The sequence below is a fragment of the Actinoplanes sp. NPDC051494 genome (assembly GCF_044454705.1).
GTDB lineage: Bacteria > Actinomycetota > Actinomycetes > Mycobacteriales > Micromonosporaceae > Actinoplanes.
In genome coordinates, this window is record NZ_JBITDZ010000003.1 from 827551 (window position 1) to 885221 (window position 57671).

Here is a 57671-nt window from a genome sequence, read left to right on the forward strand (position 1 = left end):
AAGTGGAGTCCATCATGTCGGCGCACGACCTCTACCAATACGACAACATGCCGGCTCCGACCGGACGCCGCAACAGTGGTTCGGTGGTCTACGTGCCCGGCAACAACTACCAGGTGTTCGGCATCAAGGGCCAGGCCGGAACGTCCGGTGGCGCTTTGTATCAGAACACCTGGAATGCGACCTGGGGTAACTGGCACAGCCTGGGCGGCAACCTCGGCGGCTCGCCCGCGGTGACCTACCACGACAACCGCTACGACGTTTTCGCGGTCAATGACGGAGGTACCGCCACCACCGGTTCCGTGTTCCAGCGCACCTACCAGAACGGCGCCTGGGGCGACTGGCATTCGATCGGCGGGGAGTTCAACAACCAGATCGGCGTCGCTGCCATCTACGAGAACGGTAAATACCACGTCTTCGCGGTAAGCCCGTCCGGCACCCTCATGCAGCGGGTATGGAACGGCAACTGGGGAGACTGGCAGAACCTCGGCGGCGTCCTGCTCGGCACCCCCGCGGTCACTTACACCGGCGGCCGGTTCGACGTCTTCGGGACCGGCCGCAACGGTGAGATGTACCAGAAGAGCTACACCCCGAGCGCGGGCTGGGGTGACTGGCACTCCCTCGGCGGCAGCTTCAAGCCCGGCCGCGGCGCCGCCGCTGTGGTCGACAGCTCCGGTGGGTACCACATCTTCGGCATCAATGCGGCCGGCGCCCTGCAAGAACGGAACTACCACGGCAGTTGGGGCGACTGGCTGAACATCGGCGGCAACCTCACCGGGACCCCGTCGGTCACGCTGCACGACGGCCGGTACGACGTCTTCGCGATCAGCCCGACCGGTGGTTACGCCATGTATCAGAGGTCGTACGCCAACGGCAGCTGGGACGACTGGCACTCCATCGCCGGCGACTTCAGCTGAGCAGGCTGAGCACCCGAGTTTTCCGCATCACTCGAGACAGACCCTTGTTCACATCAGGAAAGGCTCACTCATGAGACTGCGTAGATGGGTCGCCGCGGCCGGCGTGCTGACCGCCGGGCTGACCGGTGTCGTGGCCGGCTCTCCCGCGGCATCGGCCGCGGTGACCACCATAATCGACGACACGAGCCCGGCGGTGACCTATTCCGGCACCTGGCCCGCGTGTGTCGGCAACTGCGCCCGTTCCGCCGACGGCAGCTTCCGATGGACGCAGACGACGAATTCGTACCTGTCGTTCAGCTTCACCGGCAATCAGGTTGTCCTCTACGGCATGAAGGAACCGCAGGACAACATCGCCACTGTCGCCATCGACGGCGCCACCCCGGTCGACGTCGACTACTACGCCAGCCCGGCCAGCACCATGACCGTACCGGTCTGGACGTCACCGACTCTGACCGACACCACACACACCCTGAAACTCAGCTTCACGCCCCGCCACTCCCACACCGGCGTGCCGGCGGGCAACTCGATCACCTTCGACAAGGCAGTGGTCACCTCCGGCACCACCCCGCCGTCCACCGGGTCGAATCTCAGCGGCCTGCCGTGGAACTCCGGCGTCGGCCCCCAGCCGCAGACGTCCGGCGGGGTCGTCAACTTCCAGCAGTGGCGTGGCGCCCCGGTCGACGACATCGTGCTCTTCCCGGCCCGCGACAATTGGAGCACGCTGCTGAGCACGGACTGGATCACCGACGGGATCCCGACCGGCTGGGACACCACCAAGGGCGACCTGGTCGCGACCATCCCGCTGTGGCCGGGCTCCAACAACGTCAGCAATACCGGTAGTGAGACGCAGTGGCGGCAACTCGCCGATCACATCGCGACCGGGGATCCGAACGCCTACGTCCGGCTCGGCTGGGAGATGAACATAGCCAGCTCGTACTGGATGATCGGCGACGGCACCCGGCAGGACTACAACGGGGTGACGATCGCCAACAACAAGACGGCGTGGAAGAACTCGTTCATCAAAGCAGCCGCGTGGATCAAGGACGAACGACCGGACCTGCGGATCGTGTGGAATCCGAACTACGGCGACGACCAGACCTGCAACAGCTGTTCCCGTGCGGTGTTCCAGGCCGCAAAGCAGTACCTCTCCGTCTACGCCATCGACACCTACGACTCCTGGGCCCCGGACAGAGGCACGTCCGGCACCACCGCGCACCTGAACCGGCTGAAGGACACCCGTGACTACGCGGCGCAGAGCTCCATGAAGTGGGCCGTACCGGAGTGGGGTGTGGCCTGCAACGAGAACAACGGTCACTGTCAGTGGCACGACAACGCCGGCGGCGACAACCCGCAGTACATCCACGACTACCTCACGTTCTTCCGTGACAATGCCTCCACCCTGGCTTTCGAGGCATACTTCGACGAGCCCGCCGCCTACATCCGATCCGCGCTGGACGTGACGCCGATCGGGCCGAACGCTCCCGCGAAATACCAGAGCGACATCGCGGCCTACAAGACTTCGTGACGTGGTGAGCCGAAGGGGCCGGGCGGCGTCGTCGCCCGGCCCCTTCGGCTCACGTCGGGCTGACATCGACTCCAGCGGGCCGTATGGAGCAACCGCGGCTATCGTGGACATCCTGACCGTCCATCGAAGCCGGTTGCCGGTGCGGTCCGGACTTGGAGGATGCCCGTCGTGGAGGAACTGCGTCTTCTGGGACCGATGGAGATCGCTACCCGCAGGGGCGTCGTCCAGGTCGGCGAACCCCGCCGCCTGGCGGTTCTGGCGGCGTTGACCGTCGACACGGGCCGGGTGGTGCCGACGGCGACTCTGGTCGACCGGGTCTGGGGCGACGACCCGCCCAGACAGGCGGTGCGGACACTCGGCACCTACATCACCCGCATCCGCCGCGTGCTCGACGATGCTTTCGACGATTCGCCGGTGACCGTGGTCAATCAGCACGGCGGTTACCGGCTGACGGCCCGCCCTGATCAGGTCGATCTGTTCCGCTTCCGGACGTTGACCACTCAGGCCCGAACCCCGGACTGCCCGGCCGATCGGCGGGTCGAGCTGCTCCGGCAGGCTGTCTCCCTGCACCGTGGTGACCCGCTGACCGGGGCGGACGGGGCCTGGGTGAAGCAGACCCGGGAGCAGCTGAACGGGGAGTTCCTGATCGCCATGGCGCAGTGGGCCGAGGCCGAGCTGGCGGTGGGCAACGCGACGGCGGTGTTGCCGGAACTGACCAGGCTGGCTGATGCCCATCGCCTGGTGGAGCCACTGCTGGTGACCCTGGTGCGCGCCCTGGTTGCCGCGGGCCGGCCGACCGAGGCGCTGGAGCGGTGCCGTCTGCACCAGAAACTGCTGGTCGAGGAGTACGGCACCGATCCCAGCCCGCAGGTGCTGGCGCTCTACGAGGAAATTCTGCGTACCGACCACCGGGTGGCCTCCGCTCCGGACGCGAAGCACCTGGAGGCTGCTGACGGCGCGGCGCCCGGCAAGCGGAGTCCCGCGCGGCCGGCCCTGGCCATGACGGCTGACATAGCGCCTTATTCGAAATTTCCGGGCACGTCGTACAGGACGGCACGCCGACTCCTGACTGCCGCCACCGCGGCGATCCTCTTGCCCGCCGCCGTCATCCATCTCTGGCCTACTGACCCGAAGACCAGCGTTTCCGTTCCGGCCGCCACGGTGTTCTCGGCCACCGAGGAGTTCTCTGGCACCGAGTTGACGCCTGGGCAATGGCACGCTCAAAATTCGCAGGGACCGAACGGTTCGTCGTGGTCGCCGAACAACGTGCGGGTCAGTGACGGCGAGCTGCAGATCATCGGGAAGGGTCGAAGCTCCACCGGCCGGGGGAACATGGCCGGCTCGGTCTGCTGGTGCCTGAAGCGCGGAGTCGTCCGCAGCTACGGGGTGTGGCAGGTCAGAGCCAAATTCGATGTCGGAACGGGCTACGCACCGGTCGTCGGCCTCTATCCGGACGCTCCCAAGGGCACACCTGGCTGGGGCTTCGTCACGGCGGCGCGTCTTGACGGCGGCGATCGTCGCACCATGTATCCCGTCCTCGAGACCGGCGGTGGTCCGCCCGTCGACGGAACACCCGTATCGGGAGATTTCACCGCTTGGAACAGTTTCACCATCGAATGGCGCGCCGATTTCGTCACGGTCTCCGTCAACGATGCGGTCGTCTTCGACACCCGCCGGCTGCCGACGCCGGCGGTCATCCCAAGCGTTCCCATGTTCCTGTACGTGCAGGTCCTCGCGGGGCCGGACGGCCCGGTGCCGGCGCCGGGCCCGGAGACCCCTGATCAAGTGACGATGCACGTCGACTGGGCGAAGTACACGGGCTGACCGGTTCCACCAGCACACGTTCGAGCAGCACGATCGGCCTTCTCAGCATTTCCCCAGCCGAACTGTCGGGGTACGCCTGCGACGTTGTGGCCACGGATCGAGCCCCGGACGGGCCATCCGGAGGGTCGGCCGCGAGCAAGGGGTACGCATGATGGTGCACAGAGATATGCGTTTTCGGCTGCTGGGCACGGTCGAGGTCTGGAGTGGACAATCCGTGCCGCTCGGTGGTCCGAAGCCGCGCACCGTGCTTGCCGCACTACTGCTCAACAGGGATCACGCCGTCCCGGAAAGCACCCTCATCGACCTGACCTGGGGAGAGCAGCCACCGGCGGGCGCTCGGCGTCAGCTCCAGCTCTATGTGTCCCGGCTTCGAAAAATCCTCGGCGGTGCGAGCGTCACCCGCCGGGGCGAGGGATATGAGCTCTCGGTCGGCCCCGAAGAGCTGGACCTGAACGAATTCGACGCCGTGACCGAACTGGCCCGGGCCGATCTCGCCGCCGGTCGCCTCGAGCGCACCGTGACTCGGCTGCGGGGAGCGTTGAAACTATGGCGGGGCAACCCACTGCACGGTACGAGCCGTCTGCTGGCGGAGAGGGAGGGGCCGGCGCTCGCCGAGCGGCGGCTGACCGCCCTGGAAGCTCTCTTCGAGACGGAGCTTCAGCTGGGCGGCCACGCACGGGTGCTCGCCGACCTGTACCGGATCGCGGCCGAGGAGCCCTACCGGGAGAAGTTCCAGGCACAGCTCATGCTGGCTCTGCACGAGGGTGGGCGAACCGAGGCGGCCCTGCGGGTGCACGCCGAGGCTCGCCGCCGGCTGAGCACCGACCTGGGCATCGACCCCGGCCGGTACATCGTCGAAGCGCATCTGCGAATCTTGCGCGGCGGTGACGGCCCGGTGACAGTCGCACCGTGGCAGTGGCGGCGAAGTCCGGCTCTCCCTCACGGGCTGGTCGACGACGCGGCACCCGTACCCATGACACCCGAGCCGACAACCATGCTGATCACGAAGTAGGCAACCAGGATCATGCAGGTGGAGCCGAGGACCAGGCCCGCTGTGGGAGCGCGGGCCGCAGGCCTGGGATGCACGTCGGAGAGCGCGTTCGTGCGGCGCAACGTCACCCCTGCGTTACCGATCCCGGATCCGTGAACTGCCTGACAGGTCCCTTCGACGTACGCTGCCGGCTCCGTCGTCGCCGGCATGACGTCCAGGTTCAGCACGTCCTCGTGGGGTGACCGGCCCGCACCGGGTCGGTGCGGGCTTGTCGGCCACGTGGAATTTACGGATTGACGGTGAGCAGGTGGGCCTTGAAGCCGGAGCCGTAGCTGTCGGTCGGGGTGCCGGTGTAGTCCTGGATCAGTACGTTGCCGCCGGTGCAGCCCCACGGGTTCCAGGTCCAGGCCAGGTAGCCGACGTTGTGCGTGTCGGCCCACGCCATCACCCGGTCGATGAAGTCGTGCGCGCACGAGTCCTGGCCGATCTCGCCGGCGACGACGGGCACCTGCGCGGCCACCGGGGCGACTTGGCTGTCCCAGCAGGCGGTGTTGGAGCAGGAGTTGAAGTTGTAGACGTGCCACGCTGCCACCAGGTTGCCCGCCGGGTCGGTCGGCTTGTATGTCAGCCACTTCGTCAGGTCGTTGGACCAGGCGAGGCCACCGAGCAGGATGACGTTCGTGGCGCCGGCCCCACGTACGGCGTTCACCAGGCTCTGCATGCCGGCGACCGGATAGCTGATGCCGCCGCAGGTGCCGCCGTCACGCCAGCACTTCCACTCGTTGTCCGCGTTGGCGTAGCCGTCGGCGTTGTCCGGCCACGGCTCGTTGAACAGGTCGAACAGGACCGCGTTGTTGCCCTTGAAGGCGGTGGCGACGCTGGTCCACAGCTGGGGTGCGTACTGTGCGTCCGGCATCGGCTTCTGGCAGGTGGCGTTGACGTCGGTGCAGTTGCCGTTGCCGCCGCCGCTGTAACTGCCGTAGGTCCAGTGCAGGTCGATGATCGGGTTGATCCCGTTGGCGACCAGCAGGTTCGCGTAGTTCGTGACCGCCGTCCGGTACGCGGCCCCGCCGGGGGTGCCATAGGTGCCCAGCCAGCACTGCTCGTTGATGGGAATCCGAACAGCGTGGATGTTCCACGCTTTCATGGCATCGACGGTGGACTGGTCGGGGTCGGGCCCGTCGAAGACACCGGTCTTGCCCTGCACGCAAGCGAACTCCGCGCTGGACCGGTTGACTCCCAGCAGGCGGTAGGCCTTCCCGGTGGACGTCACGATCTTGTTGCCGGTGACCTTGAGCGCCGGCGCCGGATCGCGCACCGGCGGCGACGTCGTGGGCGGGGTGGTCGGGGGTGTGGTCGGGGGTGTGGTGGTGGTACTGCCGGTGCATGTGACGCCGTTGACCTCGATGGAGGGTGGGTTCGGGTTGCTGCTGCCCCAGCTGCCGATCATGCCGAGCGAGACGGAGCCGTTGGTCGCGACGCCGCTGTTCCAGCCGAGGTCGACGGCGGTCACCGCCGAACCGGACTGCGACCAGGTGGCATTCCAGCCCTGGGTTACTTTCTGCGCGGCGTCGGGGAAGCTGAACTCCAGCTTCCAGCCGGACAGCGGGTCGCCGAGGTTGGTGAACGAGACACCACCCTGGAAGCCTCCTGCCCATTGACTGACCACGGTGTAGGTGGCCGAACAGCCGGTCGCCGCGGCCGATGCGGTGGAAGCGGTTACGCCTGCTCCGGTGACGAGCAGGCCTGCTGCCACCGCTGCCGCGAAGGCAAAGCGGTGTTTCATAGAGACTTCTTTCATCGATGACGGTCGTTGGGAGCGCTCCCATCGTCAGCGAAATCCGCTGGCCCGTCAAGGCGGAGGTCCGGCAGCCAGAGCTGGTGCAGGCGAAGTGAGGCCGAGTAGGAGGGGACAGAATTCAGCCGGTGACGACAAGCCCGGCCTTCTCGGCGCCCCGGGTGAACAGGTGCTCGCGGATCCGGTCCATGGCCGCCTGGTAGGTGGCTCGCCCGGCTGCGGGGGTCGTGGGGTCGGCGATCATCCGGGCGGGCTCGACCAGGCGGATGCGCGGGGTCAGTTCGACCCAGGTCGGGATCGCTTCGATCGACGTCACCTGCCAGCGCTTGGGCGCCGCCTCGGTGAAGGTGACCCGGGCCATGATCCCTTCGCGGTTCTCGTCGATCGGCTGGGAGTGCCGGGCGAGCTGGTTGCCCATGCCGTAGACGACCCACTTGCCCCCGATCTTCTCGATCGGTTGGACGACGTGCGCGTGATGGCCGAGGATCACGTCGATGTCCGGGGCGGCGAGCAGGACCCGGGCCAGGTTGCGCTGGTCGGCGTTGGGCTCGTGCTGATACTCGGTGCCCCAGTGCAGGCTCAGCACGACGATCTCGGCGCCGGCGGCGCGGGCCCGCTTCGCCATGGCGATGATGGCGGCGGGTTCGATCCGGTTGGCCAGCCATTGCTTACCCTGCGGCCGGTTCAGCCCATTAAAGCCCAGGGCGTACGAAAGGTGCGCGACCTTGACTCCCCGTACGGCATAGATTTTCGGTGTTTTCGCCTCCGCCGCGCTGCGGAAGGTGCCGGTGTGGCCAAGTCTTGCCGCGTCGAACGCCTCGATGGTCCGGACCACGCCTGCCTCGCCCCGGTCGATCGAGTGGTTCGAGGCCGTGGAACAACCGTCGAACCCGGTCTGCTTCACCCCCTGCAACACCTGCGGCGGCGCACTGAACGCCGGGTACCCGGCGAACGGCCCGTCCGGCGCGGCGAGCGGCGTCTCCATGTGGCAGAGCGCCAGGTCGGCGTCGGAGACGGTCTCGCTCACCGGGCGGAACATCGGAAAGAAGTCGAACCCGCCGGCGGTGGAGTCGCGCTGGGCCTGCTGCCACACCTCGGGGTGGATGAGCACATCACCGGCGCCGAGAACGGTGAGCGTCCGCTTGGTGTCGGTCCTCGAATCGGGCGCGGATGCGCTCGTCGCCGGTGCCGCCTCGACCCATCGGGCACGCGTGTCATCCGCCGCGCCTGAGGCGGGCAGCAGGTCGACGCCGACGGCGTACAACGTGATGCCGGCGGCCAGAGCCCCGACAATCAGCGGGACGCCGCGACGCAGGACAAAATGAGGCCGACCATCCAATAGGGACACGGTGCGAGGATAGGTGCCGGTCGCTACCGTACCGGCTCGTAGCGCCCGGCCGTGATGACCGGTCGGCTAATCAGTGGCTGCGGTCGTTCGGCTCAACTGGTCGTCGCCGCGGCCGATAACAAGGCCGTTGCGGTGAACGGAAGTCAGCGACGACACCGTGGAGGAGAGCCGTGGGGGTCAACAGGAACGGCGGGCGGCTCAGCAAAGAGGCCTCGGAGCAGTGGGTCGCCGGCCTCTCCCGCGTGGGTCTCGGTGGTGTCGTCGGCCGGGAGAGCATCGTCCAGTCGCCATCCCACATCCGCCCTGGTGACCTGATCATTTCCGGCGCGCACCGCTACCGGGTTGCCGGTGTCGATCCGCCGGTCCGGGACGTCGTCGAGGTTCACCTGATCCCCGGTGAGCGATGCCGCGTTCTCTATCTGCAGGCCGGGACCCCGGTCCGGGTCGTGCGCGCCCGCCGCAGGAGGCCGGCCCTGCCACCGTCGACCTGACGCAGGCGACGACGAGCGCCCGGCGTCACAACAGGCGCAGGCGGCGGTCCGCGACGCCGACGGAGACGCGCTGGCCCCAGGCGAGTCGCAGGGCGTCGGACTCGAGGCCGTCGGCAAAGGCGACCAGGCGTTCGGACTCGCTGCTCAGCTCCAGGCCCTGCCCCGTGTGCAGCCGGCCGCAGACCTGGGTGGCGCCGGTCGTGGGGGAGGGCCAGGCCTCCCGGACGAACCAGCAGAGGGCGGGTTCGACCGGGCCCGGCACAGTCGGGGCGGTGGCACGTTCCCGGACGATGGCCGCACACCAGCCGGTCGCGCCGGTGCCGGTGCCCACGATGACGCCGGACGACGATTGGCGTTCGCGGTCACCGCCGGGGCCGGTGAGCACGTAGCGGGCGGATTGGTGGCCGGGGTGGCCGACATAGATCTCGTTGAGGCCGTGCAGGGTCTGGCCGTCGTCGAGCCGTGCGACGACCATGGTCCGCTCCTCGCCACCGCCGCGGGCGTGCAGCAGGTCGGCAACCGCCGCGGCGCGATGCCGGACCAGGACGCCCGGGTTGTGGCCGGGCTCGGGGTCGATGCCGATCACCGGCTGGCCGTCGAGGTATTTGCCCACGTTGGCGACCAGACCGTCCTGGCCGACGGCAATCACCACGTCCTCGGGCGCGAACAGGAACCGGGGCAGGTCGGCGCGGTCGACGTGGCCACGCCGCCAGTCCGCCGGGATCGCGCTGCCCACCTCGGTGAGCGCGGCGGTCAGCGCGTCGTGCCGAGCGCTCACCTCGGCCAGGTCGCGTCCGCGTGCCCGCAGGAAGAAGGCGGCCGCGCCGCGGGTGCCGTGCCGGGCGAGCAGTTCGTCGAGCTCGCTGCGCCGCGACACGATCACCACACGCGGGGAAAGCGTGCTCATCCGAGCCGTCCGGCGAGCTTGCTGAACAGGTCGGGGGTGATGGTCAGTTCGCCGATCGCGGGGAGTCGGCCGGCGAGTTCCTTCAGGGCGAGGGCCTGCACGATCGCGGGCGGCAGGTCACGGTAGGCGGCGAGACGGGCCGCCTCCGCCTCCGCCTCGGCCAGGCCGACCAGCCGGGCACCAGTAGCGCGCGCCTCATCGCGTACGCGATCGGCGTCTGCTTGTGCGGTTGCGGTGGTGCGCAACCGGTCGGCGGAGGCCGCGGTGGCGACCACCTGGGACTCGGCGTCGAGCTCGGCCTCGCGGCGGGTGTTGGCACCGCGCTGCTCGACCAGTAGCTGCTCCCGGCGGGCGAGCTCGATCTGGCTCTGCAACTCGTTCTCCGCGATCGTGCGCTCCTGCTCGACGGCCTGGGCCCGCCGCGCGTACGTGGCGCGGTCGGCCTCCTGCTGCACCCGCTCGCGGGTGGGCGTCTGCAGGGCACGTTCCATGTCGGGCTCCGGACGGATCGCCACCACCCGGGCGCTGACCACGCTGACGCCGGTCTCGGTGAGCCGGGTGTCGTGGGCGAGCGCGTCCGCGACGGCCTGCCGGACCGGGGCGATCCCCGAGGTCAGCGCCTCCGTGAGCGGCAGCCGGGCCAGCAGGTCCAGGGCAGGCTGCCGGGCCAGTTCGGCGAGCAGGCCGGCGACCTGGTCGAGCGGTTGCCCGCGCCAGGCGCCCCGGTAGGGGTCGATGGAGAAGTCCAGGCGGGCCGCGGCCGCAGCCGGGTCGCTGACCCGGTACGTCACCGTAGCCTGCACGGTGACGTCGGCGAAGTCCTCGGTGCGGGCGTGGAACAGCAGCGGTAACTCCCGGTCGTCGACCGGGACCTCGGAGAGCACCGCGCTCAGCGGCCGGTACCAGAACGACAGGCCGGTCCCGGCGCGCCTGGCCTTGCCGCCGGTGGTGCAGCTGATCCAGCTGGTCGGGGTGCCGCGCAGGTGTCTCAGGTGGAACCGCCGGGTCACGTGGGCCATGGTCACTCACTCCCTTATTTCGTCAAGTTGACGATAAACCGACAGGGTTATTATCGTCAACATGACGATTGCGGTCGACCTGGTGCTGCTGACCATCCGGCAATCTCGCTTGCAGGTGCTGCTGGTCTGCCGCGGCATCCCGCCGTACGAGGGGCAGTGGGCGCTACCGGGTGGCTTCGTCCTGCCCGACGAGGACCTCGAGGAGGCGGCCCGCCGGGAGTTGCGTGAGGAGACCGGCCTCGACCCGGCGGCCGGGCACCTCGAACAACTCGCCACGTACGGCGCCCCGGGTCGCGACCCGCGCGGCCGGGTGGTGGCGGTCGCCTACCTGGCACTGCGGCCTGACCTGCCGATACCGGTCGCCGGCAGCGACGCGGCCGGGGCGGCCTGGCGGCCCTGCGACGAGTTGAGCCCCGGCGACCTGGCCTTTGACCACGACCGGATCCTGGCCGACGGGCTTGAGCGGGCCCGGGCCAAACTCGAATACACGCCGCTGGCGACCGCGTTCTGCCCGCCGGAGTTCACCATCGCCGACCTCCGCGAGGTCTACGAGAGGGTGTGGCACACCACGATCGACCCCCGCAATTTCCACCGCAAGGTCACCGGAGCGGACGGCTTCGTGGAACCGGTCGGCCGCAGCGTGGCCCGGGACCGGGGTCGTCCGGCCCGACTGTTCCGCCGGGGGCCGGCACGGCTGCTGCACCCGCCGCTGCTGCGCCCCCGCTGAGGAACCGTCAGCCGTGCGACGTTCGACCCGGGCGCCCACACGATTGTTCGTACGATCGGATCAGTGCCCGCCTTCCTTGTCGGACTCGCCGGCGCCGTAGCCGATGCCGAGCAGGTTGCCGACATGACCTGTCAGCTTCTCCTTGAAGCCCGCCGGTGGCAGTGGCGCCGGACCGGGGCCTCCCGGCGGCACCGACGGTGTGGGCGTGCCGTCCGGCTGGATCGACGGTGAGGGCGGGCCGTCCGGTGCGATATCCGGCCGGGGTGAGCCAGGTCTGCTGGGTGGCAGGGGGACGTCGGTGGGGCCGGGCCGGGGTGCGGGCCCGGGTACCCGCTCTCACCGGACTGCGCACCGGCGATGCTCTTGCTGTCCCTGGCCTCGCTGCCGGCACCATCGGGACCGGCCGCGATTTACCACCGGTGGTGGTGCGGGTGGGTTACAGTCGCGTCTTCTTGACTCGGTGACGGAGGTGATCGTGGTGCGCTGCTTGTGACAGCCCCAGTCCGGGGTGTCACGGAGCCGAAAGGTGACCGGATGAGTAGGACCGACAAGACCAGGCCCTGGTGGGTCAAGCTGGCGGAGCGCCCGATGGTGACGTGCGAGCCGTGGCACGATCACCGCTTCGAGGTGTGCACGTTGCCCGATCGTGTCGATGCGAGGACCGGCGGCGCAGCCGCCACGAATCACGCCGCGCCTTGCGGGGCTGTCGCCACGGAGATCGTGAGACCGGTGCCGACGAGATCGTGGACCGCGGGCTTGTCTGACAACCAGCTCGCCCATGTCCCCGCCGCCCGAGATCGCGCGGACGTTGCTGCGCGTCGCGCTGCCCTGGGGTGATCTGTGGATGGCCCCGGCCGCTTCGGACGCGCCGGCCGATTTCCGCGCGCTCTGACCGGCTATCAGGCCAGGACCGCGCCGCCGAGGTCGAGTTGGCCGTGTTCGGCGAGCCACCGCACGGACTCGCGCATCGCGTCCAGCGAGGAATACCGCGGGACGTAACCGAGGACGGTGCGGGCCCGGTCGATGCTCGCCGCGATGCTGCGTTCGACGTGTTCCCGGGTGGTTCCGGCGTGTTCGGCCCCGGTGCGCTGCTCGTACTGCGACCAGTCGACGAGATCGAGCACGGGCTCCCGTCCGAACCATCCGGCGACTCCAGCCGCCAGCCCTCGGCAGGTCATCGCCTGCTCCGCCACGACGTGAAAGCTCGCCCCGATCGCCGCGGGGCGGGTCAGGGCCCGTTCGAACGCCTGCGCGACGTCATCGGCGTGCACGTGGTGGAGCACACCGAGCCCGAGAAAGGGCAGGGCGAGTGGTGCTCCGGTCGCGAGTTTGCGCCACGCCTGCGGGTCGAGGTTGCCGGCGGGTGTGATGACCGGCCAGCCCGGGCCGCTGATGTGCCCCGGGTGCAGGACGACCGACGGGACACCGCCGGCGAGGGTCTCGCGATGCAGCAGGTCCTCGACCGCGACCTTGCCGGTGCCGTAATCGCCGTACGCCGTACGGGGTTCGTCCTCGGTGACCGGGATCCGGGCGGTGCGCCCGTGCACCCAGATGGTGCCGCAGTGCAGCAGCAACGGACGGGTGGGGCGCAGCGCGTCGATGAGCTGCCGGGCCGACTCCGCGGTGAAGCAGATGAGGTCGATCACCGCGTCCGGGCGCAGGGCGGCGATCCGCGCGCCGAACGTGCCAACCGCATCCTCGGCCTCCCGGTCGGCGACGACCCGCTCGACCGACCGCCACTCGGGTGCGTCGTGGTAGGGCGCGCGCCCGCCCCGGCTCACTGCGACGACGTCATACCCGGCCCGCACCAGCCGTGGCACCAGATAGGTGCCGACATGCCCGGTCGCTCCGATCACCACTGCTCGCCTCATGGCACGCAGCCTACGATGCCCGAGGGACATCCACCCGGTGCCTCTGGCGCTGCCTCGCTCCGGTCCGGCGCACTCGTCGGTGGGCCGGACCGGAAGTGGGTCACCTCATCCGTTGACCTCATCACGCCAGGTGGTCCAGTCGCGCAGCTCGGTGAAGTCGTAGTCCGGGCCGCCGGTGCCCACGGTGAACAACGTGACGCCGAGGTCCAGCAGGGCCTGGCCGGTTTCGGCGGGTTTACCCTGCACGGCCGCCGAGATCTCGATCTCAGCGGGGTCGCGGCCCACGTCGGCACAGTGCTGCTTGAGGATCGCCACCTTACGCTCGATGGTCTTGGCGTCGCCGAAGCTGTGCCAGATGTCGGCGTGCTTGGCCACCAGGCGCAGCGTCTTCTTCTCGCCGCCCCCGCCGATCAGGGTCGGGATCTTGCGGGTCGGTGCCGGATTGAGCTTGGCCCAGCGTGACTCGATGCGGGGCAGCGACTCGGCGAGGTCGTCGAGGCGGCCGCCCGCCGTGCCGAACTCGTAGCCGTACTCCTGGTAGTCCTTCTCGAACCAGCCGGACCCGATCCCCAGGATGAGCCGGCCGTCGCTGATGTGGTCGACGGTGCGGGCCATGTCGGCGAGCAGTTCCGGGTTGCGGTAGGAGTTGCAGGTCACGAGGGCGCCGATCTCGACGCGAGAGGTCTGCTCGGCCCAGGCTGCGAGCATCGTCCAGCACTCGAAGTGCAGACCCTCGGGCTCGCCGTACAGCGGGTAGAAGTGGTCCCAGTTGAACAGGATGTCGGCGCCGATTTCCTCGACCTGGGCCGCGGCGTGGCGGATGGCGGAGTATTCGGCGTGCTGCGGCTGGATCTGGACGCCGATCCGGACGGGCCTGGAAGTCATGACCTGATCGTAGTGAGGAATCAGCCCGTCCGGGCCAGGCGGGATGCAGCAGTCCGGCCTCGGCGACGACCCGGCCGTCACCGCCGGACAGGGGGGACGAACGGGCGCGGTCCTCCGAGCCCGGCCCGCTGCCGGAGCACGACAGCGATCTTGCCGCGCGCGTGGCCGGTGTCGACCTTGCGGTGGGCGTCGGCGATCCGGTCCAGCGGGAAGGTCTCGGACACCGTGAGCGTCAAGGTGCCTTCGCGATAGCGATCGACGATGGACCGCAATCGCCACGCCGATCGATTGCTGCGGATGCAGCGCACCTCGAGTTCCCGCGCCCGGGCGAAATCCACCAGTGTGCCGATCCGGTTCCGGTCCGCGACCAGTTCGAGTGAGGCGTCCAGCGCGTCACCGCCCGCGGCGTCGAGCACCGCGTCGACACCGTGGGGGGCCAGGGCGCGGACGCGTTCGACCAGCCCCTCACCGTAGACCGTCGGCGTCGCTCCGAGCGTACGCAGGTAGTCCTGGTTCGCCCGCCCGGCCGTCCCGATCACCGTTGCGCCCGAGGCTACCGCCAGCTGCACCGCGATGGTCCCGACTCCACCGGAGGCGGCATGGATCAGCACGGTCTCACCGGCACTCACCCGCAGCTCCTCCAGGCCGGTGTGTGCCGTCTGCGCCGAGGCCGACAGTGCACCGGCCTGCGCCCATGGCATCCCCGGCGGTTTGGCGATCACCTGCTCCGGAGGGACGACGACGTACTCGGCGCAGCTGGCGAGCACCGCCCAGCCGATCACCTCGTCACCTGGTTCGACGCCGGTCACGCCCGCACCGACCTGGTCGACGACTCCGGCGAAGTCGTTACCGACGATCTGTGGGAACCGTACGGTCCGATCCGGCGGGTTCCAGCCCGACCGCACCGCGGAGTCGAACGCCTGGACACCCGCGGCTTCGACGCGGACCCGAACCTGCCGGTGTCCGGCCTCGGGGGTGCTGACCTCGACGACCTGCAACACCTCCGGACCGCCGAAAGCATGAAATGCCGCTGCCCTCACGAACGTCCTCTCGTGCGGTGGCCGACGCCGCGACGCAGAGCCAGGACGCCGGCGGGCCAGAACACAGGATCAACACACGCGCACGCCAACCCTCGTCGGAGAAGGATCCGGCCGGTCGTGTCGCCTGACGTTATCGCGTCTCTCTGCTGAGGGGCGGACACGCTGTCCGTCCTGACGTGATGATCTGGATCTATCAAACCGGGAACATGCTGAAACGACGTCTGGCGGTTGCCCTGGTCGCGATGCTGGCTGCCGGAGGATCCCGCGGCCCGGGCCGGGTCGCTGCCCCGGGACCCCCGGCACACCCCAGCCATGGAACAGTGCGGGTGCTGCTGCGTACCGATCTCGGGCCGATCCCGCTCGTGCTGGACCGCGCAATGCCGATGAGCTGCCGGCCTGCCGCCGGCGCCGACCGACCCCACGGGCGAGCGCATGGTGTACGCCCGATGTGAGTCAGATCGCGCCTGCCGGGTGCCTCGAGCCGGGGAGGTCAGGCCTCGGCATAGCAGTTCCTGCCGGCCGCTTTGGCGGCGTACATGGCGGTGGCGACCTCGCGCAGGACGGTGTCGCCGGCTTGATGGCCGCGTTGGTCATCGATCTGTTTGCAACCGTCGAGGTCGATGAACAGTACCGCGAAGATCCGGTCGTGGAAGGCCAGCTGTTGCAGCTGGGCCTCGACCTGCTCGCGGCGGCCGATGTCGCGTCGCAGCGCGGCGGGGGCCTGCTCGACCTGGACCAGAGCCCGGTTACGGCTGCCGGACAGGACAGCCCGACGATCGCCACGGACAGGTTCAGGTGCAGCGTCTCCGGGCCGACCGTGAACCCGCGCAGCGCCTCGTAGCCGGGGCGGACCGCGCTCCTGGAGCAGTGGGGTCCCGTCGAGAAGGGGCGCCGTCCATGTCTCTGCACGGCGCCCCTTTCGTCTGGGTTATTTGCCGCGGCGTTTGTTCAGGATGTCGAAGGCTACGGCGATGATGAGGACCAGGCCCTTGACCGCCATCTGCCAGGCCGGATCGACGTTCATGATGGACAGGCCCATGTTCAGCACGCCCATGATGAACGCGCCGATGATCGCGCCGGTGACCTTGCCGATGCCGCCGCTGACGGCTGTGCCGCCGATGAAGGCGGCCGCGATCGCGTCGAGCTCGAAGTTCTGGCCGGCCGCGGCCACGGCGGCTCCGGCGCGGGAGGTGGTGACCACGGCTGCGACGCCGGCGAGCAGGCCCATGTTGACGAAGATCATGAAGTTGACGCGTTTGGTCTTCACGCCGGACAGCACCGCGGCCGGCAGGTTGCCACCCATGGCGTAGATGTGCCGGCCGAAGATCGTGTTGTTCATGATGAACGTGTACAGCAGGACCAGCGCGCCCACGATGATCAGCACGATGGGTGTGCCGCCGGCGCTCTTCGCCAGCAGGTAGGTGATGTAGGCGATCGCCGCGGTCGAGACGACAAGCTTGACGACGAACGCGATGAACGGTTCGACGCGCAGGTTGTTGCGCAGCAGGGAGCGCCGGGCGCGGATCTGGCTGACGGCCAGGCCCGCGATGGCGACGATGCCGATCAGCAGCGTCACACCGTCCAGGTTGGCCAGGAAGCCCAGTGAGTTCGGCAGGGAGCTGTTGCTGATGTCGTTGAAGCCGGTCGGCAGGCCCGCTACCGTCGTTCCTACCAGCACGATCGCCAGTCCGCGGAACAGCAGCATGCCGCCCAGCGTCACGATGAAGGCCGGGATGCCGACGTACGCGATCCAGAAGCCCTGCCAGCAGCCGACGACGCCGCCGAGCACGATGGAGATGATCACGGCGAGCAACCAGGGCACGTTGTGGTCACTGATCATCAGTGCGCACAGGCCGCCGATGAAGGCGACCACCGAGCCGACCGACAGGTCGATGTGCCCGGCCACGATGACCATCACCATGCCGATCGCGAGGATCAGCACGTACGCGTTCTGCTGGATCAGCGCGGCGATGTTGTTGGGGTAGAGCAGCTTGCCGCCGGTCGTGAACTGGAACAGCACGACGATCACGACCAGGGCGGCCATCATGCCGTACTGGCGGAGGTTCTGCCCGAGGTAGCCGCTCAGCGTGCCGTTGGTGTTCGCGCCGGAAGGCCCGGCCGCCGGGGGCTGCTCCCGGATGGTCGACGTGCTCACCGCGTTGCTCCGCTCTTCTGCATGGTCATGAGGCGCATGAGGCTCTCCTGGGTGGCCTCGGCGCGGGGAAGCTCGCCGGTGATGCGGCCCTGGCTCATGGCGTAGATCCGGTCGCAGACACCGAGCAGTTCGGGCAGCTCGGACGAGATGACCAGGACGGCCTTGCCGGAGTCCGCGAGGCGGTTGACGATTTCGTAGATCTCGTACTTGGCGCCCACGTCGATGCCGCGGGTGGGCTCGTCGAGGATGAGGACCTCGGGCTCGGCGAAGAGCCACTTGCTGAGGACGACCTTCTGCTGGTTGCCGCCGGACAGCTTGCCGGCCGGCACGTCGACGCTGTCGGCCTTGGTTCTCATCTCACGGCGGTACCGGTCGGCTGCGGTGATCTCGTCCGCCGCGTCGACCACCCCGAACCGGGAGATCCGTTGCAGCTTCGCCGCCGAGGTGTTCCGCTTGATGTCCTCGATGAGGTTCAGGCCGTAGTGCTTGCGGTCCTCGGTCGCGTACGCGATGCCGTGCTCGATGGCCGCGTCGACGGTCCTGATCGTGACGGGCTCGCCGTGCACGAACAACTGTCCGGAGATGTTGCTGCCGTAGCTGTGGCCGAAGACGCTCATCGCCAGCTCCGTGCGTCCGGCGCCCATCAGCCCGGCCAGCCCGACGATCTCGCCCGCGCGTACGGTCAGGTCGGCGTTGTCGACGACGGTGCGCGACCGGTCGACGGGGTGATGCACCGTCCAGCCCTCGATCCGCAGGATCTCCACGCCGATTCTCGGTGTGTGCTCGGGGAAGCGGTGGGCGAGGTCGCGCCCGACCATGCTGCGGATGATGCGGTCCTCGCTCACCGGCTCGGTGCCGTGCATGTCCAGCGTCTCGATGCTCTGACCGTCCCGGATGATCGTCGTGGTGTCGGCGATCTCGGCGATCTCGTTGAGCTTGTGCGAGATGATGATGCTGGTGATGCCCTGCTCCTTGAGCTGCCGGATCAGGTCGAGCAGGTGGGCGCTGTCGGCGCCGTTCAGCGCGGCGGTCGGCTCGTCCAGGATCAGCAGCTTCACCCGCTTGGACAGCGCCTTCGCGATCTCGACCAGCTGCTGCTTACCGACACCGAGGTCGATGATCTTGGTGTCGGGATGCTCGTCCAGGCCGACCCGGGCGAGCAGCGTGGCGGCCTGGGTGTTGGTCTCCGTCCAGTTGATCACGCCCCGCTTGGACCGTTCGTTGCCGAGGAAGATGTTCTCGGCGATCGACAGGTACGGGCTGAGTGCCAGCTCCTGGTGGATGATCACGATGCCGCGCTCCTCGGAGTCGCGGATGCTCCTGAACTGGCACGGCTCGTCCTCGAAGATGATGTCGCCGTCGTAGCTGCCGTGCGGGTACACCCCGCTGAGCACCTTCATCAGGGTGGACTTGCCGGCGCCGTTCTCACCGCAGACGGCGTGCACCTCACCCCGCGCCACGGTCATCGTGACGTCCTGCAGGGCCTTGACGCCGGGGAAGGTCTTGGTGATGCCGCGCATTTCGAGGATGGGACCCGTGTCGGAGACCATGTCCAGCTCATTCGTTCTCGGAGGGCGGGCCGGACCCCGGGGTGGGGCCCGGCCGTGAACCGGTCAGAGGCCGAGTTTGTCGGCGGTGTAGAAGCCGGAGTCGACCAGCTTGGCCTTGACGTCGTCCTTGATCACGACGACCGGCGGGAGCAGGTACGCCGGGACGACCTTGACCTCGTTGTCATAGGTCTTGGTGTCGTTGGTCTCGACGGTCTGTCCCTTGACGATCTGGTCCACCATCTTCGCGACCTGGTCGCCCAGGGTGCGGGTGTCCTTCCAGACGGTCATCGACTGCTTGCCGGCCAGGATGTTCTTGGTGTTGGCCAGGTCGGCGTCCTGGCCGGTGATGACCGGCCAGCCGGGACCGACCTTGTAGCCCTTGGACTCGAGAGACTGCTCGATGCCCAGCGCCAGCGAGTCGTTGGGGGAGAGCACGACGTCGACCTTCTTGCCGCCCGTGTAGAACGAGTTGATCCGGTTGTCCATCTCGGACTGGGCCTTCTGCGACAGCCAGCCGTCGATGCTGACGTTCTTCCAGTCCTCGTTGCTCGCGAGCTTCTTGCCGGACGGGATGACGAGCTTGCCGCTGTCGACGTACGGTTTGAGCACGTCCCAGGCGCCGGAGAAGAAGAACTTGGCATTGTTGTCGTCGGACGAACCGGCGAACGGCTCGAGGTTGAACGGACCCTTACCGGCGTCGAGGCCGAGCTGCTTGACGATGAATTCGCCCTGGAGCTTGCCGACCTGATAGTTGTCGAAGGTCGCGTAGTAGTCGACGTCCGGGGTCTTGTTGATCAACCGGTCGTACGCGATGACTTTGATCTTCTGCGAGGCGGCCTTGGCCAGGACCGGGCCGAGCGCGGTGCCGTCGATGGAGGCCACGACCAGAACCTTCGGGTTCTGGTTGATCATGTTCTGAAGTTGGGTGATCTGCTGGTCGACCTTGTTGTCGGCGTATTGCAGCGTGGTCGTGTAACCGGCCGTCTTCAGCAGGTCCTCGAGGTGCGCGCCGTCGTTGTTCCAGCGCTCGAGGCTGCGGGTCGGCATCACGATGCCGATCAGATTGGAGTCGGATCCAGAGTCGGAATTGTCGTCGCGGGTGTCGCTGCACGCCGTTGTCGCCGCCAGAGTCGCGGCCATGGCCAGCGCCGCGAAGGCGCGGAGTCTGATGCCCACCCCGACACTCCTTTCATTCAGGCCCACGTCTGTGCAGGCCGTATCTGCGCCCGGTGAGGCCTGTCCTAACCGGACGTTCCTCGTCGCTGCGGTCAACGTAGCCCCCTGGAGTGACGCCGCCAACGCGATCCCTTGTAACGAACAGTTAACGTCAGCTCGGCGGCCTGCTATGGACCATCTTCTGGTGCCGCGATGTCGGGCATTTTCAATGCTCAGGCGCTATTTGCGCCGTCGAAACTTTCGCTCTGGTCCGGGTCGTATCGCCGAGAAACCACATTCTCGAATTCAGGCGTCCGAGTGCCGCAACCGCCATCCGGCGACGACCGCGGCCAGGACGAGGTAACCCGCGAACACCAGAGCACCCTGGCCCGGCGACAGCATCTCGGGCAGGCGCGCACCCGCCCAGCCCATCGCCTCGCCCGCCTGCGGTGGCAGGAACCTGCCGGCGGCCGCCCGGACCCCTTCGGGCAGCAGGAACTGTGTGAAGGTGGTGGCAAGCAGGAACATCACGGCGAAGTACGTGCTCAGCGCCGCTGCCGTGGAGCGGATCAGCGTGCCCAGGAACAGCCCCAGAAGGGCGGCCCCGGCCTCGTAGGCGACCGTGCCGAGCAGCACCCTGATCACGCCGTCGTCGGTGAGCGTCATGCCCGCGTCGCCGATGATCGCCTGTCCGGCCAGGAAGGTGAGCAGCGCGGCGACGCTCATCACCGTGAACGACACCGCCCCGAGCACCGCGGCCTTCGCCGCCAGCACCATCGATCGGCGGGGTGTGGCGGTCAGCGTGGCCCGGATGAGGCCGGTGCGGTATTCGCCCGTGATGACGAGCACGCCCAGTACCCCCAGCACGAGCGTGGCCAGGACGCTGCCCGTCATGCTCGTCCCGGCTGGCGAGACCACGCTCGCGCCCATGCCGGCCGCGCACAGGAGCAGGCCGATGCCGGCGAACCCGGTGACGGCCACGGATAGCAGGACCGCCGTCGAGCGTACCGACCAGAATTTGATCCATTCGGAGCGGACGACGTGGCTTAAGCTCATCGGATCGGTCCTTCGCGGTCGGTGGCGTCGCCGGTCAGGTGCATGAAGGCGTCCTCGAGGCTGGCCTGGCGGCAGGACAGCTCGTGCAGGGTGATGCCGGCCGCGGCGGCCCGGTCGGCGATCTGCCCGGCGTCCAGTCCGGAGACCTCGAAGGCGTCACGTTCACCGCTGATGATCGTGACGTCGGGGCCGGCCAGCAGGTCGTGCAGGGCGGACAGCTGCGGGGAACGGACCCGGACGGTGTCCAGCCCGGCGCGGGCGACGAAGTCGGCGACGGTCTGGTCGGCGATCAGGCGTCCCCGGTCGATCACGATGAGATGCTCGGCCGTCAGCGCCATCTCGCTCATCAGGTGCGAGGAGACCAGAACCGTACGACCCTCGGCCGCCTGGTCGCGCATCAGCTCCCGGATCCACCGGATGCCCTCCGGGTCGAGGCCGTTCACCGGCTCGTCCAGGATCAGCACCCGCGGGTCGGCGAGCAGCGCGGCGGCGATACCGAGCCGCTGTCCCATGCCCAGCGACAACGATCCTGCCCGCTTGTGTGCCACTGCTCCCAGGCCGACCAGGTCGATCACCTCGTCCACCCGCGAGCGCGGCACACCGTTGGTGGCGGCCATGGCGAGCAGGTGGCGGTACGCGGAACGTCCACCGTGTACCGCCCGCGCGTCCAGCAGCGCACCCACGTCGCGCAACGGGGCGGCGAGCCGGGTGTAGGCCTGGCCGTTGACGGTGGCGGTGCCCGAGGTCGGCCGGTCCAGACCCAGGATCAGCCGGATGGTGGTCGACTTGCCGGCCCCGTTCGGCCCGAGGAACCCGGTCACGATTCCCGGCCGTACCCGGAAGGTGAGCCGGTCCACCGCGGTCCCGTCACCGTAACGCTTCGTCAGTTCTTTGACCTCGATCATGCGGCCCAGCGTCGTCGTCGCACCCGGTAGTCCGCGTCCTCGCCGCGGAGTGCGGGTGGCTACTCCGTACGAAGTACGCGCCGCCGCGGGAAAGTACTCCGGTGCGATGAGGTGGGGGAGTGCGCGGCCCCCGTACAGTCCTCGCATGCGCCTGAGGACCGTGCGCCTGAGGACCGTGCGCCTGAAGGACTGGCATCCGCAGGTCACAGACGCGGTGGCCGGCAGTTCTCTGTTCGTGTTCGCCCTGTTCTCGGTCGCCGCGCCGACCGGCGCCGACCGCGCGAGCGGGCCGCCCGCCTGGCTGGATCCCCTGGTCTGTGGGGTCGCGTGGGTCCTGGTCGCGCTGCGCCGGCGCCGGCCGTTGCCGGTCCTCGCGGTGTCCACGGCGTTCACCGTCCTGGCGGTCGGCACACCGGTGCCGCTCCCGCCGGCGACGCTGGCCGTGCTCGTCTGCGTGTACACCGTCGCCACCCGGACCGCGCGCATGGTGGCCTGGCCCGCGGGCCTCGCCGCCGGCGTCGCCGTATACCTGGCCGCCGGATTCACCTACGGTGCCTGGGCCCAGCCCGAGGCCGTCGCCATCTTCGCCTCCGCCGGCCTGGCGGTGGCCGTGGGCGATCTGGTCCGTACCCGCCGGGCCGAGGTGCTCGACCGGGCGCGGCGCGCCGGGCGCAGCCGCGAGGAGGAGGTCCGGCGGAGGGTGATCGAGGAACGGGTACGGATCGCCCGCGAACTGCACGATGTGGTGGCGCATCACATCGCGATGATCAACGTGCAGGCCGGCGTGGCCGCGCACGTGCTGCGCGACCGACCGGACCAGGCCGGGGAATCCCTGGCGCACGTGCGGCACGCCGCCCGGACCGTGCTGGCGGAGCTGTCCACGGTGCTGGGTGTGCTGCGCGATCCCGAGCACCCGGGCGACCCGGCGGACGAGCCGGCCCGCGGCCTGGCACACCTCTCCGAGCTGATCGAGCGGGTCGCCGGCGCCGGGCTGCGGGTGGAGGAGCGACGCAACGGCCCGGCCCGGCCTCTCCCGTCGGCGGTCGACCTGGCCGCGTACCGGATCATTCAGGAATCCCTGACCAACGCCCACAAGCACGCCCTCGACGACCGGGCCCGGCTGCGGCTGTGTTTCGCCGAGGACGAACTGGAGATCACCGTGGAGAACATCACCGCGGACGCCACGGCCGGTGCCACCGGATACGGCCTGGTCGGCATGCGCGAACGCGCCACCGCGCTGGGCGGCCGGCTCTCCGCCGGGGCCACCGGCGACGGGCGTTTCGTGGTGCACGCGGCCCTGCCGGCGCCGCGGACGGCCGCGTGAGGGTCCGTGTGCTGCTGGCCGACGACCAGCGGCTGATCCGGGCCGGTTTTCGGGTGCTGATCGAATCGGGAGCCGGCCTGGAGGTGGTCGGCGAGGCCACGACCGGCACGGAGGCCGTCACGATGGCCCGCGAGACCCGCGCCGACGTGGTGCTCATGGACATCCGCATGCCGGAGGTGGACGGTATCGAGGCCACCCGCCGGATCACCGCCGACCCGGACCTGGCCGGGGTCCGCGTGCTGATCCTGACCACGTTCGAGATCGACGAGAACGTCCTGCGCGCGCTGCGGGCCGGCGCCAGCGGATTCCTCAGCAAGGGTGTCGAGCCCGCCGACCTGATCGAGGGCATCCGTACGGTGGCGCGCGGCGAGGCTCTGCTGTCGCCCGTGGCCACCCGGGCCCTGATCAACCAGTTCCTCGACCAGCCGGCCCCGGCGGGCGAGGCGGCCGCGGTGCCGCTGGACCAGCTCACCGATCGCGAACGTGAGATCGTCGCCCTGGTCGGCGCGGGCCTGTCCAACGACGAGATCGCCCAGCGGCTGTTCATCTCCCCGCTGACCGCGAAGACCCACATCAGCCGCGCGATGATCAAACTGGACGCCCGCGACCGCGCCCAGCTGGTCATGCTCGCCTACCGGAGCGGCCTGATGCGCCCGGGGGGCTGAGCCGTGCCGGTGGGTCCCGGTCCACTCAGACCGCCGAGCCGCGCACGATCAGTCTGGTGGGCAGGATGAGGGGCGTGCGCTCCTGACCCGCGATCAGTCCGACCAGCATCCGGGTCATCTCGGTCCCCAGCGCCTGGATCGACTGGTGGATCGTGGTCAGCGGCGGGTCGGTCCGTTCGGCGATGCCCAGGTTGTCGAAGCCCACCACGGCCACGTCGGCCGGCACGGCCCGGCCGGCCTCGCCCAACACGCGCAGGGCGCCGGCCGCCATGTTGTCGTTGGCGGCGAAGACGGCGTCAAGATCGGGGTGGCGGGTGAGCAGTCTGCTCATCATCGCCGCGCCGCCCGCCTCGGTGAAATCGCCTTCTTCCATCCCGTACGGGGTCAGGCCGGCCATGATCATCGCCTCGCGGTAGCCACGGTGGCGAGCCACGCCGACGTCGGTGGCCAGCTGGCCGGTGATCGTGACGATCCGGGTCCGGCCGAGGCCGATGAGATGCTCCGTGGCCAGCCGCGCGCCACCGATGTTGTCGGAATCGACGTAGAACTCCGGCTCGCCGTGCAGCGGCCGCCCGCCGTAGACCGTCGGCAGGCCGGCCTGGCGCACGATGCGGGTCAGCGGGTCGTCGCCGTGCAGCGCCATCAGCATGATGCCGTCGACGCCGCGGGTGTGCAGAAGGTTGGTCAGCCGGGACCGGCCCCGGCCGGAGCTGGCCAGGCACAGCAACAGGTGCAGGTCGGTGTCCTCGAGAGCGGCGGAGACCCCGGCGATGATCTGAGCGAAGAAGGGATCGGCGAACAACTCGGGCTGGTCGTGGGAGATGGCCAGGGCGACGAACCCGGTCTGCCGGGTGGCCAGTGCGCGGGCGGTGCGGTTGGGCCGGTAGCCCATCTCCTTGACGGCCCGGTCGACGGCATCCCGGGTGGCGCGGCTGACATGCGGCGCCTTGTTGATGACCCGGGACGCGGCGGAACGTGACACTCCGGCCCGTTCGGCCACCTCGTCGAGGGTGGGTTGCCGCCGCGGTGTCGCTGCCGCCATCTGGTTGCCGCGCCCTTCCTGATCCGACTCCGGGCGGACCCGTCGGTCGATGGTATCGACCGGTGGGCAGGAGCGCCGGAAGCGGTCCCAGCTTTGGGCAATCATGCGTGACATGTCGGTTGAGCAGTCTGGGTGCTCTGTCGGTTTACTTCCCTTGACATGTATGAATTCGGCGTTGAGCATCGAAGACAAGACATAGATGAGCATGGCTGGAAGCGCTTCCAGTTCTGCTCCCGGAAGACACTGAGGAGACGTGCTCATGAGACGCCCTGCCCTTCCCCGCGTGCTGGCCGCCGCACTGGCGCTGACGGTGCCCGCCGTGCTGCTCGGCGCACCCGCCGCCCACGCCGACCCGATCAGTCAGACCAGCGGCTTCTACGTGAATCCGAACTCCAGCCCGGCGGCGTGGGCCGCCGCCAATCCCGGTGACGGACGCGCCGCCGCCATCCGGAGCCAGATCGCGCAGAAGCCGATGGCCAGCTGGTTCGGCAACTGGAGCGGTGACATCGGGAGTGCGGTCGGCGGGTATGTCGCCGCTGCGGACGCGGTCGACAAGCTTCCCCTGCTGGTGGCTTACAACCTTCCCGGCCGGGACGCTTGCGGCGGCCAGTCCGGCGGGGGTGCCGGCAGCGTTGCCGCCTACGACTCCTGGATCGCCTCCTTCGCCACCGCCATCGGCAACCGGCCCGCGCTGGTGGTCCTGGAGCCGGACTCGCTGGGCGACTTCAGCTGCATGAGCCAGGCGCAGATCAACGATCGGGTAGGCATGCTCTCGCGCGCCGCCGCACAGTTCCGGTCCAAGGCACCCAACACCTGGGCCTACCTCGACGCCGGCAATCCCGGCTGGATCGACGCGCAGACCATGGCGCAACGCCTCAACACGGCGGGCCTGGCCAACGCCCACGGCTTCTCGCTCAACGTGTCGAACTACTTCAGGACCGGCGAGAACACCGCCTACGGCGCCAACGTCGCATCCTCGCTGCAGCGGTTCGGATACAGCCGGCCGTACGTGATCGACACCAGCCGCAACGGCAACGGCGCCAACGGTCAATGGTGCAATCCGGCCGGCCGCCGGATCGGCACCGCGAGCCAGATGGGCGGCGGTGCGGAGATGGTGCTGTGGCTGAAGACGCCGGGGGAGTCCGACGGAAACTGCGGGGTCGGGGCCGGATCCACCGCGGGACAGTTCCTGCCCGAGGTGGCGTACAAGATGATCTACGGGTATTGAACCCGGGTCGGTCACGGTGCAGCCGGCCAGCGCGGCCTTTTCACGGTTGTCGCACGGTGACCCGGGTGAGGATCGCGGACGTACGTCCGGGCGTCAGACGTCGAGCTCTGCTGACCCGGCGATCCGCTGGGCGGTCCGTACGAAGGCGGCCACGGCGGCTGAGCGCGACCGGGCCGGCCAGGCGATCGACAGGGTGGCCGGTTCGAGCTCCGCCACCGGACGGTAGGCGATGCCGGGCCGGGCGAAGCGTTCGGCGAGCCAGGCGGGGAGGAACCAGACGGTGCTGCCCACCTCGATCAGGCTGAAGATCTGCGAGTGGTCCAGCGGTTCGTGGTGCTCGAAAGGTGGTTTCGGCATGCCGTTCTCAGCCGGTGTGCCGTAGGGGAGAAGCCGTCCGGTCAGGTCCGCCAGCCGTAGCCCGGGGCGCGCGGCGAGCGGGTCCGACGCGGCCAGGGCCACCAGGCGTGGCCCGGTGATCAGTGGCTCGCTGTCGAGCCCGCGTTCGTCGAACGGCGTCGTCAGCAGCGCCACGTCGGCCCGTCCGTCGTGCAGGGCCGGCAGCTGCTCGCCGTATCCGCCCAGCAGCAGTTTCACCGGCAGGGCGTCGTAGGCGTCGAGGATCCTCGGGAGCAGTCCGGCGTCGTGGTCGGCCTTGAGCGCCAGCCGCAACGCGGGCACGTCCTGGCCGGCGTGGCGGGTCCGGTTCCCGGCCGTGGCCACGGCGTCCAGGGCGATCCGCGCCTCGTCCAGCAGGATCCGGCCGGCCGGGGTGAGGGCGACCCGGCGGCTGGTGCGGACCAGCAACTGCACGCCGAGCTGCCGTTCGAGGTCGCGGATCGCGCGGGACAGCGGCGGCTGGGCCATGCCCAACCGTTGCGCGGCCCGCCCGAAGTGTTCCTCCTCGGCCACCGCCACGAAGTAGCGGAGCTGCCGCGTCTCGAGATGATCCATACCGTCAGGGTATCGGTCGATAGGAAGATGATCCTTCCGCCGCGGCCATAACCGTCGTTGACTGGATGCCGGTCCCGCCGCGACGCGGGTCCGGATCGGGATCTTCGACAACACCAGGAGCCAGCGCGTGAACGAGTCCCTGAACGGCAAGGTCGTCATCGTCACCGGAGCATCGTCCGGAATCGGTGCCGCGACGGCGCGGCTCCTGCACGAGGCCGGTGCCCACCCGGTCCTGGCCGCGCGCCGCGCCGACCGCCTCGAGGTGCTGAGCAAGGAACTCGACGGGGCGCTCGCCGTCCCCACCGACGTCACCGTCCCGGACCAGTTCAGGGCGCTGGTGCAGGCCACGATCGACCGGTTCGGCAGGGTGGACGGCCTGGTCAACAACGCCGGGGCGGGCGCCGGGTCCACGATCGACGGGACCACCCCGGAGGCCTTCCTGGACCTGCTGAACCTCAACGTGGTGAGCGTCGTGACCGGCATCCAGGCGGTGCTGCCGCACATGCGGGCGGCCGGGCGCGGGCGCATCGTCAACGTCAGTTCTGGCGCCACCGGGATGCCGATGGCGGGCAACGCGATCTACCCGGCCGCCAAGACGGCGGTGAACTGGCTGAGCCAGGTGGGCCGGATGGAGCTGCTGGGCGACAACATCCAGGTCACGCTGCTGCTGCCGTCGGTCACCGACACCGAGTTCTACCCCGCGGGGGGCCTGCCGGCCGGGCTGGTCGCGCACTCGCCCGAGTACGTCGGCCGGGTGATCCTGCGGGCCCTGCGCACCGGCGAGGAGCGGATCGACATCCCGCACGGCCCCGAGCAGCCGGAATTCCCCTCGGCCGGCTGAGAGAAGTTCCAGGAGGAAGAGAACTCGATCCGGGTCAGGATCGCCCGCACTCAGGTGTACGCCGGGCCTGCCGATGGGATCAGCGTGAGTGCCATGTCCGCTCGCCCCGCGGTGGGCGTCGATTCCCCGGCCGGCATCGACGGAATTTTGCGTGACGGCGCTCTGCAATGCGTCTACCAGCCGTTCGTCGACCTGGACTCGGGTGCGGTGCTGGCCTACGAGGCGCTGCTGCGCGGACCCGCGGCGACCCGGTGGGAGTCGCCGATGGTCCTGCTGGACGCGGCGCGCACGGCCGGCCGGCTGGTCGACCTGGAACGGGCCTCGCTGCGCACGTCGCTGGCAGACGCGGCAACCCTGTCGGACGGCCGCCCGGTGACGTTGTTCGTCAACCTGGAGCCCAGCACACTCACCCGGCACCTGGACGTCGTGCTGGACGAGCTGCGGAACCGTGCCGGGAACGTCCAGGTCGTCGTGGAGATCACCGAACGGGCCCTGGCCGCCGATCCGGCCGGCGTGCTGGCCGGCGCGGAACGCTTGCGCGCGGCCGGCTGCGCCATCGCCCTGGACGATGTCGGGGTAGAACCGGAATCGCTGGCCTTCATTCCGTTGCTGCGTCCCGAGGTGGTGAAACTCGATCTGCGTCTGCTGCGCACGGTCAAGGACCCGGCTACCGTCACGGTGGCCGGCGCCGTCCGCGCGTATGCGGAGCAGTCCGGCACGGAGGTGGTCGCCGAGGGTATCGAGACGCCGGACGATCTCACCCGCGCTCTCGTGCTCGGCGCGACGCTGGGCCAGGGATGGCTGTGGGGACGCGGGGAACGCCGCTTCACGCGCACCACGTTCCGACCTGAGAGGTTCCAGGCCCGGGCGATCGGACCGGCGCGGCAAGCCACCCCGTACGAGCTGATCGGCAGCCACCGGCGGGTGCGTCACGCGCCCAAACATCTGCTGATCCCCCTGTCGAAGACCCTGGAACTGATGGCATTGCAGGCCACGGTGCCCCCGATCATGCTCGCCGCGTTCGAGCACGCCCGGTTCTTCCGGCCGTCGACGATCAGGGACTTCACGGAACTCGCCGCCAGACTGCCATTCGTCGCAGCGCTGGGAGTGGACATGCCGGCGCAACCGGCACCCCGCGTACGAGGGGCTGCGCTGTCCGTGCAGGACCCGTTGGCCAGCGAGTGGACCGTGGTCGTGCTGGGCGCGCATACCTGCGGTGCGCTGATAGCCCGAGACCTCGGCGACACCGGCGTTGACGCCGACCGGCAGTTCGAGTTCGTCGTCAGCTACGACCGGGCCCTGGTCACCGCTGCCGCGCATTCCATGGTGGGCCGTCTCACGACCGAGTGACCGGTTCCAGGACGAGGGCCCCGGCACTGTCGAAGCGCCGGGGCCCAAGGGTTGCGGGACTGATACACCATCTACCGACGGGAACGTCGGGTTGTCGTTTCCGCACCAGCCCTGAACCAGGGTTTCGGGTGCGAGGATCGCATAAGCGTGACCGGAGACCACCTCTCGTTCGATGGAAACTGCGGTGTCCGCGCCCAACCCGGAAGGCGGTCGGCGTCGGGCGATCCAACGGTGTGAGACCCTCCCTTTCCTCTGAATTCCATTTCATCGTGCTGTTCGCCGGTGCCGGAACCCCACGCGACTTCATGGCCCCGAACACGTGCGACGGAACTCCTGCTGTTCCTTGGACCGAGGTTTTGCGAGCAGGGCGCTGGCCCTGCCGGCGCCGGTGCGGTGAGCCTTCGAGGCTGCCCGGCCTTCTGCACCGGACGGGACGTCACGCTCCGTGGGCCTGGGTGGACGCGTGGTCCAGAGCGGCCCTTGCCGCGGCGATGGCCAGGCGGGCGTGTTCCTTGCCGCCGACCTGGGCGACCAGTGTGGCCCGGGGGATCTCCAGCGCGTACGGGATCCCGGCCGGCAGCGCATCGAGGATGCCGTGGATGTCGATGCCGCCCTCGCCGGGGAACAAGCGCTCGAAGCGTGCGGTGTGGATGAGTTCCTCGTTGGTGGCGGGCACCCCGGGTGGGGCGTCGCAGACGTGCGCGAAGTGGAACCATTCGCGGGGCAGCTGGCGGAGTTCGGCGATGCTGGAGCCGGAGCGGGCGAAATGCAGCAGGTCGACGAGGATGCCCGCGTTGGGCTGATCGGCGCCGCGCAGGACGCGGACGGCGGTGTGCAGGTCCGGGGTCTCGGTCCAGGACGGGAATTCCAGGTCGACGGTCAGGCCCAGGGGTCGGGCGAGTTCGCAGAGCCGGGCGAACCGGTCGGTCCTGCGGTGGTGGTCGGGGTCGGGGAGCTGGGTGATGACGTGCCGGGCGCCCAGCTCGGCGCCGGTCTCCAGGAAGCGCTGGAAGTCGTCCGGGTTCTCGGTGGGGCTGATCCGGGCCAGTTCGATGTCGAGGACCTCGACGCCGGTCGCGGCCAGGTGCACCTTGGTGGCGCGCAGGAGGGCGGGGTCGGTGGCCAGCGGGTAGTGCGGTTCCTGCGGGGTGACCCGGGTCAGGCGCAGACCCACGTATCGGTAGCCGGCCTCGGCGGCGGCGTCGACGAGTTCGGGCGGGGACAGGCTCAGCGCGGTGAGGTGCGCGAGGGAGAAGTCGTGCCGGGTCGCGGGGGTCTCTCGCAGCCGGTGCAGCCTGCTGTGCCGGTGCGCTGCCATCCGGACGGGGGCGCTGACGGGGCCGCCGTGGCCGGTGTAGCCGTCGAGGCGCTGGACGACGGCGAAGAAGACGCGGGAGCCGAGGATCTCGGTGTAGAAGTGCAGGTAGGCGCCACGGTCGTCGGTGTCGTACAGGATGGAGTGCTCGCGCAGCTGGTCCAGCAGCCCGGGCGGCAGCGTGACGCGTGCGTCGAGTTCGGCGTAATAGTTGTCCGCGATGTGCAGCAGGGGTGCGCCGCGGGCGTGTGCGGCCCGCGCGCAGGCGATGATGTCGTCGGTGCCCAGGGCGATGTACTGGGGATCGGCGACGGCGGGGGCCCATTCGCCGTGGCGCAGTGGCGCGGTGTTCAGCACGACGGTGACGGTGTGGCCCGGATCGGTGGCCGCGCGGGCGCGGATCGTGCCGAACGGGGCGGCGATCTCGGTGGTGCCCGCGGCGCGCAGGCCGAGGACCGTCTGGTGGAACAGCGCGGATTCGTCGAAGTCGTCGATGGGTGTTGTCAGCGCGAGGTGGTCGATGGTGGTGATCGCATCGCCGGCGGGTGCGGGGGTACCGGTGGGGGTGAAGTCGGTCAGCCATCCCTGGTCGCCGACGAGGAAGACGGCGGTGCCGTCGGGGGCGGCGATCGAGGGAAGCGCGGCCTCTTCCGGCAGGCGCAGGCGGGGCAGGACCGGCGCCAGCAAGCTTTCGGCACGCCGGCCGGCCGTTGCCGGATCGGCACTGACCACGGCCATCGCGCAGATTCCCGCGGTGCCGGGGGTGACGGTGCGCTGGGAGCCGGTGTTGAGCAGGATCCGTGCCTCGCCCTGTTCCCACAGCTGCACCGGTTTCGAGCGGTGCCGCCCGGTGTGGGCGAAGCCGAGACCGGCCAGCGCTCGTGCCAGGTGCGGTTCGGAGATCTCGTCGACGGCGATCTCGGTGAAGGCGTACCCGGCCAGCGGCGGCGCGGGTGGCAGCCCGGAAACCTGGATCGTCTCGCGCAGCTGGGGGAGGGCCGCGGCGGCTGCTGCTTCGCGTACGGCCAGAAGTGATCGCATGCCGTTGATCGCGGCCTGCCTCGGTGCCTCCTGGCGGTAGACGTCGTCGACGGCGTCCAGCGACAGCGGCCCGTGGTAGCCGGTGGTGAGCACGTGCACGAGGAACGTCGCGAGGTCGAACGAGCCGAGGCCGGGCAGGATCCGGCGGCCCGCGGTGGCGTCGGCCAGTTGCACGTGGAAGATCTTGTCGCCGGGGATCACGCGGATGCCGGCCGGGTCGTCGCCGTGCGAGAGCACGTGGAAGCTGTCGAGGCACAGTCCGAGGGCGGCGTGGCCGGCCCGGCGCACGATGCGCCAGGCGTGGGCATAACTGGTGACGAACCGGGCGGAGCTCAGCGGTTCGTAGGCCAGGCGCAGGCCGTACCCGGCCGCCTCGTCCGCGAGTGCGGCAAGCTGTTCGGCGGCGAGGTCGTCGTCGTCCACGGTGTCCGGCGACGCGGAGGAGCCGATGAGCATGGTGGTGGCGCCGAGGTGGGCCAGCACGTCGAAGCTGCGCCGCGCCCAGCGCAGAGTGGCGGCGAACTGCTGCGGGGGTACGGCCTCGATGTCGCGCGACGCCTGGTAGAGCTCGATGCTCAGGCCGCGGCGGGCGCACTCCTGCCGGATCTGGGCGGGCGTCCAGGACGCGGTGACGAGGTCGCTCTGCGCCAGCTCGACGCCGTGGAAGCGCGCGGCGGCGACGGCGGCGAGCTTGTCCTCGAGGATGCCGGACAGGTAGGCGGTGTTGATCGACAGTCGCATGCTCACCCCAGATAGGCCGGTCTGATGGCGGGCGGGATCGGTCCCTTGTTGCGCCGGCCCTGTCCCATTTCCTCCCATGCGTGGGCGAGGATGCCGACGCTGCGGCTGAGCACGAACAGCCCACGGGCCAGGGCGGCCGGGAAGCCGAGTTCGGCGAAGATGACCGCGGTCGCACCGTCGATGTTCATCGGGACGGGTCTGCTGCGTCCCCGGTTGAGGGCCGTTTCGACGGCCAGGGCGGCCTTCAGGTGGTGGCCCGTGACCGTGCCATCGGCGACAGCCTGGTCGACGAGGCCGAGCAGCGGGTCGCGGCGTGGGTCGCGGGTGTGGAACCGGTGCCCGAATCCGGGCAGGTACCGCACCCCGCGTGCACGCCACGCGGCGATGACCTGATCGGCCGCGTCGGCGAGCGGGGCCGTCGCGGCTGCCCGCAGGATGTCGTCGAGCAGCTCCACGCACTGCTGGCCCGCGCCGCCGTGCGAGTCGCCGAGGGTGTTCACGGCGCTGGCCATGGCGTTGTTGAGGCCGACGCCGCAGGTGGCGGCCATCCGGGCGACGGCGATGGAGGGGGCGTGCGGGCCGTGGTCGACGCCGGCCACCAGGGCCGCCTCGAGCAGGCTCGCCTGCCGGGCGGTGGGCCGGTCGCCGCGGACCATCAGCCAGATCATCGCGCCGAAGGTGATGTCGCCGATCAGGTCCGCGACCGGGATGCCGCGCAGTTCGATGTGATCGGGCTCGATGCGGGAGACCGCCGTGCCCCACCAGGCGGCGGCTTCGGTGTCCGTCATGGGGGCACTGTAACGAAGGTCCGTACAGCGGTCCATAGGAACTGGCTAGCGGTCCGCCTCCATGCTTACGCTGCGAGAAATTTCGTTTCTATATTGAGGCGGACTTCACAGTGGTACCCATGGTCCGTGTAGCGGACCGAGAGGCGGCCTTCATGGCACATCTACCCCGACGCGCGGTCCTTCGCGGCGCCGCTGCCACCGCGGCGGCCGCGGCAGCAGCCACCGCCGCTACGCCCGCCGAGGCGAGCGGCGGCACCGGCCACGCCGGCGGACGCGAACCGACGGTCAAACAGCCGATCACCACCACCGTCCCCCGCGGTCAGGCGAACTATTTCGACCCCTACTACAACGTGGTGCGCGGCCAGGTGCCCGCTTCCTATCACCCCTGGGTCGCGAACCGGCAGGACCGGATCCTGCTGTACACGCGGACGGCCGGTCCCCGGCACGCCCACCTCGGGCCGCCGCTGCCCGCGGGGCTCAACCCGCCGCTGACCACGGCGCATGTGTTGCAGAACGCGATCGTGCGGTGGATGGGCGAGGTCGGCGTCGGTGTCGACTGGGCCGAGGACGTCACCCGGCTGCCCGGCATCGGCAGCCCGTACAAGGCGGTTGTCTTCGGCAGCACCAGCCGCGACACCCTGTGGAAGCACGGCACCGCCGTGGACCCGGCCGCCGCGGTCAACACCACCACCGGGGCCCATCTCGACGCGGGCAAGACCGCGCTGCGGCAGTACATGCGCGCCGGCGGCGGCTTCGTCGGCATCCACAACGCCATCGGGGGTACCGAGTACAACTGGCCCTATTACGAGGGACTGTGCGGCGGCACCCAGTATTACGACCACGGCGCCAATCAGGACGGCACGGTCGTCACGCTCGCCAGGGACTCCTCGACCCAGGGACTTCCGGCGCGCTGGGCCTTCAAGGACGAGTGGTACAACTGGATGCCGTTCCCGACCCGGGTGAAGTTCCTGCTGGCCGTCGACGAGTCCAGTCTGGCCACCAGGTCCGCCACGCACCCCGGCCACGGGGCGTTCCATCCGATCTCCTGGTGCCAGTACTACGACGGCGGCCGCTCCTGGGTCACCGCGCTGGGTCACGACTCCGCGGCGTACGTCGACGGTTCGGGCTTTCCCGGCCAGGCCTTCTTCAAGAAGCACGTCGTCAACGGGATCCTGTCCGCGATGGGGAACCTCCCGTTCTGCGGCTGAGCCGCCACTCTTGACTTTCGATGTTTCGACCCCGATAACTAACGTACTGGTTAGTACAAAGGGGGGTCACGCGGTGACCTGGTCGGACAGCCGTCAGGATGTCGCCGAGCTCGCCCGCTCCGTCCCGTGAGGATCGTGAGCGGGCGGAGCCGCGCCGCGCCAGCGGTCCAGCAGGGCGGGCAGGTCGTCGTTGTGTTCGCCGAGCCGGGGCGGGGTCGCCGCGGGGGTGAGCGCCTCGCCGTCGTAGAGCACCCCGCTGCCGCCGACCCGCAACGTGCCGTCGGTGCGGCCGGCCGCCGCCGCGGGGGTGCCGGGCGGGTACGGCAGGTCGGCGAAGAAGCCACGGCCGGTCACCTGGTCGGCGGCGACGGCCTGCGCCACGGTGAGGATGCGCGCCGCGGGCACCCCCGCGGCGGACAGCACCCGCTCCCACTCGGCGGCGGTCCGGCTCCGCAGAGCCGTGTTGAGCTCGTCGCTGAGCTGCGCGCGGTGCTCCTTGCGGGCCTCCCGCCCGGCGTAGTGCGGGTGGTCGACGAGATCCTCGCGCCCGACCAGCCGGCACAGCGTCTCGAACTGCTCCTGGCGGTTCGCCGCGATGTTGAGCGGTCCGTCGGCGGCGGTGAACGTGCCGGAGGGGGCGGCGGTGGCGTTCTGATCGCCCATCGGCTGCGGTTCGGTGCCGCTCACCAGGTAGTTCGAGACGGCCCAGCCCATGGCCGACAGCGACGCCTCCAGCATGGACACGTCCAGGTAGCGGCCCCGCCCGTCGTGGCGGCGCCCGGCCAGGGCGGCCGTGACCGCCAGGGCGGCGCTGAGCCCGCCGACGGTGTCGGCGACCGGGAAGCCGACCCGCAGCGGTGCCGTGTCCGGGGTGCCGGTGACGCTCATCATCCCGGACAGGCCCTGGATGATCTGGTCGTAGGCCGGGGCCTGGCTCATCGGGCCGGTCTGCCCGAAGCCGGTGATGGCGCAGCAGATCAGCGCGGGGTTGAGCTCGCTGAGCCGTTCCCACGGAAACCCCAGGCGGGCCAGCACCCCGGCGCGGTAGTTCTCCACCAGCACGTCGGCGTGGGTGACCAGCTCGGTGAATTGGTCACGGCCGGGGGAGTGCTTCAGGTCCAGCTCGACGGACTTCTTGCCGGCGTTCTGGGCGAGGAAGGAGGCGCCGAGCCCGGCGCCGTTGAGCTCGGGGTCGGGGCCGAGCCGCCGGGCCAGGTCGCCGCGGCCGGGCACCTCGATCTTGACCACTTCCGCACCGAGCAGCGCGAGGTGATAGGTGCAGTAGGGCCCGGCGAGGACGTTGGTCAGGTCCAGGACGCGGACCCCGTCCAGAGGGCGATCGGGCATGCGCGGGTTCCCTTCGGGGGTTTAGAACGACGAGCCCAGGGGGTGGTCGAAGCCGCGCTCGTTGAGCTGCGCGGCCGCGTCGATCAGCGCCTTGGCGAAGGCGCCGACCCGCTCGTCGGTGAAGCGGACGGTGGGACCGCTGAGGGTCAGCGCGGCCACGACGGTGCCCGAGCGGCCCAGGATGGGCACGGCGACCGCGGACAGCCCGGTGTCGCGCTCGCCGTGGCTGACCGCGTACCCGGCACCGGTGGCCTCGTCGATCCACTCGCGCATCCGGCGCACGTGGCCCTCGCCGTACGGCGACGAGCGGGCCACCCGGTCCAGCAGCGCGGGTGTGGCGTCGCGCAGCAGCACCTTGGCCGACGCGCCGGCCCACAGCGGCAGTTCGTCACCGACGTGGACCACGTGCCGCAGCGGTTGCGGGCTCTCCTGCTGGGCGATGCACACGCGCACGACGTCGCGGACGACGTACATGTTGACGGTTTCCCGCTCGTGCGCGGCCAGCTCGCGCATCAGCCGCTGGGTCTCCGGCGGCAGTTCCCAGCCGCGCCGGGCCAGGTGCGCCCACCGCCACAGGCCCGGCCCGGCCATGTAGCCGGCGTTGGTGGCCCACAGCAGACCGCTCTGCTCGAGGGTCTGCACGATGCGGATGACGGTGGTCTTGGCCAGGCCGGTGGCCGCCACGATGTCGCGTACGGCGATCAGCGGACGGTCCTCGGTGAGCAGCGACAGGATGTCCAGCGCGCGCTGGATGCTGCGTACACCCTGCATGTCGGAGGGTTCGGGCACGATCGCTCACTTTCCTCAGTGACGCCGCGAGGCGCCGGGCCGGGTGGAAGACACCAGTGATTGTGCCGTCCGGCGGCCCGTGTCATCGGCTCGTAACTTTTCGATGCCCACCTATTGCCTTTGGCTCGCGGCCAACCGTACGTTACACCGGAGTCCGCACAGCGGTCCATAATCCATACTCTGGTCCGCTCAGTGGACTCCCGAGGAGGTGTGATGGTGGTGCGAGTTCCGGCGCTGGTCGCCGGCACGTGGATCGAGGACGGCCCCACCGCCGAGCGTGTCGGGCCGTACACCCGTACGGTGGTCAGCCGCACGCGGGTGGCCGAGCCGGGCGACGGCCGGATCGCCGCCGGGTACGCCAGGGCGAGCGCCCGCGTCGTGGCCCGGCTCGCGCCGGCGACCCGGGCGGGGATCCTGGACCGGGCCGCCGCGCTGGCCGTCGAGCGCCGCGACGAGCTCGCCCGGCTCATCGCCCTGGAGCTCGGCAAGCCGGTCAAGGACGGCCGCAACGAACTGGTGCGGGTGGCGGACACCTTCGCCGTCTGCGCGGCCGAGGCCCGGCAGATCGGCGGTGACGTGCTGCCGGTGGCCGGCTGGGAGCGCGGGGTCGGCAACACCGCCCTGACCTACCGCGCCCCGGCCGGGGTGGCGCTGGCGATCACCCCCTTCAACGCCCCGGCGAACCTGCTCGCGCACAAACTGGGCGCCTCCTTCGCCGCCGGCAACAGCACCATCGTCAAGGCCCCGCCGCAGGCACCGGCCGTGTCGGCGGCCGTGGTCCGGCTGCTGCTCGACGCCGGCGCGCCCCTGGAAGCGGTGCAGCTGCTGCACGGCGGCGGCGAGATCGGCGCCGAACTGTGCGCCGCACCCGAGGTCGCGGTCATCAGCTTCACCGGCAGTGCGGAGACCGGTGCCGCGGTGGCCCGTGCCGCCGGCGCCAAGCGGCTCGTGCTGGAACTGGGCGGCAACGCCGCGACCATCGTCTGTGCCGACGCGGATCTGGCCGCCGCGGCGCGGGTGTGTGCCCGCACCGGATACAGCAACTCCGGTCAGAGCTGCATCTCCGTGCAGCGTGTCTACGTGGCCCGGCCGTGCTTCGACACCTTCGTCGACCTGCTGTCGGCCGAGGTCGCGGCGCTGAAGGTCGGCGACCCGCTCGACCCGGACACGGACGTCGGCTCCATGGTCGACGAGCACGCCGCCGACCGGGTGCTCGGGTGGGCCACCGAGGCGGTGAGCCGCGGCGCGCGGATCACCGTCGGCGGCACCCGCGACGGCGCCACGCTCACCCCGACCGTCGTCGCCGATCCGCCCGCCGACGCCTCCGTGGTCACCCAGGAGGTCTTCGGGGCGCTGGTCACCGTGCTGCCCTTCGACGACTTCGACGACGTGCTGGCCACCTGCAACACCAGCCGATTCGGGTTGCAGGCCGGGCTGTTCACCAACGACCTGGGCCGCATCCTCACGGCCTGGCGCGAGCTCGAGGTCGGCGGGCTGGTCGTCAACGGCTCCTCCAACTTCCGCCTCGACCACGTCCCGTTCGGCGGCGTCAAGGACTCCGGCTTCGGACGCGAGTCACCGCGCTGCATGGTCGAGGACTACACCGTGATCAAGACGCTCCTCGTACGGGGCCTGTCGATCTGGGGAGAGAACTGATGACCGCTCCTGCCACCTTCGGGCGCACCGCCGCCGACGCCATGGTCGAGCAACTGCGCGGATACGGCGTCGAGCACATCTTCGGCACCTGCGGGCACACCAACATCGCCCTGCTCGACGCGCTGGGCCGCAGCGACATCGAGTTCGTCATCGCCCGCCACGAACAGACCGCCGCACACGCCGCCGACGGTTACGCCCGCGCCACCGGCAAGCCCGGCGTCGTGCTCATGCATGTCGGCCCCGGCATGATGAACGCCGTCACCGGCGTGGCCACCGCCGCCCTCGACTCGGTGCCGCTGGTCGCGATCTGCGGTGACATTCCCTCCTACATGTACGGCCGGCACCCGCACCAAGAGGTCAATCTGCACGCCGACGCGGACCAGACGGCCATCTACCGCCCGTTCGTCAAGCGCGCGTGGCAGGTGCAGCGGGTCGAGGACCTGCCCCGCTTCACCGAGCGCGCGTTCTGGACCGCCACCGCGGGCCGGCCCGGCGCGGTGCTGCTGGACGTGCCGATGGATCTGTTCTCCCGCCGGCTGCCCGACAACGCCCCGGCGTACCCGCTGCCGTCCTCGGCCACCCGCCCCGACCTCACACCGGCCGACGCGGACCGGATCGCCGCCGCGCTGAGAGGCGCCGACCGGCCGCTGATCTATCTCGGCGGCGGGCTCGGCGGCCCCGAGGGGCGCCACGCGCTGCGCGAGCTGGCCGAGCACCTGGACATCCCGGTCGCCCACTCGCTGATGGCCAAGGGATCCCTGCCCGACGACCACCCGCTCGTGATGGGCATGACCGGCTTCTGGGGGCTGGCCGAGACCAACGCCTACACCCGCGACGCCGATGTGGTCCTGGCCATCGGCACCCGCTTCGCCGAGACCGACGCGAGCAGCTGGGACCCGGAGTACACCTGGCGGTTCCCGCCGGGCCGGCTCATCCAGATCGACATCGACCCGGCCGAGATCGGCCGGAACTACCCGGTCGAGATCGGCGTGGTCGCCGACGCCGGCCTCGCCGTCCGGCAGATCCTCGCCGCGGTCCGCGGCACGCCGGGCACGGACCGCCCGCGGCTGCGCGAGCAGATCCGGGTGGCGCGCTCGGAACTGTTCGCCGCGAGCGCCGAGCGCGGCCGCAGCGATGAGTTCCCGCTGCGTCCGGAACGCATCCTCGCCGACGTGCGGGCGGCCCTGCCCGCCAGCGCGGTCCTGGTCACCGACGTCGGCTGGAACAAGAACGGGGTCGCCCAGTGCTACCCGCTGCCCGCCGAGGGCCGCTTCATCACCCCCGGCGGCGCCTCCACCATGGGCTTCGGGCCCGCCGCCGCGGTCGGCGTGCAACTCGCCGACCGGGACCGGGTCGTCGTCGCGCTGATCGGCGACGGCGGCATGAGCGCCCAGCTGCCCGCCCTGCCGATGGCCGTCGAGCAGGGCCTGCCGGTCATCTTCCTGGTCATGAACAACCGCGCCCACGGCACCATCAGCGACCTGCAGTCCAGCAATTACGGCCGCAGCTACGGCTGCGACTTCACCGACCCCGACGGCAACCCCTACAGCCCCGACTTCGCCGCCCTGGGCCGTGCCTGCGGAGCCGACGGTTACGCCATCACCGAACCCGGCGACCTGGCGGCCGCCCTCAAGAGCGCGATCGAGCGCCGCCGGCCGGCCGTCATCGACGTGCCCATGGTCAACGAGCCGGTGCCCACCCCGGGCCACTGGAACATCAAGGACATCTACCAAGGCAAATTCTCTCAAGATTGAGGTGAGTCGCATGCGCCACCGACGTGCCACCGCCATATCCCTCGCCGCCTCGCTCGTCCTCGCCGCCGGGTGCAGCGCGCCCGGCGGCGGTGACGACAAGTCCGGCGACGACTCCGGACCCGTCAAGATCGCCCTCGTCGACGCCCAGAGCGGGCAGCTGAGCTCGCTGGGCGCCTGGGAGCTCAAGGGCGCCCGCCTGGCCGTCGACGAATGGAACGCCGCCGGCGGCATCAACGGCCGCCAGATCCAGCTCGACGTCTTCGACGACCAGGGCGACCCCACCATCGGCACCAACCTGGCCCGCAAGATCGACAGCGAGGGTTACCTGGCGATGCTCGGCACCGCCGAGAGCGCGGTCACCATCGCCATGGCACCGGCCCTGAAGCAGGCGGAGATCCCCAACATCGCCTCCGGTCAGTCACCGGGCATGGTCGCGGTCGGCAGCGAGTTCCTGTTCCTCAACGGCCCGACCAGCACCACGTACGACGAGACCCTCGCCAAGCACCTGGTCGACCAGCAGGGTCTGAAGACCATCGCACTGATCACCAACAACGGCTCGTACGGCAAGGGCGAGCACGACGCCTTCGTCAAAGCGCTGCAGACCCGGGGCGTCACCCCGGCCGCCGATCAGGTCGTGACCACCGATCAGAAGGACTTCTCGGCGGTGCTGACCGGCATCCGGCAGAAGAACCCCCAGGTCATCTTCCTGGGCGCCGAGGAGGTCGAATCCGGCCTGATCGTCAAGCAGGCCCGCGACCTGGGTATCACCGCCCCGTTCGCCGGCGCCGCGCCGCAGGGCACCCCGGTCTTCATCGACACCGCCGGCGCGAAGAACGCCGAGGGCACCATCGTCAGCTCGCCGTACCTGAGCAACGACATCAGCGAGGCGTCCAGGACGTTCGCCGCCGCCTACCAGGCCAAGTACAACGAGGAAGCCGAGTTGCACGGCGCCAAGGCCTACGACGGCGCGCAGATCCTGCTCACCGCGCTCAAGACCAGCAACGTGGCCGGTGGCAAGGAACTCGCCGACGCCATCCGCGCCACCAAGCGCCAGGGGCTGCTCGGCGACTTCGCCTACGACCAGACCGGCGTCGGCATCTTCGCCACCGACATCGGCATCATCCGCGGCGGCAAGCTCGTGCCGGCCGACAGCTGACGCTCGTACAGGGGAGAACCGCATGCAGGTCTTTCTGCAGACCGTCGTCGGCGGGGTCAGTCTCGGCGCCGTCTACGCCCTGGTGGCGCTGGGGTTCTCCCTCGTCTACCGCACCATGGGCCTGGTCAACTTCGCCCACGGCAACGTCGTGACCGTCGGCGCCTACCTCGCCTCCACCTTCTACCTGACCAGCAAACTGCCCTTCGCCCTGGCCATGGTCGTCGCCATCGGACTGACCGGAGCGATCGGCCTGGTCATCGAGCGGGTGCTGCGCCCGCTGGAGAACCGCGACTTCGACCTGATGCTGATCGGCACCATCGGCTTCGGCATCGTGCTCGACGCGCTGGTCATCGCGATCTGGGGCGCCACCGGGCGCGCCGTGCCCTCGCCCGTGCCGTCCGCGCCACTGGACCTGTTCGGGCTGCGCATCCGCACGTACGACCTCGTGGTGCTGGCCATCGCCGCCGCCGCGACCGTCCTGCTGGTGCTCTTCCTGTCGCGCACCAAACGCGGCGCCGCGATGCAGGCCGTCGCGATGGACCACGAGGCCGCCACCGCCGTGGGGATCCACGTCGGGCGCAGCAACGCGATCGCGTTCATGATCGGCGGTGGGCTCGCCGCGCTGGCCGGTGGCCTGGTCGGGCCGCTGCTGTACGTCAACCCGGCGCTCGGCGGTGCCCTGGGCATCAAGGGCTTCGCCGCGGCGATCCTCGGCGGTTTCGGCAGCATCCCGGGCGCGATCGTCGGCGGGCTCGCGATCGGGGTGCTCGACTCCTTCACCGCCGGGCACTTCCAGGGCTACTCCGAGCTGGTCACCTTCATCGTCTTCACGGTGATCATCATGGTGCGGCCCACCGGGATCTTCGGTGAGCGGACGGTGAACCGCGCATGAGGAACCGCGTCCTGATCCTGGTGGCCGCGGCCGTGGCGGCCTGGCTGCTGCCGTACGGCCTCGATTCGTACGCCATCCACGTCGTCAACGTCATCGGCATCTTCGCGATCCTGGCCGTCGGCCTGGGCCTGGCCATGGGCGTCGCCGGGCAGGTCAACCTCGCGCAGATCGCCGTGTTCGGGGTCGGCGCCTACGCCACCGCCATCCTCACCACCCGGGCCGGTCTCGGCTTCTGGGTCTCCGCCGTGCTGGCCGTGCTGGCCACCGTCGTGATCGGATTGGTGATCGCCACCCCGGCGCTGCGGGTGCAGTCGCACTATCTCGGCATCGTCACCCTCGGCCTGGCGCTCGCGTTCACCAGCTGGGTCACCAACGCGGAGCTCAGTGGCGGCGCGGAGGGCATCTCCGGCATCCCGGTGCCCACGCTGCCCGGCGTCGACCTGTCGAACGAATACCTCTACTACTACCTCGAACTGATCGTCTTCGCGGTCATGGTCACCTTCGGCCTGTTCGTCGTACGCACCGGTCTCGGGCGCCGGATGCGTGCCATGCGCGACGACGCGCTGGCCGCCGGTGCGCTGGGCGCCGAGGTACCGGTGCTGCGCATGACGGCGTTCCTGCTCGCCAGCGTCTACGGCGGCGTCGGCGGGGTGCTGTACTCCGGCCTGATCCGCTATGTCGCGCCGGAGTCGTTCAACATCGCCAACATGTTCCTGCTGCTGGCGATGGTCATCATCGGTGGCCGGCAGAGCCTGCTCGGCTGTGTCGTCGGCGCGGTGGCTCTGTCCCTGGTGCGTGAGGCGCTGGTCGAACACCCCACGATCGCCCAGATCGCGTACGGATCGGTGGTCGTGCTCGTCGTCGTGTTCGCCCCGACCGGTCTGGCCGGGGTGCCGGCCCGGGTCCGTGCCGCGGTGGCCCGCCGCCGCGGACAGCAGGGCGGATCGGCCCAGCTGAGGCCCTTCCAGCCGTACGAGCGGCGCGGCACCGGGCCGGGCCCCGATCCGGCCGCCATCCTGCGGGTGCGGCAGGTGACCAAACAGTTCCGCGGGCTCAAGGCCCTCGACGAGGTGTCCCTCACCGTCACCACCGGTGAGATCCGCGGGGTCGTCGGGCCCAACGGCTCCGGCAAGACCACGTTGTTCAACGTGATCAGCGGGCTGTACCGGCCCACCGCCGGCCGCGTCGAGTTCCGGGGTGCGGACATGACCGGGCACGCGCCCTACCGGCTGGCCCGCGCCGGCATGGCCCGTACCTTCCAGAACCTGCGGCTGTTCGGGGACCTGAGCGTCGAGGAGAACATCCTCGTCGCGCTCGACCGCAGCCCCACCCGGCAGAGCTGGCGATACGTGCTACGCCCGTTCAGCGTCCTGCGCCGCGACCATGACCTGCGCCGGCAGGCCAAGGACGTCCTCGACCGGTACGGCCTGACCGAGTTCGCCGCCCTGGCCCCCCGGTCGCTCCCGTACGGCACGCAGCGCCGGGTCGAGATCGCCCGGGCCGTGGCCGCCGGTCCCGCGCTGCTGCTGCTCGACGAGCCCGCCGCCGGGCTCAACGGCGAGGAGGTGCGCCAGCTCGCCGGGATCGTCCGGTCCATCCGCGACAGCGGCATCACCGTCATCATCATCGAGCACAACATGGGCCTGGTCATGTCCCTGTGCGAGACGGTCACCGTGCTGGCCGGCGGACGGGTCATCGCCGAGGGCACCCCGGCCGAGGTCGCGCGGACGCCGGCGGTGATCGAGGCGTATCTCGGCGACTCCATGACCGACCTTCCCCCGATCCCGGAGGCCTCCCGATGACCGCGCTCACCGTCGAGGCGCTCACCGTCCACTACGGCGGCGTGTGCGCCGTACGGGATCTCAGTTTCGAGGTCCCGGCCGGTGACGCGGTCGGTGTCATCGGGGCGAACGGCGCGGGCAAGACCTCGGCCCTCAAGGCGGTCATGGGGCTCGTCCCGCGCCGGGTCGGCACCCTGCGGTTCGGGGACACGGATCTGAGCGGCGTGCCTGCCCGTGGCATGGTGCGCCACGGCATCGGTTACGTGCCCGAGGGCCGCCACGTCTTCGCGGGGCTGCCGGTGGAGAAGAATCTGCTGCTGGGCGCGTACGTGAAGAAGTGGGACAGCGACACCCGCGCCACCCTGGCCGAGGTCTACGAGATGTTCCCGGTGCTGGGGGAGATGCGCGGCCGGCTGGCCGGCGCGCTCTCCGGCGGTCAGCAGCAGATGCTCGCGATCGGCCGGGCCCTCATGTCGCGTCCCCGCCTGCTGCTGCTCGACGAGCCGTCGATGGGCCTGTCGCCGAAGCTGGTGGAGGACATCCTCGCGGTGCTGCTGCGGCTGCGCGCCGAGGGACTGAGCCTGCTGCTGGTCGAGCAGAACGCCAAGCTGACCTTCGAGGCCACCAGCCACTGCCTGGTCGTCGAGAACGGCGCGGTGGCGATGACCGGAACCTCGGAGCAGCTGCGGCACGACCCGCGGGTGCGGCAGATCTACCTCGGACTATGAGCCCCGTCCAACCGGAAGGCGACCGATGAGACCACGAATCTTCTTACCGATCCTGCTCGCCCTCACCGTCGCCACCGGCCCGTCGGCGGCGTTCGCGCACACCCCCCGCCCCGGGGACAGCCGGTCAGGGCCGGCCCCGTCCGGCGCGGACATGCCGACGGTCGGCGGCAACCTCGCCAACCAGCACTACTCGGGACTGACCCAGATCACCCGGCGGAACCTCGACCGGCTGGGCCCCGCCTGGCGTACCCATGTCTCGGCGGTCGCCCCGGCCAGCGACGACGTGGGCCAGCAGACCACCCCGATCGTGGCCGACGGCGTCATCTATCTCGACACCCCCGGCGGCGAGGTGATCGCCGTCGACGGCGCGACCGGCGCGGCCAAGTGGAAGTGGAAGCCCGCGGGCTTCGAGACCGCGGACACCCGGCGAGGCGTCTCGGTCGGCGCCGGCAAGGTGTACACGCTGGCCGGTGGTGACCGGGTCGTCGCCCTCGACAAGGACACCGGCGCGCAGGTCTGGGCCGTGCAACCGGCTGTCGGGGCCGGCGTCGACCTGGGCAACATCGACCGGGTCGCGACCGTCTACCACGACGGCATCGTCTATGTGCACGCCGCCAACGGCAACCGCGCCGCGGTCGTCGCCGTGCGCGCCAGTGACGGCGGCTATCTGTGGCACTTCTTCGGCGGATCGGAACCGGGTACGACCTACACCGACGTCAACGGCAACACGGTGGACCCGGGCGCCACCTGGGGACCGGACCCGCAATGCGGTCTCGAAGGCGGCGCGACGCCGTGGATGCACGGAGCCGTGGACCCCGGCCTCGGGTACTACTACATGACCTTCGGCAACCCGCGCAGCTGCCGGAGCTCGCAGGACGGCTCCTTGCGCCCGGGCGACAACCTGTTCTCCGACACCATCATCGCCGTCGACCTGAAGACCGGCGCCTACAAGTGGCACTACCAGTCGATCCACCACGACGTCTGGGACATGGACAACGTCCACCCGCCGACCCTGGCCGACATCACGGTGAGCGGCAAGCAGCGCAAGGTGCTCTTCTACGGCAGCAAGTCCGGGCACCAGTTCGTCCTCGACCGCACCAACGGCAAACCCGTGCTCCCGGTCACCGAGAAACCGATGATCCAGGACGCCCGGCAGCACAACGCCGCGACCCAGCCCTTCCCCGGCCAACGGTTGCTGCCCGAGTGCGTCGTCTGGCAGAAGCTCGACCCGCGCACCGTCCCGGGTGACCCCTGGCGCGCGGTGCCCAACTACAACGGCTACCAGGCCGACGCGAAAGGCAACCTGGTCTACAACCCGGACAGCTACGTCGCGGCGGACCAGCCGTACCTGAGCTATCCGGCGGGTAAGGACCACCGCGCGGGCTGCATGTACGACCCGCAGTGGGACCTGCCGATCCTGTCGACGACCAGCCCCAACGGCGGCGGAGACTGGTCGAACGACTCCTACAGTCACAGTACGAACATGGTCTACTACCCGTACGGCGTCAGCCCGGTGGCGCACTGGAACGGTGCCGCCTCCAACGGGCAGCGGGCGATCGGCCAGTACCAGACCGGCGGCATCCTCGCCTACGACGCCTCGACCGGGAAGGTGCGGTGGCGCAACCACCTCGGCACCGACATGGCCCACGGCCAGGGTCCCCTGACGACCGCGTCCGACCTGCTGTTCGTCGGCCAGATCGACGGCCGGTTCCTGGCCCTGGACGCCCGCGACGGGGACATCCTCTGGCAGTTCCAGACCGGCTCGGGCATCTCCGGCGCCCCCATCACCTACACGGTCGACGGCGAGCAGTACGTCGCCGTGCTCGCCGCCGGATCCACGAACCCGTACGGCGCCTCGGTCACCCAGGGGGACTCGCTGTGGGCCTTCAAACTCGGCGGCAGAGCCACGACCGGGTCGGGGAGCCAGGAGGGCCCGGACACCGCTCCGCTCACGATCCGCCGTCCGGTGCAGGGCGGGCCGGTCGACGGCGCGACGGTGGACAACACGATCCTGCTGGGCCGCGAGAACCGTACGACGGACACCGCCGCGGCGCGCGACAGCACCGCGCAGCGTGCCATGGCCCCGACGCACCTGCGGGTGCCGGTGGGCACCACGGTGACGTTCCGCAACCCGGGAGCCGAGACGTTCCCGAACTTCCCGAACCAGCTGCCGCACTGCGCGACGCAGTACTTCGAAGGGCTCTTCAACCCCAAGCTGAAGCCGGGGGAGAGCTTCCCGTTCACCTTCACGCGCGCCGGTGAGTACTACTTCAACGACTGCACCGACCCCCGGCCGGCCGGCAAGATCGAGGTCTACCCGGCACCGCGGGACCTCCCCGGCGCGCTGCGCTTTCTGCCGTCCACCCTCGACCTCGGCTCGCGGACCGGCATCTTCACCGGGGTGCACGGCGTCGTCACGGCGACGCTGAGCATTCCGGCCGGCTACCGCCTCGACGGCGACGGCGAGGTCGTCCTGCGGACTCCGCTGTCCCAGACGCCGGTCGAGGCCAGGCAGGCAAAGGTGATCGGCCGCACCCTGGTGGTGGTGTTCAACAAGGCGGACCTCGACAACAACGTGCCGGTGGGCGATGCGGTGGCCCTGACGCTGGCAGGGCAGTTCCTGCACGACGGAAGTCAGCAACAGCTCACGTCGACAGCCACGGTGCGCATCGTCAAATAACCGCCTCGGTCCGGGCCCGGTGAAGCGTGCTCCATGCTTCGCCGGGCCCGCGCTCAGCCCGGCCCATGTGCCGGGCTGAGCTGCTTTTCTTCCGTGCCGAACGCCGACCAGTGATGACGCCCGGTCGCCGGATTGCCGGAACTTTCGGAGAATCCCCGGAATTCGTAGATCATTTCAGCGGAGTCCAAGGCTGTAAGAATCTCGAGTCAGCGGCCTGAGCCATCTGTCTGTGCCCTTTTTCCTGGTCGAGACCATGGTGGACGCTGGAGTGCGGGCCTCTTGACTTCCGGTAATTTTCCGGAAGGAGTTGTTTCGCCGATGTTACCGTGCCAGCATGACGTGATATCGAAGCCCGTCTCTTCGTAGCCGGACAGTGCGATCACCGACCCTGGTAGGAGGCCCATCGTGGCGATCAACTCCCCTGACCATGAAGCCGATCCCGTGCGGCGCCGATCGCCATGGGTGCGGCCGTTGCTCGGCGGTGTCGTGGCCGCCATCACGGCGCTGGGTGTGGGCATGGTGATGCCTGACGCGAACGCCGCGGCGAGCACACTCGGCGCGGCCGCCGCGCAGTCGGGACGCTATTTCGGCACCGCGATCGCGGCGAGCCGATTGGGTGACTCGACGTACGCCACGATCGCCGGGCGCGAGTTCACCATGATCACCGCTGAGAACGAGATGAAGCCGGATGCCACCGAGCCGAACCGGGGCCAGTTCTCCTTCAGCTCCGGCGACCAGATCTACAACTGGGCGACCCAGCGCGGCCTGAAGGTGCGCGGACACACCCTCGCCTGGCACGGCCAGCAGCCGGGCTGGATGCAGAGCCTCAGCGGCAGCACCCTGCGCCAAGCCATGATCGACCACATCAACGGGGTGATGGCCCACTACAAGGGCAAGCTGGCCGCCTGGGACGTCGTCAACGAGGCCTTCGAGGAGAACGGCAGCCGGCGCAGCTCCAACCTGCAGGGCACCGGCAACGACTGGATCGAGGTGGCGTTCCGCACCGCCCGCGCCGCCGACCCGTCGGTCAAGCTCTGCTACAACGACTACAACATCGAGAACGCGACGTACGCCAAGACCGTGGCCGTGCTCAACATGATCAAGGACTTCAAGGCCCGCGGCGTACCCATCGACTGTGTCGGTCTGCAGACGCACTTCACCGGTGGCAGTTCGCTGCCCGGCAACTTCCAGACCACGCTGACCAACTTCGCCAACGCCGGCGTGGATGTGGCGCTGACCGAGGTCGACGTCACCAACTCGTCCACCAGTCAGTACGCCGGCCTGACCCAGGCGTGCCTGAACGTGCCCCGCTGTATCGGCATCACCGTGTGGGGAGTGCGCGACAGCGACTCGTGGCGCTCCAGCGAGAGCCCGCTGCTGTTCGACGGCTCGGGCAACAAGAAGGCCGCCTACTCCTCGGTCCTCAACGCACTGAACGCCGCGACCCCCGGCCCCTCCGACCCGACTCCCACCCCGACGAACCCGGGGACCGGCGCCGGCGCGATCAAGGGCACGCAATCGGGGCGGTGCATCGACGTGCCCAGCTCCTCGCAGACCAACGGCACGCGGGTGACCCTCTACGACTGCAACGGCCAGTCCAACCAGCAATGGACGTACACTTCGAGCAAACAACTGATGGTGTACGGCAGCACGTGCCTGGACGCCGCCGGCTCCGGCAATTCCGCGGCGATCCAGATCTACAGCTGCAACGGGCAGACCAACCAGCAGTGGAACGTCAACAGCAACGGCACCATCACCGGCGTGCAGTCCGGACGGTGCCTGGACGTCTGGGGCACCGGCAACGGCCAGCAGGTCCAGCTGTACGACTGCAACGGGCAGGCGAACCAGCAGTTCCAGCTCGCGTCCTCCGGGGGCGGCACCTCCCCGACCCCCACGACACCGCCGCCGAGCAACGGCACCTGCGCCCTGCCGTCGAGTTACCGCTGGTCGTCGACCGGATCACTGGCCAGCCCGAAGAACGGGTGGACCTCGGTGAAGGACTTCACCAACGTCATCTACAACGGCCAGCACCTCGTGTACGCGTCGAACGTCAACAACGGGTCGTACGGTTCGATGAACTTCGGCCTGTTCACCAACTGGTCCGACATGGCCTCGGCCAGCCAGACCGGGATGAGCCAGGGCACGGTGGCGCCCACGCTGTTCTACTTCGCCCCGAGGAACATCTGGGTGCTCGCTTACCAGTGGGGCCCGACCTCGTTCAGCTACAAGACCTCCAGCGACCCGACCAACGCCAACGGCTGGTCCTCGGCGCAGACCCTGTCGACCGCTTCCATCACCGACGCCCAGTACGGCGTGATCGACCAGACGGTGATCGGCGACGACCAGAACATGTACCTGTTCTTCGCCGGTGACAACGGCAAGATCTACCGGCAGAGCATGCCGATCGGGAACTTCCCGGGCAGCTTCGGAGCCTCGTACACGACGATCATGAGCGACTCGACGAACAACCTGTTCGAGGGCGTCGAGGTCTACAAGGTGTCGGGCCAGAACCAGTACCTGATGCTCGTCGAGGCGATCGGCAGCCAGGGCCAGCGCTACTTCCGGTCCTTCACGTCCAGCAGCCTGGGCGGGTCGTGGACCCCGCAGGCCGCGAGCGAGAGCAACCCGTTCGCGGGCAAGGCCAACAGCGGTGCCACCTGGACCAACGACATCAGTCACGGTGACCTGGTCCGCAGCGCTGACCAGACCAAGACCGTCGACCCCTGCAACCTGCAACTGCTGTACCAGGGCAAGGACCCCAACGCCTCAGGTGACTACAACAACCTGCCGTGGCGGCCGGGCGTGCTCACCCTGCAACGCTAGAGATCGTCCGGTAGGCCGTCCAAGCCTCGTCCGCCCGAACGGGGGTAACCCGTTCGGGCGGACGAGTTCGGCATGACCAGGCGAGACCGTGATCAAGAAGGACGAAGCACGGAGTATTGGCTCTGAGCGCGAATAGCGGGCTCTGTCCCTCCTTGCGTGATCCGCTTGACGAGATGCTGTCCGTCAACAATAGTGAGGCATGTGCCTAAGTATCACGACGAGATCGACGCCGTGCTCCGCGCGCTCGCGGATCCGACGCGCAGGGCCGTCGTGGAACGGCTGGCGAAATCCCCTGCCGTCGTGTCCGAACTCGCAGCGCCGTTCTCGATGGCCTTGCCCTCACTCATGCAGCACCTGCGCGTTCTTGAGGACGCCGGACTGGTCACGTCGCACAAGCACGGACGCGTCCGCACCGTGACATTGCGGCCCGGCGCCTTCGACATCCTGCACCTGTGGCTCGACGAGCAGCGAACCCCCGCAGAACGCCAAGCCGACCGGCTCGGCATCCACCTGGTCCGGACTGAACCGAAGGACAGCTGACATGACCCGCGTTCGCATCGACATGTTCGCCTCGCTGGACGGCTACGCCTCGACGACCGGCGGCACCCCCGACAATCCGATGGGAGAGGACTGGGGACGCCTTACGGCGGCCTACGCCGCGACTCGTACGTTCTACGAGCGTGTCCTCGGCGACACCAGCGGCGCCGGCGCGACCGGCATCGATGACTCTTACGTCGCCGCGCATTTCGACGGCATCGGCGCCGAGATCATGGGCGCGGCCATGTTCGGCCTGCACGCGTTCCCTGACGACCCGGACTGGAAGGGCTGGTGGGGTGACCAGCCGCCGTTCGGGACCCCGGTCTACGTCCTCACCCACACCGCACCGCGTCTGCCCATCGCCATGCGGGGCGGAACGACATTCCACTTCCGCAACACCGCAATCAAGGACGTGCTCACCGAGGCGACCGAGGCCGCCGGCGGCCTGGATGTGCGTGTCGGCGGGGGCGTCAGCACCGCCGGCGCCTTTCTGCGGGCCGGCCTGGTAGATGACCTGCACGTCATGATCGCTCCTATCCTGCTCGGCCGGGGCACCCGGCTGTGGGACGACCTGCGCGGTCTCGACCTCACCCACAAGGTGACGACGGAAGTGGCCGAGAGTGGCACGATCCACGTCACCTTCACGCGATAGGACCCACAGATGACGATCGAACGCCGACTCGCCCGCGCCGGGTTCACGCTGAGCCGTGACTACCCCATTCCCCTCGATCGTGTCTGGGACGCGTTCGCCGACGAACAGCAGAAGCGGGCCTGGTGGGGCGCAGGTGACGCCATCGAGCCCGGCGAGTGGGCGTTCAACTTCCGGGTCGGTGGACGCGACGTCGCCGAGGGCAGATTCCACGACGGTCCGCTCTCACGCTACGAGGCCACCTACACCGACATCGTCGAACACGTCCGTATCGTCACGACGTACGACATGTGGCTCGACGGGATTCACATGTCGACCTCGGTGGCGTCGCTCGAGTTCGAGTCGTTCGGCGAAGGCACCCGGTTCACGCACGTCGAGCACGGCGTCTTCTTCGACCAGTTCTGGGCCGACGGCGCGAACCGCGAGAAAGGCAGCCAGGGCCTGCTCGACGCTCTGGGCAGCTATCTCGCGTGACGCCCCTGCGATGATCGAATGTGGCTGAGCGGTCATTCCGGGTCGCACTCGGGTCACACGTGCTGCTGGGCCGCCACCGTCCGGGCTCAGTTGCCCGCGAATCTCAGCGGCTCGGCGGCCTGGGTACCGAAGCGCATTCCCGTCGGCGCGATGGGAGCAGACGGGTGAACCGCTGAGCAGGGGTGTCCCGTGGCTGCGGTGAACTCGTCCTGCCGGCCCATCTCGACGCCCTGGTGCTCCGGTGGCTTACGCGAACGACGAGGCTTGGGCACGGCAACTCGTGAACGGGTCAGGTGTTGCGACGACCGTCAGAACCCAAGCCGTCCGTGCGGAACGATGGCGACGCCCCGGCCTCGGCCTGATGTGTTTTCTCTGTGCTGGAGCGGGCAAGCGAAGATCATGTCTCCGTGAAGGCCGCATCCGAGGGGGCGACCCCGGAACAGGCTCGCCGGGCCGGGGATCGAGCGGCGCGGCGGGGCAACACCAACGCCGCCATCACCAGCGCCATCAGCAGCTGATCCACCACAGGAGGTACGCGCCCGCCGAGGCTGATGCCACGGCGGGCGCAGCTATTCGTCCAGGGCGCCGAGCCGGGCGGTCAGGTCTGCGGCGAAGCGGTCCAGCAGCCGGCCGAAGGTGCGGCGGTCCTCGGTGGACCAGCCGGCGAGGGCGTCGCCGAGCACTCCCAGCGTGGTCTCCAGGTAGCGGCCGGCCGCTCCGGCCCCGGCCGGGGTCAGCTCGGCCAGCCGGGCCCGTTTGTCGTCCGGGTCCGGGACCCGCCGGACCAGGTCGCGTCGTTCCAGTTCGTTGACCTGCCGGGTGATGTGGGGCCCGACGACCTGCATGCGTCTGGCGATCTCGCCGATGCGCATCGTTCCACCGCTCATGTGGAGGGTGACCAGCACGCCCAGTGCCGGGCGGTCCAGGCCCAGCCCGGTGTTCTCCGAGGCGCGCTCGATCAGCCGGCTGCGGTTCAGCACGGTGCTGAGCTGCGAGAGCCGGGGCAGGATGGCGAGCAGGTCGAACTCACCGTCGTCGGCAGTGTCGGTCATCACACTCAATTCGATACCTAAGTTAGGTATATAGTTTGGGCAGGTATCGGGACGGGCCATCGAGGGGGGCACCATGAGCAGGGCATCAAGAGGCAGGGTACTGGTCTCCGGAGCGAGCATCGCGGGACCCGCGCTGGCATTCTGGCTGCACAGGTACGGTTTCGACGTCACCGTCGTGGAGAAGGCGAACGCCGTCCGGGGCGGCGGTTACCCCATCGACATCCGTGGCACCGCCATCGAGGTCATCCGGCGGATGGGCGTGCTGGCTCCGCTGCGGGAGGCCCACATCGCCACGGAGCGGCTCACCTTCCTGGCCCCCGACGCGACCGTGATCGCCTCGGTGAAGCCGGACGCGGTGGTTCGCGGGGTCGAGGGTCATGACCTGGAGGTTCCCCGGGGTGACCTGACCACGATCCTGTACGACGCGGTCCGCGACGACGTCGAGTTCATCTTCGACGACAGCATCGCCACCCTCGACGATCATCCGGACCGGGTCGACGTGACCTTCCGCGGCGGGGTGCACCGCAGCTTCGACCTCGTGGTCGGCGCCGACGGGCTGCACTCGAACACCCGCAGCCTCGTGCTCGGCCCCGAGTCGCAGTATCACCGCTACCTCGGGCACTGCTTCGCCGGCTTCACCATGCCCAACGATCTCGGGCTCTCCCGCGAGGCCGTCATGTGGAGCCGGCCTGGCCGGGGAGCCGTTCAGTACGCGGTCCGCGACGGCGACCGGGTGCACGGGTTCCTGACCTTCGACCGGGCCGAGCCGCCGTTCGAGGCCTTCCGGGACCCGCGGGCCCAGCGCGAGCTCGTGGCGTCGGTCTTCGCGGACGACGGGTGGCAGATCCCGCGCATGGTCGAGGTCATGCGTTTGGCCGACGACCTGTTCTTCGACGTGGTGAGTCAGATCCGGATGCCCCGGTGGTCGATCGGCCGGACCGTCCTGGTCGGCGACGCCGCGTACGCCCCGTCGTTCCTCACCGGCCAGGGCACCAGCCTGGGCCTGGTCGGGGCGTACATGCTCGCCGGGGCCCTGGCCACCGCTGACGACCACACGTCGGCCTTCGCCGCCTACGAACGCGAGACCCGGCCGTTCGTCGAGCTCAACCAGGACCTTGTCGGCGAGGGCGACGCCACCCTCTTTCCCTCCACCGCGCAAGCCCTGGCCGAGCGCAACGAGATGCTGCGCGACCTGGCCACGATGCCCGCCCCGGCGCCCCGGCCCGAGCACTCGGCCCTGACCCTGCCATAGAGCGACCTCCGTCGATGTAAGGTGAGCCGTGTGATAAGAGGTCTGCGGGCGTTGCTGGTCGCCGTTCTGATGGTGCCGGGGGCCGTCCTGATCGCATCGGGCCTGATCGCACCGGGCCCGGCTGCGGCCGCCGGGCTGACCTACGTGGCGATGGGGAGTTCGTTCGCCGCCGGCCCGGGGATCCCGCCGGTCCAGTCGAGCGAGGGCGCGGCGGCGTGCTCCCGGTCGGCCGGCAACTATCCCAGCGTCGTGGCCCGGGAGATCGGCGCGAACCTCACCGATGTCACCTGCAGCGGCGCGACGACGGCGAACATCCTCACCACCGCTCAGTCCGGCCGGCCACCGCAGATCCAGGCGGTGACCGGTGCAACCGACGTGGTCACCGTGACCATCGGCGGCAACGACGTCGACTACCTCGGCAGCCTGGGTGCGTACACCTGCCAGAACGACGGCGGCAGCGGCTGCGCGGGCGTCGACCGCGCCGCCATCGACCAGGCGTTCAGCGCGTTGCCCGGGCGTCTCGAGAACATCGTGAACGCGGTACGCGGCGCTGCGCCGGGTGCCCGCGTCTACCTGGTCACCTATTTCACGATCCTGCCCGGATCCGGCACGTGCGCGGGTGTGCCGCTCACCCCGGAGCAGCTGACGTACGAGCGCGGTGTCGCCTCGCGTCTGGAGTCCGTCACGTCCGCGGCGGCATCGGCCACCGGAGCGACGGTGGTCGACCTCGCCACCGCCAGCCGCGGGCACGACGCGTGTTCGGCCGATCCGTGGGTGGAGGGCGCACACCCGCCGGCGGGCCGCTCTCAGTACCACCCCAACGAGGCGGGGATGCGGGGAGCGGCCGCCGTCGTGCAGAGCGCGCTCGCCTCGGCCGGGCAGGTGCGCAGCACCGTGCTGCGTTCCGGGATCGCCGGGAAGTGCGTGGACGTCTCGAACGCCGCCACCGCCGACGGCACCCGGGTCCAGCTGTGGACCTGCAACGGAACGGGCGCCCAGACGTGGGCGTACACCCCCGGCGCGGGTGGCGCGGTGCGGGCCCTGGGCAAGTGCCTGGACGTCAGCAACGGTGGGACGGCCGATCGGGTCAAGGTGCAGCTGTGGACCTGCAACGGATCGGGTGCGCAGCGCTGGGTCACCGGAGCGAACGCGTCGCTGGTCAACCCGCAGTCCGGGCGCTGCCTGGACGATCCGGAATCCGCCACGACGGACGGGACCCAGCTGCGGATCTTCGCCTGCAACGGCACCGCGGCGCAGCAGTGGACGCCGGCTGCCTGAGGACGGTGATCCGCGCGTCACCCGGCGGTGAGGTGGAGGGTGCGGTCGGCCAGTGCCACCTCCTCGTCGTCGTGGCTCGCGATGACGACCGCCGCGCCCGCTCGCACCTTGTAGGTGAGCAGGTCATGGACGTGGCGGCGGGTGCGGGTGTCGAGGGCGGTGGTGGGCTCGTCGAGGAGATAGGCGTCCGCCTCCTGGAGGAGGGCCTGGGCGAGCAGGGTGCGCTGCCGCTGGCCACCGGAAAGCTCGTGCAGGCGCCGCCGGGCCAGGGGAGCGATCTCCAGCAGCTCCATGATCCCGGTCACCGCGGCGTGGTCGCGCCGGGTGAGCCGGCGCAGCAGCCGGCCGGGAGTGAATCGCCCGATACGAACGCATTCGACGACGGTGAGCGGTAGCGCGTCGATGTCGCTGGTGCGTTGGGGCAGCAGGGCTACCCGCAGGCCCGGCGCCCGGCGGACGCGGCCCGCGGTGGGCTGGGCGACCCCGGCGAGCAGGTGCAGCAGCGTGCTCTTGCCGGAACCGTTCGGGCCGGTCACGGCCAGCATCGACGCGCTCTCGGCGCGCATGGTCACGTCGGCCAGCACGGGCGTCCCGGCGTACCGGAAACCGAGGTTGTCGGCGATCAGCAAGGCATCCCCTTATTGGAAGTGATTTTCACTTCCAGTATATTGCCTCGGGTGATGTCGTTCCTCGCCGAGCCGTTCACCGTCTCTTTCGTCCTGCGCGCCCTCCTCGGCGGCGTGCTGCTGTCCGCCGTGTGCGCCCTGGTCGGGGTGTGGGTGATCGCCCGTGGGATGACCTTCCTGGGTGAGGCGATGAGCCACGGGATGTTGCCGGGCGTCGCGGTCGCGTCGATCCTCGGCGGCAATCTCGTCGCCGGGGCCGCGGTGAGCGCGCTCGCCATGGCGGCCGGTGTCAACGCGCTGCGCGACAGCCGCGAGTTCGGCCGGGACACCAGCATCGGGCTGCTGTTCGTCGGCATGCTCTCGGTCGGCGTCATCGTCGTCTCGCATTCGCGCTCGTTCGCCACCGACCTGACCGCGTTCCTGTTCGGTGACGTCCTCGCCATCGGCCGCGACGACCTGCTCCTGCTGGCCGGGGCGGGTGCCGTGGTCGCGGCGGTGTCGGCCCTGTTCCACCGGCCGTTCCTGGCGCTGACGTTCGACCCCCGCAAGGCCCGCACGCTGGGTCTGCGCCCCGGGCTCGCCAATGCCGTGATGATGATCCTGCTGACCGTGACGATGGCCGTCGCGTTCAGTGTCGTCGGCACCCTGCTGGCTTTCGGGATGCTCATCGCCCCGTCGGCGGCGGCCATGCTGGTCGCCCGGCGCCTGTCCGCGGTGATGCTGACCAGCTTCGTGATCGGTTCGGCGGCCACCGTCGCCGGGCTGTGGATCTCCTGGTACGCCGCGACCGCGGCCGGCGCCACGATCGCCGCCGTCACCGTGCTGATCTTCTTCGTCCTCCTCGCTGTACGGAAAGGAACGTCGTGATCAAGAGAGTTTCCGCCGTGCTGAGCCTCGTGCTCGCCGCGTCGGCCTGCGCCTCGCCCTCGCCGGGGGAGGAGGAACCACCGCACGGATACGTCGAGGGTGCGGCTGAGTTGCCCGAGGCGCAGACCACCATCGCGTACGCGGCCCGCGGCGCCCGGCAGCTGAGCCTGCTCGACCTGGCCACCGGGAAGGAGAGCCGGGTGGATCTCTCCGTCGCCGCCGAGCGGCTCATCGACGACGGCCGGTTCGTCTACGCCGTCGGCGGCGGCACGGTGGAGATCGTCGACACCGGGGTGTGGAGCGTCGACCACACCGACCACGTCCACCACTACCGGGCCCCGGCCCGGTCGGTGGGCGTCGTGCACCTCGACGCACCGGTCACCTCGGTCACCGGAGCGGGCGCACGCACCGCGATCGGCACCACCGACGGGCGCGTCACCCTGCTCGACCGTCGCGGGCTGGAGGGTGGCGCCGTCACCGCGGTGACCACGATCGACTCCGGCAGCTCGACCGCGCTGGCCCTCCCGTACGCGGATCGGCTGCTGGTCGCCGTCGGTGACGCCCGCGACCGCCCCGCGAACCGGATCGTGGCCATGAGCGCCGACGGCCGCGAGACCGGCGCCTTCCGGGCACCCTGCGCCGCACCGCGCGGGGCCATCGTGCTGCGCGGTGGTG

Annotated in this window: 48 protein-coding genes (2 of these 48 only partly in view); 27 read left to right on the forward strand and 21 right to left on the reverse strand. The window is 69.8% G+C overall.

Features of this window, described 5'->3' with window-relative positions; genetic code table 11:
• The 4 genes from ACIA6A_RS16335 to ACIA6A_RS16350 form a co-directional block, all read left to right on the forward strand.
• On the forward strand, positions 1–914 hold the 3' portion of the coding sequence (locus tag ACIA6A_RS16335) for a glucosaminidase domain-containing protein (protein ID WP_396098442.1). The gene continues 478 nt to the left of window position 1, outside the view; only the last 914 of its 1392 coding nucleotides appear in the window; its start codon lies beyond the left edge, outside the window; it ends in the stop codon at positions 912–914.
• Between the two features lie 70 nt (positions 915–984).
• Complete coding sequence (locus ACIA6A_RS16340; RefSeq protein WP_396098443.1) at positions 985–2439, forward strand: hypothetical protein; 1455 nt, start codon at positions 985–987, stop codon at positions 2437–2439.
• A 168-nt stretch (positions 2440–2607) separates the two neighbouring features.
• On the forward strand, positions 2608–4263 hold the full coding sequence (locus ACIA6A_RS16345) for a BTAD domain-containing putative transcriptional regulator (RefSeq protein WP_396098444.1): 1656 nt from the start codon (positions 2608–2610) through the stop codon (positions 4261–4263).
• 166 nt (positions 4264–4429) lie between these two features.
• A complete protein-coding gene (locus tag ACIA6A_RS16350) occupies positions 4430–5275 on the forward strand; it encodes a BTAD domain-containing putative transcriptional regulator (RefSeq protein WP_396098445.1) in 846 nt (281 codons plus the stop codon).
• A gap of 265 nt (positions 5276–5540) precedes the next feature.
• Here ACIA6A_RS16350 and ACIA6A_RS16355 read toward each other — a convergent pair whose 3' ends face one another.
• A complete protein-coding gene (locus ACIA6A_RS16355) occupies positions 5541–7040 on the reverse strand; it encodes a cellulase family glycosylhydrolase (protein WP_396098446.1) in 1500 nt (499 codons plus the stop codon).
• A 133-nt stretch (positions 7041–7173) separates the two neighbouring features.
• Positions 7174–8391, reverse strand: a complete 1218-nt coding sequence (locus ACIA6A_RS16360; protein ID WP_396098447.1) for a CapA family protein — start codon at positions 8389–8391, stop codon at positions 7174–7176.
• A gap of 179 nt (positions 8392–8570) precedes the next feature.
• On the opposite strand from ACIA6A_RS16360, the gene ACIA6A_RS16365 reads away from it, so the two are divergent.
• Positions 8571–8891: a hypothetical protein gene (locus tag ACIA6A_RS16365; protein WP_396098448.1), complete on the forward strand. Its 321-nt coding sequence runs from the start codon at positions 8571–8573 to the stop codon at positions 8889–8891.
• A 25-nt stretch (positions 8892–8916) separates the two neighbouring features.
• On the opposite strand, the gene ACIA6A_RS16370 is transcribed toward ACIA6A_RS16365, so the two are convergent.
• Together ACIA6A_RS16370 and ACIA6A_RS16375 are read right to left on the reverse strand one after the other, a co-directional pair.
• The gene (locus tag ACIA6A_RS16370; RefSeq protein WP_396098449.1) at positions 8917–9798 is read right to left on the reverse strand and encodes a hypothetical protein; all 882 of its coding nucleotides are present in this window, start codon (positions 9796–9798) and stop codon (positions 8917–8919) included.
• Positions 9795–10817: an SPFH domain-containing protein gene (locus ACIA6A_RS16375; RefSeq protein ID WP_396098450.1), complete on the reverse strand. Its 1023-nt coding sequence runs from the start codon at positions 10815–10817 to the stop codon at positions 9795–9797. Before ACIA6A_RS16375 ends, ACIA6A_RS16370 begins: the two co-directional genes overlap by 4 nt.
• 61 nt (positions 10818–10878) lie before the next feature.
• On the opposite strand from ACIA6A_RS16375, the gene ACIA6A_RS16380 reads away from it, so the two are divergent.
• Positions 10879–11544 carry an NUDIX hydrolase gene (locus ACIA6A_RS16380; protein WP_396098451.1) on the forward strand — a complete coding sequence of 222 codons (666 nt, stop codon included), beginning with the start codon at positions 10879–10881 and terminating at the stop codon, positions 11542–11544.
• An 899-nt stretch (positions 11545–12443) separates the two neighbouring features.
• Here ACIA6A_RS16380 and ACIA6A_RS16385 read toward each other — a convergent pair.
• The 9 genes from ACIA6A_RS16385 to ACIA6A_RS16425 all read right to left on the reverse strand — a co-directional run bounded on the left by ACIA6A_RS16385 (position 12444) and on the right by ACIA6A_RS16425 (position 22161).
• The gene (locus ACIA6A_RS16385; protein ID WP_396098452.1) at positions 12444–13415 is read right to left on the reverse strand and encodes an NAD-dependent epimerase/dehydratase family protein; all 972 of its coding nucleotides are present in this window, start codon (positions 13413–13415) and stop codon (positions 12444–12446) included.
• A 105-nt stretch (positions 13416–13520) separates the two neighbouring features.
• A complete protein-coding gene (locus ACIA6A_RS16390) occupies positions 13521–14300 on the reverse strand; it encodes an LLM class F420-dependent oxidoreductase (protein WP_396098453.1) in 780 nt (259 codons plus the stop codon).
• Between the two features lie 77 nt (positions 14301–14377).
• On the reverse strand, positions 14378–15340 hold the full coding sequence (locus ACIA6A_RS16395) for an NADP-dependent oxidoreductase (RefSeq protein WP_396098455.1): 963 nt from the start codon (positions 15338–15340) through the stop codon (positions 14378–14380).
• A gap of 490 nt (positions 15341–15830) precedes the next feature.
• Entirely contained in the window at positions 15831–16208 is a 378-nt protein-coding gene (locus tag ACIA6A_RS16400) for a diguanylate cyclase (RefSeq protein WP_396098557.1), read from the reverse strand.
• A gap of 60 nt (positions 16209–16268) precedes the next feature.
• Positions 16269–17495 carry a multiple monosaccharide ABC transporter permease gene (gene mmsB / locus ACIA6A_RS16405; RefSeq protein ID WP_396098457.1) on the reverse strand — a complete coding sequence of 409 codons (1227 nt, stop codon included), beginning with the start codon at positions 17493–17495 and terminating at the stop codon, positions 16269–16271.
• Positions 17492–19045: a multiple monosaccharide ABC transporter ATP-binding protein gene (gene mmsA / locus ACIA6A_RS16410; protein WP_396098458.1), complete on the reverse strand. Its 1554-nt coding sequence runs from the start codon at positions 19043–19045 to the stop codon at positions 17492–17494. Before mmsA ends, mmsB begins: the two co-directional genes overlap by 4 nt.
• Before the next feature lie 63 nt (positions 19046–19108).
• Positions 19109–20221 carry a multiple monosaccharide ABC transporter substrate-binding protein gene (gene chvE, locus ACIA6A_RS16415; RefSeq protein WP_396098459.1) on the reverse strand — a complete coding sequence of 371 codons (1113 nt, stop codon included), beginning with the start codon at positions 20219–20221 and terminating at the stop codon, positions 19109–19111.
• A 285-nt stretch (positions 20222–20506) separates the two neighbouring features.
• On the reverse strand, positions 20507–21256 hold the full coding sequence (locus ACIA6A_RS16420; protein WP_396098460.1) for an ABC transporter permease subunit: 750 nt from the start codon (positions 21254–21256) through the stop codon (positions 20507–20509).
• A complete protein-coding gene (locus ACIA6A_RS16425; protein WP_396098461.1) occupies positions 21253–22161 on the reverse strand; it encodes an ABC transporter ATP-binding protein in 909 nt (302 codons plus the stop codon). The genes ACIA6A_RS16420 and ACIA6A_RS16425 overlap by 4 nt, the downstream gene beginning before the upstream one ends.
• Positions 22162–22306: 145 nt before the next feature.
• Here ACIA6A_RS16425 and ACIA6A_RS16430 point away from each other — a divergent pair, with 145 nt between their 5' ends.
• Together ACIA6A_RS16430 and ACIA6A_RS16435 are read left to right on the forward strand one after the other, a co-directional pair.
• A complete protein-coding gene (locus ACIA6A_RS16430; protein WP_396098462.1) occupies positions 22307–23485 on the forward strand; it encodes a sensor histidine kinase in 1179 nt (392 codons plus the stop codon).
• Entirely contained in the window at positions 23482–24150 is a 669-nt protein-coding gene (locus ACIA6A_RS16435) for a response regulator (protein ID WP_396098463.1), read from the forward strand. Before ACIA6A_RS16430 ends, ACIA6A_RS16435 begins: the two co-directional genes overlap by 4 nt.
• 25 nt (positions 24151–24175) lie before the next feature.
• On the opposite strand, the gene ACIA6A_RS16440 is transcribed toward ACIA6A_RS16435, so the two are convergent.
• Entirely contained in the window at positions 24176–25192 is a 1017-nt protein-coding gene (locus tag ACIA6A_RS16440) for a LacI family DNA-binding transcriptional regulator (RefSeq protein WP_396098465.1), read from the reverse strand.
• A gap of 259 nt (positions 25193–25451) precedes the next feature.
• Here ACIA6A_RS16440 and ACIA6A_RS16445 point away from each other — a divergent pair, with 259 nt between their 5' ends.
• Positions 25452–26420 (forward strand): glycoside hydrolase family 6 protein, encoded by a 969-nt coding sequence (locus tag ACIA6A_RS16445; protein ID WP_396098466.1) that lies wholly within the window; start codon positions 25452–25454, stop codon positions 26418–26420.
• A 93-nt stretch (positions 26421–26513) separates the two neighbouring features.
• Here the strand turns inward: ACIA6A_RS16445 and ACIA6A_RS16450 are convergent, their stop codons facing one another.
• Positions 26514–27371, reverse strand: coding sequence for a LysR family transcriptional regulator (locus ACIA6A_RS16450; RefSeq protein WP_396098467.1), 858 nt, complete (start codon positions 27369–27371; stop codon positions 26514–26516).
• Positions 27372–27498: 127 nt separating this feature from the next.
• On the opposite strand from ACIA6A_RS16450, the gene ACIA6A_RS16455 reads away from it, so the two are divergent.
• Both ACIA6A_RS16455 and ACIA6A_RS16460 read left to right on the forward strand, forming a co-directional pair.
• The gene (locus ACIA6A_RS16455; protein WP_396098468.1) at positions 27499–28212 is read left to right on the forward strand and encodes an SDR family NAD(P)-dependent oxidoreductase; all 714 of its coding nucleotides are present in this window, start codon (positions 27499–27501) and stop codon (positions 28210–28212) included.
• Positions 28213–28305: 93 nt separating this feature from the next.
• Complete coding sequence (locus ACIA6A_RS16460; protein ID WP_396098469.1) at positions 28306–29562, forward strand: EAL domain-containing protein; 1257 nt, start codon at positions 28306–28308, stop codon at positions 29560–29562.
• Positions 29563–29998: 436 nt separating this feature from the next.
• On the opposite strand, the gene ACIA6A_RS16465 is transcribed toward ACIA6A_RS16460, so the two are convergent.
• Both ACIA6A_RS16465 and ACIA6A_RS16470 read right to left on the reverse strand, forming a co-directional pair.
• Entirely contained in the window at positions 29999–32659 is a 2661-nt protein-coding gene (locus ACIA6A_RS16465) for a TIM barrel protein (protein WP_396098470.1), read from the reverse strand.
• A gap of 2 nt (positions 32660–32661) precedes the next feature.
• The gene (locus tag ACIA6A_RS16470) at positions 32662–33447 is read right to left on the reverse strand and encodes a citryl-CoA lyase (protein ID WP_396098471.1); all 786 of its coding nucleotides are present in this window, start codon (positions 33445–33447) and stop codon (positions 32662–32664) included.
• Positions 33448–33599: 152 nt separating this feature from the next.
• Between ACIA6A_RS16470 and ACIA6A_RS16475 the strand changes: the two genes are divergently transcribed.
• The gene (locus ACIA6A_RS16475) at positions 33600–34655 is read left to right on the forward strand and encodes a ThuA domain-containing protein (RefSeq protein ID WP_396098472.1); all 1056 of its coding nucleotides are present in this window, start codon (positions 33600–33602) and stop codon (positions 34653–34655) included.
• Between the two features lie 93 nt (positions 34656–34748).
• Here the strand turns inward: ACIA6A_RS16475 and ACIA6A_RS16480 are convergent, their stop codons facing one another.
• A complete protein-coding gene (locus tag ACIA6A_RS16480) occupies positions 34749–36002 on the reverse strand; it encodes a CaiB/BaiF CoA transferase family protein (RefSeq protein ID WP_396098473.1) in 1254 nt (417 codons plus the stop codon).
• A gap of 21 nt (positions 36003–36023) precedes the next feature.
• Positions 36024–36791: an IclR family transcriptional regulator gene (locus ACIA6A_RS16485; protein ID WP_396098474.1), complete on the reverse strand. Its 768-nt coding sequence runs from the start codon at positions 36789–36791 to the stop codon at positions 36024–36026.
• A gap of 213 nt (positions 36792–37004) precedes the next feature.
• Between ACIA6A_RS16485 and ACIA6A_RS16490 the strand changes: the two genes are divergently transcribed.
• The 11 genes from ACIA6A_RS16490 (at position 37005) to ACIA6A_RS16540 (ending at position 51921) form a co-directional block, all read left to right on the forward strand.
• Positions 37005–38447: an aldehyde dehydrogenase family protein gene (locus tag ACIA6A_RS16490; protein ID WP_396098475.1), complete on the forward strand. Its 1443-nt coding sequence runs from the start codon at positions 37005–37007 to the stop codon at positions 38445–38447.
• Positions 38447–40201, forward strand: a complete 1755-nt coding sequence (locus tag ACIA6A_RS16495; protein WP_396098476.1) for a thiamine pyrophosphate-binding protein — start codon at positions 38447–38449, stop codon at positions 40199–40201. Before ACIA6A_RS16490 ends, ACIA6A_RS16495 begins: the two co-directional genes overlap by 1 nt.
• A 10-nt stretch (positions 40202–40211) precedes the next feature.
• Positions 40212–41357 (forward strand): ABC transporter substrate-binding protein, encoded by a 1146-nt coding sequence (locus ACIA6A_RS16500; RefSeq protein WP_396098477.1) that lies wholly within the window; start codon positions 40212–40214, stop codon positions 41355–41357.
• Between the two features lie 22 nt (positions 41358–41379).
• Positions 41380–42249: a branched-chain amino acid ABC transporter permease gene (locus ACIA6A_RS16505; protein ID WP_396098478.1), complete on the forward strand. Its 870-nt coding sequence runs from the start codon at positions 41380–41382 to the stop codon at positions 42247–42249.
• Positions 42246–44051 (forward strand): ATP-binding cassette domain-containing protein, encoded by a 1806-nt coding sequence (locus tag ACIA6A_RS16510; protein ID WP_396098479.1) that lies wholly within the window; start codon positions 42246–42248, stop codon positions 44049–44051. The genes ACIA6A_RS16505 and ACIA6A_RS16510 overlap by 4 nt, the downstream gene beginning before the upstream one ends.
• The gene (locus tag ACIA6A_RS16515; protein WP_396098480.1) at positions 44048–44758 is read left to right on the forward strand and encodes an ABC transporter ATP-binding protein; all 711 of its coding nucleotides are present in this window, start codon (positions 44048–44050) and stop codon (positions 44756–44758) included. Before ACIA6A_RS16510 ends, ACIA6A_RS16515 begins: the two co-directional genes overlap by 4 nt.
• Before the next feature lie 25 nt (positions 44759–44783).
• Positions 44784–47438, forward strand: a complete 2655-nt coding sequence (locus ACIA6A_RS16520) for a PQQ-binding-like beta-propeller repeat protein (RefSeq protein WP_396098481.1) — start codon at positions 44784–44786, stop codon at positions 47436–47438.
• 405 nt (positions 47439–47843) lie between these two features.
• Entirely contained in the window at positions 47844–50261 is a 2418-nt protein-coding gene (locus ACIA6A_RS16525) for a non-reducing end alpha-L-arabinofuranosidase family hydrolase (protein ID WP_396098482.1), read from the forward strand.
• A gap of 201 nt (positions 50262–50462) precedes the next feature.
• Positions 50463–50801 carry an ArsR/SmtB family transcription factor gene (locus ACIA6A_RS16530; RefSeq protein WP_396098483.1) on the forward strand — a complete coding sequence of 113 codons (339 nt, stop codon included), beginning with the start codon at positions 50463–50465 and terminating at the stop codon, positions 50799–50801.
• A 1-nt stretch (position 50802) separates the two neighbouring features.
• Positions 50803–51450, forward strand: a complete 648-nt coding sequence (locus ACIA6A_RS16535) for a dihydrofolate reductase family protein (RefSeq protein ID WP_396098484.1) — start codon at positions 50803–50805, stop codon at positions 51448–51450.
• Between the two features lie 9 nt (positions 51451–51459).
• Positions 51460–51921 (forward strand): SRPBCC domain-containing protein, encoded by a 462-nt coding sequence (locus ACIA6A_RS16540; protein WP_396098485.1) that lies wholly within the window; start codon positions 51460–51462, stop codon positions 51919–51921.
• 569 nt (positions 51922–52490) lie between these two features.
• Here ACIA6A_RS16540 and ACIA6A_RS16545 read toward each other — a convergent pair.
• A complete protein-coding gene (locus ACIA6A_RS16545; protein ID WP_396098486.1) occupies positions 52491–52973 on the reverse strand; it encodes a MarR family winged helix-turn-helix transcriptional regulator in 483 nt (160 codons plus the stop codon).
• Between the two features lie 73 nt (positions 52974–53046).
• Here ACIA6A_RS16545 and ACIA6A_RS16550 point away from each other — a divergent pair, with 73 nt between their 5' ends.
• Positions 53047–54225, forward strand: a complete 1179-nt coding sequence (locus ACIA6A_RS16550) for an FAD-dependent monooxygenase (RefSeq protein ID WP_396098487.1) — start codon at positions 53047–53049, stop codon at positions 54223–54225.
• A 30-nt stretch (positions 54226–54255) separates the two neighbouring features.
• Positions 54256–55503: a ricin-type beta-trefoil lectin domain protein gene (locus ACIA6A_RS16555; RefSeq protein WP_396098488.1), complete on the forward strand. Its 1248-nt coding sequence runs from the start codon at positions 54256–54258 to the stop codon at positions 55501–55503.
• Positions 55504–55520: 17 nt separating this feature from the next.
• Here the strand turns inward: ACIA6A_RS16555 and aztA are convergent, their stop codons facing one another.
• Positions 55521–56132: a zinc ABC transporter ATP-binding protein AztA gene (gene aztA, locus ACIA6A_RS16560; RefSeq protein ID WP_396098489.1), complete on the reverse strand. Its 612-nt coding sequence runs from the start codon at positions 56130–56132 to the stop codon at positions 55521–55523.
• Between the two features lie 51 nt (positions 56133–56183).
• On the opposite strand from aztA, the gene aztB reads away from it, so the two are divergent.
• Both aztB and ACIA6A_RS16570 read left to right on the forward strand, forming a co-directional pair.
• Entirely contained in the window at positions 56184–56996 is an 813-nt protein-coding gene (gene aztB, locus ACIA6A_RS16565; RefSeq protein ID WP_396098558.1) for a zinc ABC transporter permease AztB, read from the forward strand.
• A protein-coding gene (locus ACIA6A_RS16570) for a hypothetical protein (protein WP_396098490.1) crosses the window boundary here: on the forward strand, positions 56993–57671 show its 5' portion. 485 nt of this gene lie beyond the right edge of the window; 679 of the gene's 1164 nt are visible here — the first part of the coding sequence; its start codon is at positions 56993–56995; its stop codon lies off the right edge, out of view. Before aztB ends, ACIA6A_RS16570 begins: the two co-directional genes overlap by 4 nt.

Coding starts and splice junctions, on each gene's coding strand:
- ACIA6A_RS16340 (WP_396098443.1), top strand. CDS start 985: ATGAGACTGCGTAGATGGGTCGCCGCGGCCGGCGTGCTGACCGCCGGG.
- ACIA6A_RS16350 (WP_396098445.1), top strand. CDS start 4,430: ATGCGTTTTCGGCTGCTGGGCACGGTCGAGGTCTGGAGTGGACAATCC.
- ACIA6A_RS16355 (WP_396098446.1), bottom strand. CDS start 7,040: ATGAAACACCGCTTTGCCTTCGCGGCAGCGGTGGCAGCAGGCCTGCTC.
- ACIA6A_RS16370 (WP_396098449.1), bottom strand. CDS start 9,798: ATGAGCACGCTTTCCCCGCGTGTGGTGATCGTGTCGCGGCGCAGCGAG.
- ACIA6A_RS16375 (WP_396098450.1), bottom strand. CDS start 10,817: ATGGCCCACGTGACCCGGCGGTTCCACCTGAGACACCTGCGCGGCACC.
- ACIA6A_RS16380 (WP_396098451.1), top strand. CDS start 10,879: ATGACGATTGCGGTCGACCTGGTGCTGCTGACCATCCGGCAATCTCGC.
- ACIA6A_RS16385 (WP_396098452.1), bottom strand. CDS start 13,415: ATGAGGCGAGCAGTGGTGATCGGAGCGACCGGGCATGTCGGCACCTAT.
- ACIA6A_RS16390 (WP_396098453.1), bottom strand. CDS start 14,300: ATGACTTCCAGGCCCGTCCGGATCGGCGTCCAGATCCAGCCGCAGCAC.
- mmsA (WP_396098458.1), bottom strand. CDS start 19,045: ATGGTCTCCGACACGGGTCCCATCCTCGAAATGCGCGGCATCACCAAG.
- ACIA6A_RS16420 (WP_396098460.1), bottom strand. CDS start 21,256: ATGAGCTTAAGCCACGTCGTCCGCTCCGAATGGATCAAATTCTGGTCG.
- ACIA6A_RS16425 (WP_396098461.1), bottom strand. CDS start 22,161: ATGATCGAGGTCAAAGAACTGACGAAGCGTTACGGTGACGGGACCGCG.
- ACIA6A_RS16430 (WP_396098462.1), top strand. CDS start 22,307: ATGCGCCTGAGGACCGTGCGCCTGAGGACCGTGCGCCTGAAGGACTGG.
- ACIA6A_RS16440 (WP_396098465.1), bottom strand. CDS start 25,192: ATGGCGGCAGCGACACCGCGGCGGCAACCCACCCTCGACGAGGTGGCC.
- ACIA6A_RS16445 (WP_396098466.1), top strand. CDS start 25,452: ATGAGACGCCCTGCCCTTCCCCGCGTGCTGGCCGCCGCACTGGCGCTG.
- ACIA6A_RS16450 (WP_396098467.1), bottom strand. CDS start 27,371: ATGGATCATCTCGAGACGCGGCAGCTCCGCTACTTCGTGGCGGTGGCC.
- ACIA6A_RS16460 (WP_396098469.1), top strand. CDS start 28,306: ATGTCCGCTCGCCCCGCGGTGGGCGTCGATTCCCCGGCCGGCATCGAC.
- ACIA6A_RS16465 (WP_396098470.1), bottom strand. CDS start 32,659: ATGCGACTGTCGATCAACACCGCCTACCTGTCCGGCATCCTCGAGGAC.
- ACIA6A_RS16470 (WP_396098471.1), bottom strand. CDS start 33,447: ATGACGGACACCGAAGCCGCCGCCTGGTGGGGCACGGCGGTCTCCCGC.
- ACIA6A_RS16475 (WP_396098472.1), top strand. CDS start 33,600: ATGGCACATCTACCCCGACGCGCGGTCCTTCGCGGCGCCGCTGCCACC.
- ACIA6A_RS16480 (WP_396098473.1), bottom strand. CDS start 36,002: ATGCCCGATCGCCCTCTGGACGGGGTCCGCGTCCTGGACCTGACCAAC.
- ACIA6A_RS16490 (WP_396098475.1), top strand. CDS start 37,005: ATGGTGGTGCGAGTTCCGGCGCTGGTCGCCGGCACGTGGATCGAGGAC.
- ACIA6A_RS16495 (WP_396098476.1), top strand. CDS start 38,447: ATGACCGCTCCTGCCACCTTCGGGCGCACCGCCGCCGACGCCATGGTC.
- ACIA6A_RS16500 (WP_396098477.1), top strand. CDS start 40,212: ATGCGCCACCGACGTGCCACCGCCATATCCCTCGCCGCCTCGCTCGTC.
- ACIA6A_RS16505 (WP_396098478.1), top strand. CDS start 41,380: ATGCAGGTCTTTCTGCAGACCGTCGTCGGCGGGGTCAGTCTCGGCGCC.
- ACIA6A_RS16510 (WP_396098479.1), top strand. CDS start 42,246: ATGAGGAACCGCGTCCTGATCCTGGTGGCCGCGGCCGTGGCGGCCTGG.
- ACIA6A_RS16515 (WP_396098480.1), top strand. CDS start 44,048: ATGACCGCGCTCACCGTCGAGGCGCTCACCGTCCACTACGGCGGCGTG.
- ACIA6A_RS16520 (WP_396098481.1), top strand. CDS start 44,784: ATGAGACCACGAATCTTCTTACCGATCCTGCTCGCCCTCACCGTCGCC.
- ACIA6A_RS16535 (WP_396098484.1), top strand. CDS start 50,803: ATGACCCGCGTTCGCATCGACATGTTCGCCTCGCTGGACGGCTACGCC.
- ACIA6A_RS16540 (WP_396098485.1), top strand. CDS start 51,460: ATGACGATCGAACGCCGACTCGCCCGCGCCGGGTTCACGCTGAGCCGT.
- ACIA6A_RS16545 (WP_396098486.1), bottom strand. CDS start 52,973: ATGACCGACACTGCCGACGACGGTGAGTTCGACCTGCTCGCCATCCTG.
- ACIA6A_RS16550 (WP_396098487.1), top strand. CDS start 53,047: ATGAGCAGGGCATCAAGAGGCAGGGTACTGGTCTCCGGAGCGAGCATC.
- aztB (WP_396098558.1), top strand. CDS start 56,184: ATGTCGTTCCTCGCCGAGCCGTTCACCGTCTCTTTCGTCCTGCGCGCC.